General features: G+C 68.4%; 44 protein-coding genes, 1 tRNA gene and 1 pseudogene. 22 read left to right on the top strand and 24 right to left on the bottom strand.

All coding sequences use genetic code 11. The annotated features are described in order from the left end of the window. Positions 1–290 precede the first annotated feature (290 nt). On the top strand, positions 291–1,613 hold the full coding sequence (locus U4E84_RS07290; RefSeq protein WP_322531438.1) for an NAD(P)/FAD-dependent oxidoreductase: 1,323 nt from the start codon (positions 291–293) through the stop codon (positions 1,611–1,613). 22 nt (positions 1,614–1,635) lie between these two features. On the opposite strand, the gene U4E84_RS07285 is transcribed toward U4E84_RS07290, so the two are convergent. From U4E84_RS07285 to U4E84_RS07275, 3 genes and pseudogenes are all read right to left on the bottom strand, one after another. Further along, complete coding sequence (locus U4E84_RS07285) at positions 1,636–2,793, bottom strand: thiamine pyrophosphate-dependent enzyme (RefSeq protein ID WP_322531437.1); 1,158 nt, start codon at positions 2,791–2,793, stop codon at positions 1,636–1,638. Positions 2,794–2,848: 55 nt separating this feature from the next. Beyond that, positions 2,849–3,297: pseudogene (locus U4E84_RS07280) on the bottom strand (hypothetical protein). A 66-nt stretch (positions 3,298–3,363) separates the two neighbouring features. Further along, positions 3,364–4,404 (bottom strand): NAD(P)-dependent alcohol dehydrogenase, encoded by a 1,041-nt coding sequence (locus U4E84_RS07275; protein WP_322531436.1) that lies wholly within the window; start codon positions 4,402–4,404, stop codon positions 3,364–3,366. A gap of 157 nt (positions 4,405–4,561) precedes the next feature. Between U4E84_RS07275 and U4E84_RS07270 the strand changes: the two genes are divergently transcribed. After that, on the top strand, positions 4,562–5,623 hold the full coding sequence (locus U4E84_RS07270; RefSeq protein ID WP_322531435.1) for an amidohydrolase family protein: 1,062 nt from the start codon (positions 4,562–4,564) through the stop codon (positions 5,621–5,623). Continuing rightward, positions 5,623–6,447, top strand: coding sequence for an iron-sulfur cluster assembly protein (locus U4E84_RS07265; RefSeq protein ID WP_322531434.1), 825 nt, complete (start codon positions 5,623–5,625; stop codon positions 6,445–6,447). The genes U4E84_RS07270 and U4E84_RS07265 overlap by 1 nt, the downstream gene beginning before the upstream one ends. A gap of 19 nt (positions 6,448–6,466) precedes the next feature. On the opposite strand, the gene U4E84_RS07260 is transcribed toward U4E84_RS07265, so the two are convergent. The 4 genes from U4E84_RS07260 to U4E84_RS07245 form a co-directional block, all read right to left on the bottom strand. Continuing rightward, positions 6,467–6,664: a hypothetical protein gene (locus U4E84_RS07260; protein WP_322531433.1), complete on the bottom strand. Its 198-nt coding sequence runs from the start codon at positions 6,662–6,664 to the stop codon at positions 6,467–6,469. 32 nt (positions 6,665–6,696) lie between these two features. Beyond that, positions 6,697–7,446 carry a metallophosphoesterase gene (locus U4E84_RS07255; protein ID WP_322531432.1) on the bottom strand — a complete coding sequence of 250 codons (750 nt, stop codon included), beginning with the start codon at positions 7,444–7,446 and terminating at the stop codon, positions 6,697–6,699. A 25-nt stretch (positions 7,447–7,471) separates the two neighbouring features. Next, the gene (locus U4E84_RS07250; protein ID WP_322531431.1) at positions 7,472–8,176 is read right to left on the bottom strand and encodes a J domain-containing protein; all 705 of its coding nucleotides are present in this window, start codon (positions 8,174–8,176) and stop codon (positions 7,472–7,474) included. A gap of 75 nt (positions 8,177–8,251) precedes the next feature. Continuing rightward, on the bottom strand, positions 8,252–8,509 hold the full coding sequence (locus U4E84_RS07245) for an MTH865 family protein (protein ID WP_322531430.1): 258 nt from the start codon (positions 8,507–8,509) through the stop codon (positions 8,252–8,254). A 123-nt stretch (positions 8,510–8,632) separates the two neighbouring features. Here U4E84_RS07245 and U4E84_RS07240 point away from each other — a divergent pair, with 123 nt between their 5' ends. From U4E84_RS07240 to U4E84_RS07230, 3 genes are all read left to right on the top strand, one after another. Beyond that, positions 8,633–9,685, top strand: coding sequence for a M42 family metallopeptidase (locus tag U4E84_RS07240; RefSeq protein WP_322531429.1), 1,053 nt, complete (start codon positions 8,633–8,635; stop codon positions 9,683–9,685). Between the two features lie 487 nt (positions 9,686–10,172). Continuing rightward, positions 10,173–10,712, top strand: a complete 540-nt coding sequence (locus U4E84_RS07235) for an SRPBCC family protein (protein WP_322531428.1) — start codon at positions 10,173–10,175, stop codon at positions 10,710–10,712. 88 nt (positions 10,713–10,800) lie between these two features. After that, positions 10,801–10,872 (top strand) — tRNA-Ala (locus tag U4E84_RS07230). Positions 10,873–11,316: 444 nt separating this feature from the next. Here the strand turns inward: U4E84_RS07230 and U4E84_RS07225 are convergent. From U4E84_RS07225 to purB, 6 genes are all read right to left on the bottom strand, one after another. Next, positions 11,317–13,050: an L-lactate permease gene (locus U4E84_RS07225; RefSeq protein ID WP_322531427.1), complete on the bottom strand. Its 1,734-nt coding sequence runs from the start codon at positions 13,048–13,050 to the stop codon at positions 11,317–11,319. A gap of 229 nt (positions 13,051–13,279) precedes the next feature. Then, positions 13,280–13,969 carry a metal-dependent hydrolase gene (locus tag U4E84_RS07220; RefSeq protein WP_322531426.1) on the bottom strand — a complete coding sequence of 230 codons (690 nt, stop codon included), beginning with the start codon at positions 13,967–13,969 and terminating at the stop codon, positions 13,280–13,282. Further along, positions 13,970–14,653, bottom strand: coding sequence for a hypothetical protein (locus U4E84_RS07215; protein WP_322531425.1), 684 nt, complete (start codon positions 14,651–14,653; stop codon positions 13,970–13,972). A 63-nt stretch (positions 14,654–14,716) separates the two neighbouring features. After that, positions 14,717–15,622: a sensor domain-containing protein gene (locus U4E84_RS07210; protein WP_322531424.1), complete on the bottom strand. Its 906-nt coding sequence runs from the start codon at positions 15,620–15,622 to the stop codon at positions 14,717–14,719. A 100-nt stretch (positions 15,623–15,722) separates the two neighbouring features. Then, positions 15,723–16,040, bottom strand: coding sequence for a zinc ribbon domain-containing protein (locus tag U4E84_RS07205; RefSeq protein WP_322531423.1), 318 nt, complete (start codon positions 16,038–16,040; stop codon positions 15,723–15,725). Positions 16,041–16,117: 77 nt separating this feature from the next. After that, positions 16,118–17,557 (bottom strand): adenylosuccinate lyase, encoded by a 1,440-nt coding sequence (gene purB, locus U4E84_RS07200; protein ID WP_322531422.1) that lies wholly within the window; start codon positions 17,555–17,557, stop codon positions 16,118–16,120. Positions 17,558–17,725: 168 nt separating this feature from the next. Here purB and purH point away from each other — a divergent pair, with 168 nt between their 5' ends. Then, entirely contained in the window at positions 17,726–19,327 is a 1,602-nt protein-coding gene (gene purH, locus U4E84_RS07195) for a bifunctional phosphoribosylaminoimidazolecarboxamide formyltransferase/IMP cyclohydrolase (protein WP_322531421.1), read from the top strand. Positions 19,328–19,527: 200 nt separating this feature from the next. Here purH and gltB read toward each other — a convergent pair whose 3' ends face one another. The 4 genes from gltB to U4E84_RS07175 all read right to left on the bottom strand — a co-directional run bounded on the left by gltB (position 19,528) and on the right by U4E84_RS07175 (position 28,871). Further along, the gene (gene gltB, locus U4E84_RS07190) at positions 19,528–24,189 is read right to left on the bottom strand and encodes a glutamate synthase large subunit (RefSeq protein WP_322531420.1); all 4,662 of its coding nucleotides are present in this window, start codon (positions 24,187–24,189) and stop codon (positions 19,528–19,530) included. A gap of 249 nt (positions 24,190–24,438) precedes the next feature. After that, positions 24,439–24,606 (bottom strand): HEWD family protein, encoded by a 168-nt coding sequence (locus U4E84_RS07185; protein ID WP_322531419.1) that lies wholly within the window; start codon positions 24,604–24,606, stop codon positions 24,439–24,441. A gap of 151 nt (positions 24,607–24,757) precedes the next feature. Next, positions 24,758–27,757: a PGF-CTERM sorting domain-containing protein gene (locus tag U4E84_RS07180; protein WP_322531418.1), complete on the bottom strand. Its 3,000-nt coding sequence runs from the start codon at positions 27,755–27,757 to the stop codon at positions 24,758–24,760. Between the two features lie 448 nt (positions 27,758–28,205). Then, entirely contained in the window at positions 28,206–28,871 is a 666-nt protein-coding gene (locus U4E84_RS07175) for a DUF6517 family protein (protein ID WP_322531417.1), read from the bottom strand. Positions 28,872–29,010: 139 nt separating this feature from the next. On the opposite strand from U4E84_RS07175, the gene U4E84_RS07170 reads away from it, so the two are divergent. Beyond that, positions 29,011–29,778, top strand: coding sequence for a hypothetical protein (locus tag U4E84_RS07170; protein ID WP_322531416.1), 768 nt, complete (start codon positions 29,011–29,013; stop codon positions 29,776–29,778). A gap of 56 nt (positions 29,779–29,834) precedes the next feature. Here U4E84_RS07170 and U4E84_RS07165 read toward each other — a convergent pair whose 3' ends face one another. Together U4E84_RS07165 and U4E84_RS07160 are read right to left on the bottom strand one after the other, a co-directional pair. Further along, on the bottom strand, positions 29,835–30,377 hold the full coding sequence (locus U4E84_RS07165; protein ID WP_322531415.1) for a hypothetical protein: 543 nt from the start codon (positions 30,375–30,377) through the stop codon (positions 29,835–29,837). Between the two features lies 1 nt (position 30,378). Then, a complete protein-coding gene (locus tag U4E84_RS07160) occupies positions 30,379–31,725 on the bottom strand; it encodes an alkaline phosphatase family protein (RefSeq protein ID WP_322531414.1) in 1,347 nt (448 codons plus the stop codon). Between the two features lie 152 nt (positions 31,726–31,877). Between U4E84_RS07160 and U4E84_RS07155 the strand changes: the two genes are divergently transcribed. The 9 genes from U4E84_RS07155 to U4E84_RS07115 all read left to right on the top strand — a co-directional run bounded on the left by U4E84_RS07155 (position 31,878) and on the right by U4E84_RS07115 (position 40,123). Next, positions 31,878–32,798, top strand: coding sequence for a PhzF family phenazine biosynthesis protein (locus U4E84_RS07155; protein ID WP_322531413.1), 921 nt, complete (start codon positions 31,878–31,880; stop codon positions 32,796–32,798). A gap of 67 nt (positions 32,799–32,865) precedes the next feature. Then, a complete protein-coding gene (locus U4E84_RS07150) occupies positions 32,866–33,060 on the top strand; it encodes a hypothetical protein (protein WP_322531412.1) in 195 nt (64 codons plus the stop codon). A gap of 76 nt (positions 33,061–33,136) precedes the next feature. Continuing rightward, positions 33,137–34,087 (top strand): calcium/sodium antiporter, encoded by a 951-nt coding sequence (locus U4E84_RS07145; RefSeq protein WP_322531411.1) that lies wholly within the window; start codon positions 33,137–33,139, stop codon positions 34,085–34,087. 95 nt (positions 34,088–34,182) lie between these two features. Further along, positions 34,183–35,622 carry a D-aminoacyl-tRNA deacylase gene (locus U4E84_RS07140; RefSeq protein WP_322531410.1) on the top strand — a complete coding sequence of 480 codons (1,440 nt, stop codon included), beginning with the start codon at positions 34,183–34,185 and terminating at the stop codon, positions 35,620–35,622. Positions 35,623–35,747: 125 nt separating this feature from the next. Then, positions 35,748–36,902, top strand: a complete 1,155-nt coding sequence (gene ftsZ, locus U4E84_RS07135; protein WP_322531409.1) for a cell division protein FtsZ — start codon at positions 35,748–35,750, stop codon at positions 36,900–36,902. A 138-nt stretch (positions 36,903–37,040) separates the two neighbouring features. Then, complete coding sequence (locus U4E84_RS07130; protein ID WP_322531408.1) at positions 37,041–37,217, top strand: protein translocase SEC61 complex subunit gamma; 177 nt, start codon at positions 37,041–37,043, stop codon at positions 37,215–37,217. Next, positions 37,217–37,669, top strand: coding sequence for a transcription elongation factor Spt5 (locus tag U4E84_RS07125; protein WP_322531407.1), 453 nt, complete (start codon positions 37,217–37,219; stop codon positions 37,667–37,669). Before U4E84_RS07130 ends, U4E84_RS07125 begins: the two co-directional genes overlap by 1 nt. A gap of 127 nt (positions 37,670–37,796) precedes the next feature. Next, positions 37,797–38,759 carry an archaeosortase A gene (gene artA, locus U4E84_RS07120; RefSeq protein WP_322531406.1) on the top strand — a complete coding sequence of 321 codons (963 nt, stop codon included), beginning with the start codon at positions 37,797–37,799 and terminating at the stop codon, positions 38,757–38,759. A gap of 116 nt (positions 38,760–38,875) precedes the next feature. Next, on the top strand, positions 38,876–40,123 hold the full coding sequence (locus tag U4E84_RS07115) for a DUF4010 domain-containing protein (protein WP_322531405.1): 1,248 nt from the start codon (positions 38,876–38,878) through the stop codon (positions 40,121–40,123). Positions 40,124–40,172: 49 nt separating this feature from the next. Here the strand turns inward: U4E84_RS07115 and U4E84_RS07110 are convergent, their stop codons facing one another. Continuing rightward, the gene (locus U4E84_RS07110; RefSeq protein WP_322531404.1) at positions 40,173–40,547 is read right to left on the bottom strand and encodes a CBS domain-containing protein; all 375 of its coding nucleotides are present in this window, start codon (positions 40,545–40,547) and stop codon (positions 40,173–40,175) included. Positions 40,548–40,697: 150 nt separating this feature from the next. Here U4E84_RS07110 and U4E84_RS07105 point away from each other — a divergent pair, with 150 nt between their 5' ends. Further along, complete coding sequence (locus U4E84_RS07105; RefSeq protein ID WP_322531403.1) at positions 40,698–40,955, top strand: hypothetical protein; 258 nt, start codon at positions 40,698–40,700, stop codon at positions 40,953–40,955. Next, a complete protein-coding gene (locus U4E84_RS07100) occupies positions 40,945–41,172 on the top strand; it encodes a hypothetical protein (protein WP_322531402.1) in 228 nt (75 codons plus the stop codon). Before U4E84_RS07105 ends, U4E84_RS07100 begins: the two co-directional genes overlap by 11 nt. Before the next feature lie 98 nt (positions 41,173–41,270). Here the strand turns inward: U4E84_RS07100 and U4E84_RS07095 are convergent, their stop codons facing one another. Together U4E84_RS07095 and dph5 are read right to left on the bottom strand one after the other, a co-directional pair. After that, entirely contained in the window at positions 41,271–41,660 is a 390-nt protein-coding gene (locus U4E84_RS07095; protein WP_322531401.1) for a CBS domain-containing protein, read from the bottom strand. A gap of 48 nt (positions 41,661–41,708) precedes the next feature. Further along, a complete protein-coding gene (gene dph5, locus U4E84_RS07090) occupies positions 41,709–42,506 on the bottom strand; it encodes a diphthine synthase (protein ID WP_322531400.1) in 798 nt (265 codons plus the stop codon). A 169-nt stretch (positions 42,507–42,675) separates the two neighbouring features. On the opposite strand from dph5, the gene U4E84_RS07085 reads away from it, so the two are divergent. The 3 genes from U4E84_RS07085 to lrpA1 all read left to right on the top strand — a co-directional run bounded on the left by U4E84_RS07085 (position 42,676) and on the right by lrpA1 (position 46,048). Beyond that, on the top strand, positions 42,676–44,571 hold the full coding sequence (locus tag U4E84_RS07085) for a 2-oxoacid:acceptor oxidoreductase subunit alpha (protein WP_322531399.1): 1,896 nt from the start codon (positions 42,676–42,678) through the stop codon (positions 44,569–44,571). A gap of 3 nt (positions 44,572–44,574) precedes the next feature. Continuing rightward, on the top strand, positions 44,575–45,513 hold the full coding sequence (locus U4E84_RS07080; protein WP_322531398.1) for a thiamine pyrophosphate-dependent enzyme: 939 nt from the start codon (positions 44,575–44,577) through the stop codon (positions 45,511–45,513). A 106-nt stretch (positions 45,514–45,619) separates the two neighbouring features. After that, entirely contained in the window at positions 45,620–46,048 is a 429-nt protein-coding gene (lrpA1, locus tag U4E84_RS07075) for an HTH-type transcriptional regulator LrpA1 (RefSeq protein WP_322531397.1), read from the top strand. A 122-nt stretch (positions 46,049–46,170) separates the two neighbouring features. On the opposite strand, the gene U4E84_RS07070 is transcribed toward lrpA1, so the two are convergent. Together U4E84_RS07070 and U4E84_RS07065 are read right to left on the bottom strand one after the other, a co-directional pair. Next, positions 46,171–46,641, bottom strand: a complete 471-nt coding sequence (locus U4E84_RS07070) for a GNAT family N-acetyltransferase (protein ID WP_322531395.1) — start codon at positions 46,639–46,641, stop codon at positions 46,171–46,173. A 122-nt stretch (positions 46,642–46,763) separates the two neighbouring features. Further along, positions 46,764–47,334, bottom strand: a 571-nt coding sequence (locus U4E84_RS07065; RefSeq protein WP_322531394.1) for a DUF5915 domain-containing protein, incomplete at its 5' end; no start/stop codon positions are given.

The following is a 47,334-nucleotide window of genomic DNA, read 5'->3' as shown; positions in this document are numbered from 1 at the left end:
GCCTTTTTTAAGGGCACGAACAGCGCCGCGCGAGGGAATCGGACCGGCGTGGCCGCGCTGGTCCGGCGAGGCCGGGGAGGGTGAGGCGCGGTTGCGATGCGGATGGGTGGGACTCAACGGGGCAGCCGTGATTCCCGCGAGCAGCGCGAGTCGTCGCGGCTGGGTTTTGGATGCGTTCACCGTCGATCCAGCAGTGACCGCTTATAACTGAGCGGCTGCGGCTTCGGAGTGGTTCACCCTCGCTCTGCCAGCAGCGGTTGCTTATAAACTCACAACACGATACCGCACGTATGAACGGAGACGCCACCGTCGTCGGCGGCGGGCTCGCGGGGCTCGTCGCGGCGGCCCGGCTCGCCGAGGCGGGCGTGGACGTGACGCTGTACGAGCGCCGCCCCGATGTCGGCGGGCGCGTGCGGACCGAGACGGTCGACGGGTTCACGCTCGACCGCGGCTTCCAGGTCCTCTTTTCGAGCTACCCGGCGGTCGAGCGCGAGCTGGGCCCCGACGCCGCCGACGCCCTCGACCTCCGGCGGTTCGCACCGGGCGCGACGATCTGTCGCCCGGGGTCGCGCTCGGTGCTCTCGGACCCGCTCCGCGACCCCCGCGGCGCGCTCCCGTCGCTGCTGAACGACGAGGTCTCCGTCTCCGACAAGCTCCGGACGCTCGCGCTCCGGTACGACCTCTCGAAGCGCGACGAAGGCGACTTCTTCAGAGGTCCGGACGCCTCCATCCGCGAGTACCTCCGCGACTGGGGATTCGCCGACGACTACGTGGAACACTTCGTCGAGCCCTTCTACGGCGGGATCACCCTCGACCGGAGCCTCTCGACCTCGAAGCACGTCTTCGAGTACACGTTCCGCGCGATGAGCCGCGGCGCCATCGGCGTCCCCGCCGGGGGGATGGCCGCGATCCCCGAAGCGCTCGCCGCTCGCGCCCGCGAGGCCGGCGTGGCGATCGAGACGGGCGCGGACGTGGAGTCGGTCCGGACCGCGGGTCAGGGTCGGATCCCCTTCCGGACCGGGAGCGGCGACGCCGAGGGCGCCACCGTCGAGCTCGCCGACGGCACGACGCGCGAGACCGACGCGGTCGTCGTCGCGACCACCCCGCCTGAGGCCCGGCGCCTCACCCGCGTCGAGTCGATCCCCGCGGAGGGCGTCCCGAACGTGACCGGGTGGTACACGCTCCCCGCGGGCGAGTCGTTCGAGACGAGCAAGCGGATCCTGCTCAACGCGGCCGGCGAATCGCCGAACGCCGTGGTCCCGATGTCGGAGGTCGCGCCCGAGTACGCCCCCGCCGGCCGCGCGCTGCTCACCGCGACGTTCCTCGGCGAGGAGCCGCTGGACCGGCCCGCGGACGCGCTCCGCGGCGACGTCCGCGACGCGCTGGCGGCGTGGCACCCCGACCGCGACTTCGCGGGCTTGGAGACCGTCGACGTCCACCGGGTCCGGTTCGCGCAGTTCGCGCAGCCGCCGGGCGTCCACGCCGACCTCCCTCACCCCGACGATCCCGAGGGACCTGTCGTCCTCGCCGGCGACTACACGGAGTGGTCGTCGATCCAGGGCGCCCTCGAAAGCGGGCGAGCGGCGGCCGCGGCCGCCACCCGACACTTATAACCGAGGCCACACGTCGCCGCGGCTACTCCTCTCGGAGGAACGCCCCTTCGCCGTGCTCGTCGATCGCCGCGAGCAGTTCGTCGCGCTGTCGACGGAGTTCGGGCGGCAGGTCCGCGTACGCGTAGTCGAACATGTCGCTCGGATCGGCCTCGACGGACTCCGCGAAGTCGATCGCCTCGGCGACGACCTCGTCGGCCTCCTCGCGGATCGCCGCGACGCCCTCGTCGTCGATCCGGCCGGTCTCCCGCAGGAACGCCTCCATCCGGTCGATAGGGTCGAGCGCGCGCCACGGGTCCACGTCGTCGGGGTCGCGGTAGGCGGTCGGGTCGTCCGCCGTGGTGTGCGCGCCGAACCGGTACTCGACGAACTCGATGAGGGTGGGGCGGGGCGCGTCGGGAGGGGAGTCGCCCGCCGCCAGCCGAGCGCGCTCGGCGGCCGCCCGCGTGACCGCGTAGCTCGCGAGCGGGTCCATCCCGTCGACGCGGACGCCCTCGAAGCCGTAGGCGGCCGCCTTCTCGGCGAAGGTGTCGCTGGCTGTCTGCTCCGCCTCCGGGATCGAGATGGCCCAGCCGTTGGCGTGACAACAGAAGAGCGTGGGCGTGTCGAAGACGCCCGCGAAGTTCATCGCCTCGTGGAAGTCGCCCTCGCTCGTCGCGCCGCCGCCGAAGTGCGCGACGGCGATCCGGTCCTCGTCCCGGTAGTCGAACGCCCACGCGGCCCCGACCGCGTGCGGGAGGTGCGCCGCGATCCCGATGTTCAGCGGGAAGACGTTGCCGTCGGCGATCGCCGCGGTCCCGGACTCGTGGCCCATCCAGTACGGCAGGTACTCCGAGAGGAGGTCGCGGGCGACGATCGCGCCGTGCTCGCGGTACTGGTAGCTGATCAGGTCCCGGTCGGCGAGCGCGTGCGTCGACCCCACAGCCGAGCCCTCCTGGCCCGCACAGGGTGCGTACGTGCCGATCCGCCCCTGACGCTGGAGGCTGACCGCGCGCTCGTCGAACCGGCGAGTGACCACGAGATCGCGGTAGATCGCCCGGAACCGCTCGTCCGACAGGTCCGGTACCGTCGCGTCCGGCAGGGGACTGCCGTCCGGCCCGAGCACGCGGTAGACGTCCGCGTCGGCGAGCGGGTCGGAGAGCGAATCGGGGGAGTCGGTGGCGTCGGCGCCGTTCTCGTCCATACCCGGTCGGTGTGCGCGCCGGTCACAAGGAGGTAGCGGTCGCGGCGGCGTCCGATCACTCCAGGCTTCGGTGCCGGACGAACGTGATCGGGAGGCCGACCAGGACGCCCGCGACGGCAACCGCACCGAGCACGAACCCCACCAGCAGCGGCACCGGGCCGACCGTGAGCATCTCGGTTCCCCAGACGAACGTGAACCGCGCGGTCCAGAGGGTCCCGGTGACGAGCGCGGTGAACAGCCCGAAGGCGGCTCCGCGAGGGTACGTGACGGTCGCTCCCCGTTCGACGAGCACCCACCAGATCCCCGCGCCGGCGACGAGCGCCGGGGTCGCGAGGAGGGGCATCGACAGCGCGGCGGGAGACCGATCACCTCGGCGAAGAGCCCGAGCACGTCCGAGAGGAGGTGCGCGGTGACCATGGCACAGCCGAACGCGTAGACGCCGGCGAGCAGCGCCCACCGCTTCGGAGACGAGGGTCCGAACGCGGGCGGGAGAGACGGGACCATACCCCGAGTGTCGTGAATGCGTTATAAAGGACTTCCCGTGGGTGAGGCGTCTCTTTGTGCTTCCCGCTACGGCGTGATCACGGCGCGACCGTCGATCTCGCCGTGTTCGAGCTTCTCTGCGACCGTGTTGATCTCGCCGAGGTCGTAGCGGCTGGTGTGGAGGTCGACGTCGCCCTGCTCGACGAGCGCGACGAGCTCCTGGAGCTCCGCGTACCGGCCGACGATGTTGCCGACGAACGAGAACTCCCCGTTCACCAGCGCCTGCGCCGGCTCGTGGATGTGCCCGCCGTAGCCGATGATGTGGTGGTCGCCGCCGGCGGCGGTGATGTCGGGCGCGTACCCGGTGGTGACGTCCTCGCCGACGAAGTCGAGCACCTGCGCTGCGCCGTTCCCGTCCGTGATCCCGTCGAGTTCCTCCCGGACGTCTGCCTCGTCCGGGTTGACCACGTGGTCGGCGCCGTAGCTCTCCGCGAGCGACAGGGCGGACTCCTTCAGGTCGACCGCCGTGATCCGGGCCGCGCTCATCGCGTTCAGGCACTGCAGGCCGATGTGTCCGAGGCCGCCGACGCCGATGACGACCGCGTGATCTCCGGGGCTGAGCTCCGCGACCGCCTTCTTGGCGGCGTGGTACGCCGTGATCCCGGCGTCGGCGTGGGGCGCGATGTCGATCGGCTCGACCCCGGACGGCAGCGGAATCACCGAGCGCTCGCTGGTGTGGAGGTACTCGGCGAAGCCGCCGTCGACGGTGAGCCCGTTGAACGCGCTGTTCTCGCAGTACATCGTCTCGCCGAGCCGGCAGGGGCGGCAGGTGCCGCAGGTCTGCACCGGGTGACAGATCACCGGGTCGCCCTCGGAGACGAGGGTGACGTCCTCGCCCGTCTCGACGACCGTCCCCGCGTTCTCGTGGCCGAGCGTCATGGGGAGCTCCTGCGGAACGTACTCCTCCCACATCCCCTCGATGATGTGATTGTCCGTCTGGCACCAGCCCGCGCCCTCGACCTCGACGATCACGTCGCTCGCGCCCGTCGCGTGTGGCCGGTCCACCTCGTCGATCGCGAGCCCCTCCGTCATGTCGTCGGTGTACTCGTGGAGTCTGGCTGCTTGCATGTGATTCACTCTCTCGAGCACTCGCACATAAACATTCGTTATGTATTTCTCGGGGCTTCGATACCCGACACTTCCGCGTCCCGTTCGAACGCTCCCAACGGTAACAAACTTGAACGATCCTTATAGTTATGTGTGATCACTTCCCACGACAGTACACATGTACGAGAAGGACGGAGAGGAGATATTCGTCATCGACGGCCACGTTCACCTGTGGGACGCCCGGCAGGAGAACATCGTCCACGAGGGGGGCGAGCAGTTCCTGCAGTGTTTCTACGACTACCACACCGGGTTCACGCCGGAGGAGAAACAGTGGGACATCGACGAGTACCGCCACTACGGGGCCGACCGCATGACCCAGGACCTGTTCGGGAACGCGGCCGCCGACATGGCGATCTTCCAGCCGACGTACCTCTCGGAGTTCTACGACGAGGGGTTCAACACGACCGAACAGAACGCCGAGCTCGCGGAGGCGTACCCCGAGCGGTTCGTGCTCAACGGGAGCTTCGACCCGCGCGACGGCGAGGAGGGGCTGCGCTACCTCGAACACCTCAAGGAGGAGTACGACATCCCCGGCGTGAAGCTGTACACCGCCGAGTGGCGCGGCGATTCGAAGGGGTGGCGGCTCGACAGCGACGACGCCTTCGAGTTCTTAGAGAAGTGTTCGGACCTCGGCATCGAGAACATCAACGCCCACAAGGGACCGACGATCCGGCCGCTCAACCGCGACGCGTTCGACGTGAAGGACGTCGACGACGCCGCCTCGTCGTTCCCGGAACTCAACTTCATCGTCAACCACGTGGGGCTGCCGCGGCTCGACGACTTCTGCTGGATCGCCGCCCAGGAGCCGAACGTGTACGGCGGGCTCGCGGTCGCCTCCGCGATGTCGACCCACCGCGAGCGGAAGTTCGGCGAGATCATGGGCGAACTCCTCTTCTGGCTCGGCGAGGACCGGATCCTGTTCGGCTCCGACTACGCGCTGTGGAACCCCGACTGGCTCGTCGACCAGGTGATGAACGCCGATCTCACGGAGGAACAGAAGGACGAGTACGGCGTCGAACTCGACGTCGACACCATGAAGAAGGTGATGGGCGAGAACGCCGCGGAGCTGTACGACATCGACATCGAGGAGAAGAAGCGCCAGTTCCGCGACGACGACATCACCCAGAAGTTCGACCTCGAGGCCCACTACGGCGGCGACGCGGGGGCCGCGGCGGACTGATGTCGGGGAGCAGCGCCGACCCGACGACCGACGCCGGGAGCGACACCGGCGGCGACTCACCGGGCGACCCCAGGGGGGACCCGACGGACGACCGACGCGGGATCCCGGCGGTCAGAGCTCGTCTGGACCGCGTCGAGGACCCGGAGCTCGCCCGCTCCATCGTCGAGCTCGACTACGTCGACGCGATCGACATCGACGGCGACCGCGTGACGGTCCGGTTCACGCTCCCGACCGCGTGGTGTTCGCCCGCCTTCGCGTGGATGATGGCGACCGACGCCCGCGACGAGGTCGAGGGGCTCGGCTGGGTACGCGAGGCGCGGATCGAGCTCTGCGACCACATGCACGAGACGGAGATCACGACGGGCGTCAACGCCCGCGACACCTTCGGCGAGACGTTCCCGGACGCGGACGGCGGGGTGGCGGCGGTGCGGGCGGCCATCGCCGACAAGGCCCGCGTCTCGACGCAGCGGGAGGCGATCGACGCGCTGCTCGACGCCGGCGTCGCCCCCGAACAGGTCGTCGCCCTCGAACGCTCGGACGTCGACGTCGCCGACGAGACGGCACACGTCTCGCTCGACGGGCTCGCCGTCGTCGTCGACGCCGACCCGATCGACGACTACCTGGACCGGGCGACTGAGAGCGGCCACGTGACGGGCCCGGACGACACGCTGTTCCTGACGCCCGAAGGCGACCCCATCGAGGCGGACCGGCTCGACGTCGTCCAGAAGCGCTCGCGGCTCGCGGCCGTCAACATCGACGGACAGGGCGCCGTGTGCGACGCGCTGCACCGAGCGCGACACGGACTGGACGGCCCCGGCTCGTAGGGCGGGTCCGCCGGATCGGTCACCGGATCGGACCGAGTCCACCGAGCCCGCTTCCCCCTGTCCGATCCTCCTCCTCGGGCTCGCCGTGCCCCGCCTTCTCCAGTCCGTGCCGGCCGCTCGCGGCCCACTCGTCGCGGTCCCAGCCGCACGCCGGACACTCGCTCTCGTCCCAGTCGAAGGGCTCGCCGCAGCCGAGGCAGGCGTTCTCCGTGTTCATGGCTCACGGTACGCAGGGACTGACAAAAGCGTTCACAACAGCTCGCGGAACGCCCCGAGCGGCGGGAACCGGAGCGGCTCTCCGGCGTCGCCCTCCTCGACACCTGCGTTCGGGTCGACGACGACCGGTGCCAACCGGTCCGCGTCGGGGACGAGCGGGGAGTCGAACGCGCCGGGTCCCATGCCGTTCACCGGCACGCCCGGAGCGAGTCGGGTGAACGCGGGCAACGCGAGGAGGTCGGCGCCGCGGTAGGTCTCCTTGCCGCGGAGGAAACAGGGGCGGCGGTCGCCCTCGATCTCGATCGTCGGGTGGACGTGACCGATCACGTACCGGTCCGCCGCGGTCGACGGGACCTCGTGGCCGTGACAGACGACGGTTCGGGGTGCGGTGTCATCGTGGTCGGACGGATCGCCGCCGGTCGGGGCGTCTCCCCGGTCGCGTCTTTCGCCGAGGACGTACTCCCCGTGAACCGGCTCGTCCCACGCGTCCGCGAGGGCGGTGTCGTGGTTGCCCGCGACGAGTTCGAGGGCGGCGCCGTTCGCCTCGCAGGCGTCGCGAAGCGCCGCTAGGGTTCCGAGGCTCCGGTCGCTCACCCGGTCGAAGGTGTGGACGACGTCGCCGGCGACGATGACGGTCGCGGGGTCGAACCGCGCCGCGAGCCCGGCGAGTCGGCCGACGAGATCCTCGCGCTCGCCGAGCGGGAGGGTGACCGCGGACGCCTCTCCGAGCGCGTCGTGGCGGCCGAGGTACGCCGCGCGGTCGCCGAAGGCGACGTCCGTCATCGACCGTCCCCCGTCATCGACCGCCTCACCGGCCGAAGCCGGTCGGCGGATCGGCGCGGTCGGTCCGGGGGGCGGGGCGGCCCCGACCGCCCCTCTCGCCCCTCTCCCTTGCGCCCCCGGCGTGGTTCCGGGCGGTCGCGTACGCCTCGCGGACGCGGCGGAACGACTCCTCGTCGCCGCCCTGGTCCGGGTGCGTCTCCTTGACGCGATCGCGGTAGGCGCGCTTCACCTCGGCGGCGTCGGCGTCGCGGGCGACGTCGAGCTCGGCGAACGCCGCGGCGACCGGATCGCGGCGGCCCCGGTCGACCGACGGGTCCGGGCCCCAATCGGGCTCGATCACGTCGAAGGGGAGGCGACGGCCGAGTCCGCGCCCCGGCATCTCGTGTTCGCAGAGGACGGTGTAGACGCCCTCGCCCTCCAGCCTGAAGTAGTCGTGCGCGTCGAACGTGATGGCGACTCCGCGTTCGGGGAGGTAGAAGGGGACGGACACGTCGCCGAGCGCGTGTTCCTCGCGGAACCGCTCGTCGATCGCCGTCAGGTACTCGCGGATCTCGCGGCGGCGCCGCTCGTCGCCCGCGACGCTCCGGCCGTCGCCGGCAGCGGCGACGCTCGGAGCGACGAACCGAGTCCCGAGGTAGAAGACGACCGCCGCGAGCGTGGAGGCGACGCCGCCTATCGCGACCCCCAGCAGGACCCACGGCGGCACCGCGCTGATGAGATCGACGACCACGATCCACGTAACGGCTCGGCGCCTATCAACCCCTCGGCGGGGGAACGACGCGACCGGCCCGCGCACCCGCCGCCGTCAGATCAGTTCCTTCGCTTCGAGCCCGTCGATGATGTCGTCGACGAGCTCCTCGGCGGTGTCGTAGGGGAACTCCTGTTCGCCCCCGAGCTTCGCGGCGAGCTCCATCGCGGTGAAGCTCACGTCGCCGGCCTCGAACTTCGTGGCCGGGCCGTTCGGGAGCGCCGGAACGAGGTCCATCTGGTTCTCGACGGGGAAGTCCGCGCCGCCGAACGCGTCGAGAAACTGTTCGCGGAGCTCCGCCTTGACGTCGGACATACACCCACCTCCCGGGAGGGACCGCAAAAGCGTTGCGGAACAACGATAAATCGGTTTGGCGTTCCCGAACGACGACCGTGCCGGAACCTCCGAACCTTTGTCGCTGGGCCCCAAGCGTCGTCCATGTCGTTCGACTTCGACTTCGACCTGCTGTGCGAGCTGACAGAGGCGCGCGGCGTCCCCGGGTACGAGGACGACGTCCGCGAGATCGTCCGCCGCGAGTTCGCCGATCGCGTCGACCGCGTCCGGAGCGACGCGATGGGGAACGTCGTCGGGACGATCGAGGGGGAGTCCGACTACTCGGTCGCGGTCGCGGCCCACATGGACGAGATCGGCTTCATGGTCCGGCACGTCACCGACGAGGGGTTCGTGCAGGTCGATCCGCTCGGCGGCTTCGACGCCCGCGTGCTCCGAGCGCAGCGCGTCACCGTTCACGGCGAGGAGGACCTCACCGGCGTCATCGGCTCCGTGCCGCCGCACACGCTCACGGACGAGCAGAAAGAGGAGGACGACGAGGTCAAAGACGTGTTCATCGACGTCGGACGCGACGCCGACGACGTGGCCGACCTCGTCGGCGTGGGCGACCTCGTCACGCTCGACCAGACGACGACGCGCATGGGCGACCGGATCACGGGAAAGGCGCTCGACGACCGGATCTGTCTGTTCGCGATCCTCGAAGCCGCCCGCCGGATCGACGACCCAGACGTGACGATCCACTTCGCGGCGACGGTGCAGGAGGAAGTGGGGCTCCGGGGCGCGAGCGCGCTCGGCGTCGACATCGACCCCGACCTCGCTATCGCCTTAGACGTCACCGTCGCCAACGACGTCCCGCAGATCGGCGAGGCGGCCGACGCCGTGACCGAACTCGGCGAGGGGACCGCGATCAAGCTGAAGGACTCCTCGGTGATCACCAGCCCGAAGGTCCACGGCCGGCTGACCGACGTGGCCGAGGCGGAGGGCATCGATCACCAGCACGAGGTGTTGCCGGCGGGCGGCACCGACACCGCCGGGTTCCAGAACACCGCCGGCGCGAAGCCCGTCGGCGCCATCTCGGTCCCGACGCGGTACCTCCACACCGTCACCGAGACCGCCGACGGCGGGGACGTCGAGGCGACCATCGACCTCCTCACCGCGTTCCTCGACTCCGAGACCGGCGAACACGACTACACCTTATAAACAACCACGCGGTGGCGCGCGCCTCCGAGTGGCCGTCGCTGGCGGCCGTGAGGAGCGCGCACGAGGGAGTCGCTGGCGGCCGTGAGGGGCGCGCACGGGGGAGTCGCTGGCGGCGCCGCCGCCAGCGACGAGGTTGGGGAGGCGTGAGGCTGTGGTGCTGTGCGGGCGAGCGGATTCAAAGGGGCAGTCGCGAGGACGAAGCACGGCGACGCAAGGACCGCAGGGAACGAGCGAAGCGAGTGACCGAGGACCGCAGCGAGCCGCGCGAGTCGTCGCGGCTGGGGCTTTGGAGGTCTTCACCGTCGGTTCGGCATCGATTATTTATAACCGAGCGGCTGGGGCTTTGGAGGTGCTCACTACAGAGTTCGCTTATAAGGAAACGGCTGAGGATCTGTCTCCACTCGCTGTTCCGTCGCGACGAACAACTCGACCGCCTCACACGTCGTATCGCCGGACCGCTTATTAGTCACCGCCCGAACCACCGTGCGTGGACGAACTCGTCGTGAGCACGGAGGTGTACGCCGACCCGGAGGAGGTGTACGAGTTCCTGCTCGACTTCCCGGGGTACGCGCGCTACTCGAAGTACCTCGACGACGTGCAGACCCTCGAGGGCGACGGCGGTCCCGGTACCCGCTACGCGCTCCGGTTCGCCTGGTGGAAGGTCGCGTACACGGCCCACTCGCGGGTGACCGGCGTCGAGCCGCCCGCGCGGATCGACTGGGAGATCACGAAGGACATCGACGCGAGCGGCTGCTGGCGGGTGACGCCGGCGGAACCGAACGACGGTTCCGAGGGGGACGTCGACCCCGCCTGCGAGGTCGCGCTCGAAGTCGAGTTCGACCCGGACTCGGCCAGCTCGGACGCGCTCGATCTCCCGCGGCTCGTCTCCTTCGACTGGGTGCTGAAGAAGGCGATTCCCCTCATCCGGACCGAGGCCGAACGGGTCATCGAGCGCGCGGTTCGCGACCTGGAGGGGTCGACACGCGACGTGGACCTCGACGTGTACGTGGACTCCGAGCGGATCTAACCGCGGGCGACGAATACGCGGCACAACGGGTGCCGTCACCGAGTCGAAGGCCTTAATATATCCAGCGGGGAACGATGAGACGCGCAGCGGGCTCGTAGATCAGTGGTAGATCATCCCCCTGGCACGGGGAAGGCCCGGGGTTCAAATCCCCGCGAGTCCATGTTTTCGCGCCGTGAGCAACACCGCGAGCGGCGCACCACTGCAACGAGCGGGATTCGAACCCTGCCAGTCGCGCACAGCGAACGGTGTGAGCGAGCACGTCTGGCTCTGGTTCACAATCCCCGCGAGTCCATTCCGACTTCTCCGTCGTGTCTGTCGTTGGTAAACACGCAGTAGATTCGTTAAAACGCCAGATATCGGTGGGATCGCGGTATCGTCCCCGTCCCCCAGCGGATCGATCAACCTCGGAATTCGGGTCCGGGTCGCCGCAGTCGGTCGATTCACTGGGGGCGAAAACCGATAACCGCGCCCATCGCTGTCTCGCGTACGACTGCTTCCGCCGCGTGAGTCGCGGGAGCGCCGTCGGCCGACGAGTGATACGTGGCCGGAAGCGGCCTCGCCTCGGCCGCCGACATCCCCACGGTGGGGTCCCAGACGGTCCCGGTCAGAACGTCGTCGGGAACAGCACGTACACGAACGCCGATGTCGCCAGGCCACCGACGACCAGGTAGTACGCCACCGGGATCAGGTTCAGTCTGACGACCCGGCCGGTCTTTCCGACGAGGCCGACGGTCGCCAACGCGGCGATCACGTTGTGAATGGCGATCGTGTTCCCGATGGACGCACCGATCGTCTGGGCGCCGACGAGCAGCTGCGTCGAGACCCCGATCTCTTGGGCGACCTCGAACTGGAACGCCGCGAACGTGATGTTGCTCACGGTGATCGATCCGGCGATGAATGCCCCGAGCGTTCCCACGACGGGAGCGAAGAAGGGATAGGCCCCGCCGAGCAGCGACGCCGTCGCGCTCGCGAGCACGACGATCATGCTTCCGTCGGCGGTCGCGCCGGGGTGGGACGCGGTCTGTAACATGACCTCGACCATCGCGATGACGAACATCAACGCTATCGCCGGCGAGACGATCTTTTCCGCGCCCTCGCGCCACGCGTCCGTCACGTCGCCGCGCCCCATTCCGAAGATCGGCACCGCGAGCAGCGCGCTGACGAGCAGCCACGTCCCGGGGACGTACGCCCAGCCGATCGTGCCGCTGATCGTCGTGCCGGCGATTCCGTCCCACGCGAGCTCCATGCCGGGTCCTTCCTGAAGGAACGTCGCGACCGGGGTGACGACGCGAGTTCCGACCAGCAGCACGACGAGAACGAGATACGGCGACCACGCCCGAAACAATGACATCGACGGCCCGTCCATCGTCGCGTCGGCGGCGGCCTCGTCGTCGGTCGATCTACCGCCCGGTTCGATGGTCCCGACCCAGTGGTCCGGCCACTCCTCGCGGGGCGGGAACTCCCATTCGTCCTCGGGGAGGAGGTAGCCCGCTTTGAGCGCCGCAACGACGACCGCGCCGCCGACCATCGCGGCGATGAGCGACGGCAGTTCGGGACCGATAAGCCACGCTACGGCGACGTACGGCACCGCGAACGCGACCCCCGCGAATAGGCACAGAGGGGCGACCGCCCACAGCGCCGAGAGGGACCGATCGTCAGCCTCCGGCTCACCGAAGTAGTAGACGACCATCCCGACCGCGACCATCGGCATCAACGTTCCCAAGAGTCCGTTGAACACGGCGCTCCACGCGCCGGCGGCTGTCGCGTAGGTTCCGACCGACTCGAACCCGCCGGCAGTGATGGACTCTGACACGGCCGCCAGCGGCTGCTGGAACCCGACGATGACCGGCGTCCCGACCGCACCGAACACGGTTGCGACCGCGTGACCGATCAGCGCCGCGACGACGGCAGCCAGGGCCGGGAAGCCGAGCGCCAAGAGCAGCGGGGCGACCACGGCCGCGGGCGTCCCGAACCCGGCAACGCCCTCGATGAACGTCGCGAGAAAGAAGCCGAGCAACACGACTTGCACCCGGCGATCGTCGCTGATCGACGCGAACCCGGCGTTGATCCGGTCGACAGCGCCGGAGTTCATCAGCGTGTACAGTAGCACCAACGCGCCGAAGACGATCCAGAGGATCTCGACGGCGGCCATCGCCCCGTCGACGGACGCGGCGAGGATCCACGTCGCGGGCATCTCCCACGCGAGGAACGCGACAATGGCGGCCGCCAGCCACGCGACCGGCATCGCCCGCGCCGCCGGCCAGAGCAGCCCCACCAGCAGCGCGGCCACGACGACGAGCGGGACCAACGCGAGCGGCGCGCCAGCTGACAGCGTCACCGGCTTCCCTCCGCGTCGGGTGCGCGTCGCTTCGGGCACGGTATGACGGACTCGAATCCTCTCGCGTTCCCGCTCGGTGGCCGGTTCCATCGGGAGCGTGTACCGCCTCGACGCCGTCCTCTATCCACGACCATTACGCGCATCGTTTCCGTAAGAACCGTCCATGTGAATAAACGCCCGGTACGGTTCTCAAACCGCCGGACTCCACGCGGAATCAGGATCCGCTCCGTCAGTTTTTCACGTCGGTGTTCGGTCCCTGTTCCGGCACCTGCAGTCGCCGGGCGACCGCGACGAACAGCCCGACCCCGATCAGGTAGAGCCGCCACCCCGCGTTCGCGATCGGGAAGATCCGGTTGACCGGCTCCTCGGTCACCTCGTCGGGGTCGCGGGGCTCCACCGGGTTGTTGACGTGGACCGTCTCCGTGGTGCCGCCCTCGCCGGCGTCGACCCGCCGCCCGCCCGTCTCCGGGTCGATCTGGACGTCGACGAACGTCTGTACGAGCCCGTCCGTCGTCGACAGGGCGAGCTCCCCGTCGAGGAGGTAGAACCGGTCCCGAAGCGGCCAGAGCGCGTTCACGCCGTCGAGGTGGGCCCAGTCGAGCGAGACGTGTGCGAAGACGTGCACGAACAGCCCGACCCACGCCACCGCGATCCATCGGTCGGCGAGCCGTTCGCGGAGCGCGGAGCGCTCCCGCATCCGGGTGTCGTAGTAGAGCAGCGCGGCCGCGGCCGCCGGCAGCACGAAGTTGTGCCCGACCGTTCGGTGGGCCCCGGGCATGAACGGGCCGAGGAAGCTGTCGACCTCGGGGACGATGACGATCGCGAGCACGACTGCCAGCGCCCGTCGATCGTAGCGGTCACCGAGCAGTCCGGCCGCGAGCACCAGCGCGAACCCGGCGTGGACGACCGTCGAGACCATCTACCGGCTCACCCCCGCGGACCGCTCGGCGCCTCCTCGATTCTTCCGGCGGAAGCGCACCGCCAGCGTCGCGGCGGCGGCGGCGACGACGACCAGCTGCCAGCCTCTCCGAACCAGGTGGAGCTCGCGACCGGCGCCGAGCGAGAGCCCGGGCCGTCCGTCGGGGTTCGCGAACGTCGGGATCGCGTACGACGCGGTCGTCCCGGGGCTCTCGAGCGGGAGGATCCCCGGGCCCGCAGCGCCGAGCGAGACGAACGTCTGGACGACTCCGTCGCGCGTCGAGAGGACGAACCGCCCATCGAGGAGGTAGTAGGCGTCGTGGAGCGGGTACAGCAGGTTCACTCCCTCTCGACCGAACAGGTCCGGACCGATCCCCGCGACGAGGAACGCGGCGAGCGCCACCCACGCGACGCGGACGCCTCGCCACCCGGCCCGGTCGCGGACCCGGGAGGAGTCGCGGATCGCGGTGTCCCAGTAGAGCGCGGCGCCCGCGAGGAGCGGGAGCCAGACGGCGTGAAACAACGCGTTCGTCGCGCCCGGAACCACGAGACTCGCGGTCGCGTCGAGGTCCGGGAGGACCGCGGCGGCGACGACGACGGCGACCGAGCGCCGGTCGAAGGCGGCTGCCAGCAGGGCGGCCGCGAGCAACGCGCCGACCGCGGCGGCGACCAGCGTCGGAGCCATACCGCCTCTGACGGTCGCACGAGAATAAGCGCTCCGGGGAGGGGGTTACCAGAGACAGGCGGATCAGGAGCCGTCTTCTTGCCGGTCCGAGTCTCTCTCGGAGTCCGGCTCGACCGCGTCAGCGGGGATGAACTCGTCGGAGCCGGACGGAGCCGAGAACTCGGTCGCAGACTCGTCGGACGCCCCCTCGGTCGCCGTCGTCGTCGCCGCCGCGGAGTCGCCGGTCGCCGCGGAGTCGTCGGCGACCGTCACCGCCTCGGGGTCCGCCGCCGATTCCTGGACCGCCGCCACCTCCTCCGCCGCCGATTCCTGGACCGCCCCCACCCCCTCCGCCGCCGGCTCTCCGAGCAGGGCGGTCGCCATCTGCCGGCAGACGTACGCGACGAGGTTCGTGACGTGGAGCGCGACGAGCACCCCACCGATTCCGACGGCGACCGCCAGCAGCGCCTCGGGCAGCGTGTCGATCGCCCACGTCACCGGCTCCCCGTTGGACTCGCCGAAGGTGGCCACGTATGGGTACCGCAGCGGTGCGAGGACCAGCGGGAGCCCGGTCGCGAGCGCGGCCACGGGGACGAACGCGACCACGGTGACGAAGTACTTCAACAGGAGGAAGCCGACGCCCCGCCACGTCGACGCGGCGTCGACGTACTTCCTGACGCCGCCGACCGCGCCGCCCGCGTCGTCCGCCACGTCGTCGTATCGTTCGAGATCGGTGCCCAACAGCCGGTTGGCGAGCCAGCGCTCGAAGCCGGCGGCGATCCGGGCGCCGAGCAGGGTCGCCACGAGCACGACGAACCCGACGAGCACGACTGAGAGGAGGAGTCCGAACAGGAACCCGAACGAGAACAGCGCCGAGTAGAGGAACCCGAGCGGAATCGCGAGCAGCAGGTACAACAGGTGTCTGTACGTCCGACCGTCGACTAGGACGCCGACGACCGGGAGGGTGGAGGGTGAGCGGCGAGAGACCATGGACGGTCAAATCCGGTCTCCGAACCGACATAAATCGGTCGCTCCCGGCGCTCGGACCGACGGCGTCCCCCGGCTATCGGTCGGGGCGATCGCGACCTCTTCACCCGATGAAGAAGTCGATCGCGTTCCCCGTCGACTGTCCCTTGTACAGCTCCGAGTAGCCGCAGTTCGCGCAGGAGACCACGACGAACGCGCGGTTCTGCACGTCGAACATCTTGGTGAGGCCGGTGCCGCTGGTCGCGATCTCGTCCGTCTCCGTCTCCTCGCTCCCGCACTTCGGGCAGCCGTCGTCGCCATCGCCGAGGTCGGCCGCTTCCGGGTCGACCCGCGCGTCCTCGCCGGATCCTTTCGGCGTGTTGGCCGCGTCGTTGCCGAACACCGAGTACTTCGCCTCGTCGTCGTTGTCGTCGGAGGGCATCGACCTCGTCTGCTCACGCGACCGATAAACGTCTTTGGGCTCCGCGCCGCCCGCGACGTCGCTCCCGCTCCTGTCGTCTACTCGTCTATCTCGTCGACGAGGTCGTCGGCGACGCCGACGTATCCCGCCGGCGTCAGCGCTCGCAGCTCCTCGCGCACGCTCTCGTCGACGTCGAGGTCGGCGAACAGCTCGCGGAAGTCGCCGAGCGTCACGGACCGTCCCCGCGTCAGCTCCTTGACGCGCTCGTAGGCGTCGGTGTCGCCTTCGCGCCGGAGGATCGTCTGGACGGCCTCGCCGATCACCTCGGGCGTCGCCTCCAGCTCCTCGCGCATCACGGCCTCGTTCGGCACCACCTTCGCGAGCCCGTTCTCGGCCTTCGAATAGCCGATGAGACAGTGCGCCAAGGCGGCGCCGACGTTGCGCTTGACGGTGGAGTCGGAGAGGTCGCGCTGGAGCCGGGAGGTCGTCACGTAGTCGGCGAGGAAGACGAGGTCCGAGTTCGCCTTCGAGAGGTTCCCCTCGCTGTTCTCGAAGTCGATCGGGTTCACCTTGTGCGGCATCGTCGACGATCCCGTCTCGCCCTCGACGGCCCGCTGACCGAGGTACCGGTCGGAGACGTACAGCCACGCGTCCCGGTTCAGATCGAGCAGGACGTTGTTCACCCCTCGCAGCGCGTCGAACAGCGCCGCGAGGTCGTCGCAGGGGTTCACCTGCGTCGCGAGCGGCGTGTGCTCCAACCCGAGCCCGTGGACGAACGACCGGGAGAACGCCCGCCAGTCGACGTCCGGATAGGCGGCGTCGTGGGCGGCGTAGGTCCCGGAGGCGCCCGCCAGCTTCCCGGAGAGGTCTCCGTTCGCGACGACGACCCGGCCGAGCGCGCGGCCGAGCCGCGCCGCGTACACCGCCATCTCCTTCCCGAACGTCGTCGGCGTCGCGGGCTGGCCGTGGGTGCGCGCGAGCATCGGGGTTCCACGGTGCGCCTGCGCGAGGTCGACGAGCGCGTCTCGGACCTCGCGGACCGCGGGCACGAGCACCTCGCTCACCGCGGGCTTGAGCAGCATCCGGTGCGCGAGGTTGTTGACGTCCTCGCTCGTGAGGCCGAAGTGGATCCACGGGTAGAGCGCCTCGCCGTCGCCGATCGGTCCCGACTCCTCCAGCCCGTCCAGCCGCACTCGGAGGAAGTACTCGACCGCCTTCACGTCGTGGTTGGTCGCGGCGTACCCCTCGGCGCCCTCGACCTCGAGCGCCTTGATCAGGCGCGCGTCCTCCGCCGAGAACGACTCGTGTATCTCGCGGAGCGCCGTCTCTTCGGCCTCGTCGAACCCGATGGGCGTCGCGTCCAGCGCGGCGAGCTCGATCAGGTACTCGACCTCGACGCGGGTCCGGGCGCGCATGAGCGCGGCCTCGCTCGCGTACGGCGACAGCGGCGCCGTCCGCGAGGCGTATCGACCGTCGAGCGGCGAGACGGCGGCGAGGGGGTCCGACCGCGACAGGCCCGAGATGGCGTGGTCCGTCATGTCCGCGACTGCCGCCGGAGCCAGCAAAAGCGTGTCGATGGCGAGACGCACGGACGTGGATAAGTGCGCGGCGTTTCGAGGTATGAAATGCTGATTGTATCCGCAAACGTGGATCCTCGGGCGGTACGGACCGCAATCGATATAGGCGATCGGTCGGACAACTCGCGTATGAAGATCGCCGGACTCGCGAGCAACCGGGGGCGGAACCTCAGACACATCGCCGACGTCGCGCCGGGGGGCGCGGAGCTGTCCGTCGTCCTGACGAACCGGGAGCAGGCGCCCGTCCTGGAGGCCGCGACGGAGCGTCGGGTCCCGACCGAGGTCGTCGAGCGCGAAGAGGGGGAGTCGCGTGCGTCCCACGAGCGCCGGATCCTCGACCGGCTCGCCGACTACGACTTCGATCTCGTCTGCCTCGACGGGTACATGCGCGTGCTCACCGACGAGTTCCTGGACGCGGCGCCGACGACGCTGAACGTCCACCCCTCGCTTCTGCCCGCCTTCCTGGGGATGAACGCTCACGAGGCGGTGCTCGACGCGGGCGTGCGCACGACCGGCTGTACCGTCCACGTCGTCACCGAGGAGGTCGACGGCGGTCCGATCGTGACCCAGGAGCCGGTCCCCGTCTACGCCGACGACGACGCGGGGTCGCTCAAAGATCGGGTGCTCTACGACGCGGAGTTCGCGGCGTACCCGCGGGCGGTTCGGTGGTTCGCGGAGGGGCGCGTGACGGTCGAGCGCGAGGGCGGTGACGTCGTCGGCGTCGCCGTCCGGGGCGACGTCGGGGGCGACTTCCCCGAGCGTCGGTTCGTCTCCGAGGAGCGCGCCGAGACGCTGCGCTACGGGGAGAACCCGCATCAGGACGCGGCGCTGTACGTCGACGACGGCTGCGAGGAGGCCGGCGTCGTCGGCGCCGACCAGCTGAACCCCGGCGCGAAGGGGATGGGGTACAACAACTACAACGACGCGGACGCCGCGTTGAACCTCGTGAAGGAGTTCGACGAGCCCGCAGCGGCCGTGATCAAGCACACGAACCCGGCCGGCTGCGCGACCGCCGACGCCCTCGCGGACGCGTACGACCGCGCGCTGCGGACCGACGCGAAGTCGGCGTTCGGCGGCATCGTCGCCCTGAACCGCGAGTGCGACGCCGACACCGCGACAGCGGTCGCCGACTCGTTCAAGGAGGTCGTCGTCGCGCCGGGTTACACCGACAGCGCGCTCGACGTGCTCCGCGAGAAGAAGAACCTCCGCGTGCTCGACGTCGGCCCGCTCGGCGAGGGCGACGACCGTTTCTCCGAGCGGTTCACGGAGAAGCCCATCGTCGGCGGGCGGCTGGTACAGGAGCGGGACCTACAGTCGCCCGCGGCGGCCGACCTGGAGGTCGTCACCGAGCGCGAGCCGACCGAGGAGCAGCTGAAGACGATGACGTTCGCGTGGAAGACGCTCAAACACGTCAAGTCGAACGGAATCCTGTTCGCGACCGGCACCGAGACGGTCGGCGTCGGCATGGGACAGGTCTCTCGCGTCGACGCCGTGACGCTCGCGGCGATGAAGGCCGAGAAGGACGCGGAGGGCAAGTCCGCCGAGGGCGCCGTGATGGCCTCGGACGCCTTCTTCCCGTTCCCGGACGCGATCGAGGAGGCCGCCGAGGCCGGGATCGAGGCCGTGATCCAGCCGGGCGGCTCCGTCAACGACGAGGACGTGATCGCCGCCGCCGACGAACACGACATGGCGATGGCGTTCACCGGGTCGCGCTGCTTCCGTCACGACTGAGCGGACGCGCCCGTCCGGACCGGTACGACCGTCGCCGGGGGCTGAACGCCGCTTCCGAGCCCCGTCGGTCGTGAGTAGTTTTCGAGACCGCTGCAGTGCGGGAATGTGAGGCTGCAACCGTTTATATATGGCTTCTCGACGCGCCGGTACCGCGCGCCGTCGATCGAACCGACCGGCTCACGGGCGGACCGCCGTTCGCCTCAGTCGTCGCTCGACGCCTGCCCGGTCGGGTCGCTCGCGGCGCCGGGAACGGCCTCGGCCGCCGCCGGCGGCTCGTCGCGCACGTCGGCGCCCCTCCCCTCGGCGATGACGTCGGCGTACGCGTCGGGGAAGACGCGCACGAAGCCGTCCAGGGTCGCGGCCCAGTCGTCGAGCAACTCGGCCGCGCGGTCGCTGTCGGTGTACGCGCGGTGGTTCTCCACGAGGCGGCGCAGCATCCGCTCGTCCGACTCGTCGAGGGTCTCCGAGAGGGAGACCATTCCGCGGTTGACGCGGTCGCCGAGCCGGTCGTCGGGGTCGTACACGTAGGCGACGCCGCCGGACATCCCGGCCGCGAAGTTGCGGCCCGTGTCGCCGAGCACGGCGACGACCCCGCCGGTCATGTACTCGCAGCCGTGGTCGCCGACGCCCTCGACGACCGCCTTCACGCCGGAGTTGCGGACGCCGAACCGCTCGCCGACGACGCCGTTGACGTACACCTCGCCCGCGGTGGCGCCGTACAGCCCCACGTTGCCGGCGACGACGTTCTCGGCGGGGTCGTAGCCCGCTTCGTCGGGGGTGTTGACCACGAGCCGGCCGCCGGAGAGCCCCTTCCCGAGGTAGTCGTTGGCGGCGCCGGTCAGTTCGAGGGTGATCCCGGGCGCGAGGAACGCGCCGAAGCTCTGGCCCGCGTAGCCGTCGAACCGGCAGGTGACGGTGTCGTCCGGGAGCCCCTCGCCGCCGTGTTCCGAGACGACGCGGTTCGAGAGGGTCGCGCCGACCGCGCGGTCGACGTTCTCCACGTCGCGGGTGAGCGCGACGGGCGCGCCGTCCTCGATGGCCGGGGCCGCCTCGTCGATGAGGCCCCAGTCGAGCAGCGTCTCGACGTCGGCGTCCTCCTGCTCGCGGGTCTTCGTCCGGGCGTCGCCCGCGGGCTCGGCTATGACCGCCGAGAGGTCGAGGTGCTTCGCCTTCTCGTGGTCCGTCTCGCGCTGGGAGAGCAGCTCGGGGCGCCCGATGAACTCCTCGACCTCCGTGTAGCCGAGCTCGGCCATGAGCTCGCGGAGCTCCTGGGCGATGAACGTCATGTAGTTGATGACGTGGTCCGGCTGGCCGGGGAAGCGCTGACGGAGGTCCTCGCGCTGGGTCGCGACGCCGACCGGACAGGTGTTCTCGTGGCACTGCCGGGCCATCACGCAGCCGGCGGTGACGAGCGACGCGGTGCCGAACACGTACTCCTCGGCGCCGAGGGCGGCGGCGACCGCGACGTCGCGGCCGGTCTTGAGCCCGCCGTCGGCGGTGACGCGGATGCGGTCGCGCAGGCCGGTCGCGCGGAGCATCTGGTTCGCCTCGGCGAGCCCGAGCTCCCACGGGAGCCCCGCGTTCTTGATCGACGTCTTCGGCGACGCCCCCGTCCCGCCGGAGTGGCCGGAGACGTGTACGACGTCGGCGTTCGCCTTCGCGACGCCGGCCGCGATGGTGCCGATCCCCGCCTCCGAAACCAGCTTCACGTTGACGTCGGCCTCGGGGTTCGCGGCCTTCAGGTCGAAGATCAGCTGCTTGAGGTCCTCGATGGAGTAGATGTCGTGTTGCGGCGGCGGCGAGATGAGACCGACGCCCGGCGTGGAACACCGGACGTGCGCGATCATCTCGTTGACCTTCTCGCCGGGGAGGTGCCCGCCCTCGCCGGGCTTGGACCCCTGCGCCATCTTGATCTGCAGCTCGTCCGCGCTCGCGAGGTACTCGGCGGTGACACCGAACCGCCCCGAGGCGACCTGCTTTACGTTACACTCCTTCTCGGTGCCGAACCGCTCCGGCGGCTCGCCGCCCTCGCCCGTGTTCGACTTCGCGCCGAGCCGGTTCATCGCGATGGCGTTGTTCTCGTGGGCCTCCGGCGAGATGCTCCCGAGGCTCATCGCGGCCGTCGAGAAGCGCTCGACGATCGACTCGACCGGTTCGACCTCCTCCACCGGCACCGGGTCGCGCTCGGACTCGAACTCGAGGAGACCCCGGAGCGTCTGCAGCTCCTCGGACTGGTCGTTCACCAGCTCCGCGAACTCCCGGTACTGCTCGTAGTCACCCCCCCGGACCGCCTGCTGGAGCGTCCCGACCGTCTGCGGGTTCCAGCCGTGTTTGATCCCCGACGAGCGGTGCTCGTACTCGCCCGTGGTCTCGAGTTCGGGGTCGGCGCCGAACGCCATCGCGTGACGCGTCCGGAGGTCGCCTTCGATCTCCTCGATCCCGATCCCCTCCGTGCGGATCTCGGTCCCCTCGAAGTACTCGCCGACGAACTCGGAGGCGAGCCCGACCGCCTCGAAGATCTGGGCGCCCTGGTACGACTCCATCGTCGAGATGCCCATCTTCGCCATCGTCTTGAGAAGACCGTCCTCCAGGGCCCCGCGGTACGCCGCCAGCGCCTCGTCCTCGTCGGCGCCGTCCGGCCCCGCCACGACGTCCGCGATGGAGTCGTACGCGAGGTACGGGTCGATCGCGTCGGCGCCGTAGCCGACGAGCGTCGCGACGTGGTGGACCTCGTGCGGCTCTCCCGACTCGACGACGAGTCCCGCGCGGTTGCGCAGGCCGTTCCGGACGAGGTGGTGGTGGACCGCGCCGGTCGCGAGCAGGCTCGGGACCGCGAGCCGGTCCGGGCCGACCGCGCGGTCGGAGAGGACGACCACGTCGGAGCCGTCCTCGATCGCCGCCGCGGACTCGTCGCGGATCCGGGTGACGGCGTCGACGAGCGACCCCTCCCGGTCGTACGTCGCGTCCACCGTCGCCGAGGAGAACGCGGGCCCGTCGCCGTCGACGGGGCTCCCGTCCAGCGCCTTCAGCGCGGCCGCCTCGCCGTCGGTGAGGATCGGCGAGTCGGAGACGATCTGCTCGGCGTGTTCGGGGGTCTCGTCGAGCAGATTCCGCTGGTTCCCCATCCGGGTCTCCAGCGACGTGACGAGCTCCTCGCGGATGTAGTCGATCGGCGGGTTCGACACCTGCGCGAACAGCTGCTTGAAGTAGGTGAACAGCGGGCGGTCGACGTCGGCGAGGACCGACAGCGGCGTGTCGTCGCCCATCGAGCCGACCGGGTCCTTCCCGTCTCTCGCCATCGGCTCGACGAGGTGGTTCAGCGAGTCGGTCGTGTAGCCGAACGCGGCCTGGTGGGTCCGAACGGTCGGGTCCTCGTCGCTCTCGTCGTCCTCGGATTCGGTCTCACCGCCGACGTCGGTCTCACTGCCGACCTCGCGCACCACGTCGTCGAGGTCGACCTGCCGCTCCGCGACCCACTCGCCGTACCGGTCGTCGGTGAGGTCGTCGAACACCTCGTCGTCGGGGACGATGCGCCCCTGTTCGGGGTCGGCGACGAAGATCTCGCCGGGCTGGAGCCGGCCGCGACGCCGCACCTCCGCCGGTTCCGTCGGCAGCGCGCCGACCTCGCTTCCGACGATCAGCCGGTTGTCGTCGGTCACCTCGTACCGGCACGGGCGGAGGCCGTTACGGTCGAGGACGCCGGCGACGCGGTCGCCGTCGAAGCCGATGACGAGGGCGGGGCCGTCCCACGGCTCGACGAGCGAGGCGTGGTAGTCGTAGAACTCGGTGCGGGCCGCGTCCATCAGATCGTCGTCGCGGAACGCCTCCGGGATCAGCATCCGGAGGGTGTGCGGGAGGTCGCGGCCGGCCTGCAAGAGGAGCTCGACCGCGTTGTCGACGCTGGCGGTGTCCGACTGGTTCGGGTCGTCGATCACCGGCTTGATCGTGTCGAGCTCCGCGCCGAACGCCGGGTGGTCGAGGTCGTTCTCCCGGGCGCGCATCCAGTTGACGTTCCCGCGGATCGTGTTGAACTCACCGTTGTGGACGATGTTGCGGTACGGGTGCGCGAGGTGCCACGCCCCGAGCGTGTTCGTCGAGAACCGCGCGTGGACCAAGGCCACGTGGCTCGCGAAGCGCTCGTCGGTCAGGTCCGGGTAGTAGTCGGCGAGCTGCGAGCCCTTCAGCAGGCCCTTGTACACGACGCGCTGCCGGTCGAGCGAGCAGACGTAGAAGCGACCGGCGCCGTCCACGTCCGCGACCGCGTTCTCGATCTCGCGTCTGGCGGCGTACAGCGCTCGGTCGAAGCCGAGGATCTCGGGATCGGCGTCGTCCGGGAGCGTCTCCTCGCTGGTGAACCGCTCGGCGAGGCCGGCGCCCTCGACGGGCGCGGCGAACAGCTGGGCGACCTCCGGCTCGGAGTCGAGCGCGGTCGCACCGAGGTCCCCGTTGTCCGTCGGAACGGAGCGCCACGCGAGCACTTCCAGCCCGTAGACGGAGAACACCTCCGCGATGACGTCGTGGATCTCGGCCTGCACGCTCGGCTCGGTCGGCATGAACACGGAGCCGACGGCGTACTCATCGGGGAGGTCGGCATCGACGACGTCGCGGAAGAAGTCGTCCGGCCGCGCGACCATGATGCCAGCGCCGTCGCCGGTGTTCTTCTCGGCGCCCGTAGTCCCGCGGTGCTCGAGGTTCTCCAGCAGCCGGACCGCGTCGGTCACCGTGTCGTGGGTGGGAGCCCCGTCGAGGTCGACGATCCCGCCGATCCCGCAGTTCGATCGTTCGTCCGTTACCGCCGCGAGTCCCCCACTGTGGCCCGAGGAGTCCGCGCTCCCCCGGGTGTTACTACGTGGCTCGGTCATGCCTTCCACTCACAGATGATCACTTAAAGGTATAACCCTGATAGGGGTAGGATCCCTCGTACACACATTAGGGAATATAAGGTAATTATTCATCAGGGGTGGATAACCGTTGTCACCGTTACCGAACGATCAGTTACGATTCGGATACGAGTGGGTATCTATCGAGAATTGATATCTAGCAGTCGAGGCGAGTTGGAATCCGTCGAATTATTTGACGATCACGAACTATTCACGCCGACGTGTTCGCGGTCACTCGCCGAACGGCGCGAACGACCCGTTGATGTCCCACTCGTGGATACAGTAGACGTCGCCAGGTTCGTCGACGATACGCCATCCGCTGAACTCCTCGTCCCACCGCTCTCGACGGCCGCACAGCTCGCACTCGCGTTCCCGCGGCGGGGTGATGGTCGCGCTCATGCGCGAAATCAGGGAACGGTCCAGCAAAAGGGTACCGTCGCGCGGCCACGCTCGACCCGGGTTCCCGATCGCGCTCACGGGGCCGCGCCCGCGCTCACAGTGTCCCCGCTCCGATGAGACGAGCGCAGCGGCGTCGACCGACGTCGCGTCGTCACCCTCGGTTCCGCGTTATCACTGCCGTCGCCGCAAGCGCGAGGAGCGCGACGAGCGGACCGAATCCGGGCACGTCGTCCGCCGTCGTACGGATCGGCGCGTCCTCGTAGTCCGGCGTCTCCGGTTCGGTTTCATCGGTGTCCGACTCCGGCTCGGAGTCGTCGACCGCCTCCGATCCCGTGTCGCCCCCGTCCGACTCCGTCGATTCCGCTCCTTCCCCGCCCGCGCGGTCGACGTCGTCTTCGTCCACCGCCGGAACTTCGGTGTCCGAGGCGGACGTGGCCAACACGGCCACCGAACCGTTGAGTTCGGCGGTTCGAAGGTCGGCGGCCGGCCGGATCTCGGACCGCGCGTCCGCTGTTTTGGGGGCCGCGCCCCGGTCGTCGCTGTCCCCCCGGGGATCGCTTGCGGAGGGTCCCCCGCCCTCCGCGCTGCTTTCGTCGACACCACCGCTTCCGCCGGTGTCCTCGCTTCCGTCACCCGCGGCGGTCTCACCGCCCGTGGCGGCCCGGTCGTCGCCTGACGGTTCGCCGTCCGTCGACGGTTCGCCGCCCGTTTCGGTTCCGACGGCTCCGCCGCCGTCACCGTCGACCGACTCCTCGTCGACGTGGCTCCCGTTCTCGTCGGTGCTCTCAGTCGGACCGGTGTCGGGGGTCGTCTCGTCGAAGGTCACCGCCCTCACGGCCGCGTGGTCGGCGTCCGAGTTCGACGCCGCCTCGCGCAGGCGGTCATCCGTCGCGTGGAACTCGGCGGCGAACGACTCACCGTCAGACGGGGCTCCGTCGGTCGCGAGCGCGTCGGTGCCCTCGGCGACGAGGTAGAGCCCGTCGTCGTCGAGGTGGACCGTCGAGTTCGGCGGCACCGACCCGATATCGTCGGCGTCCTCGGAAGTGGTCGTCTCGTTCGTCGACGCGGTCTCTCGGACGCCGAACGCGAGTCCATCGAGTCGGTCGAGGTCCGCCCCGGTGTCGAGCGTCGCGTTCCGCGCCGCCGGGAGCCCGCTCAGTCCCGAGGCGTTCACGGAGTAGACGACGGTCTCGTTCGCGCCGACTGTCGAGGTCGGGGAGAGCGTCTCGTTCGAGATCCCCGCTCTCACCGCGTCCGCGCTGTCGAGGTCGTTCGGTCCGGCTTCGGTCGTGGCGTACGCGGTCATCTCTCTGGTCGACCGGTTTCGTACCGTGACCGTCGCGTTGTCCGCGGCGGTGGCGAGTCCCTGCTCCGATTCGACGCTGATCTCGTAGGTTCCCGGCGAGAGCGTCCCGTTCGGTGTCGACGTCTGAATAGACTCGACGCTCGCCCCCGGTCCGGTGGTGATGAGATCGTCGCTCAGCGAGTCGTTTCCGACCGCGTAGGTGTTGATCCCGACCGACGTACGTCCGGGGGAGGGCGTGGCGAGTTCGGCCGTTGCGACGGTTGTGTTTGAATCTTTTTCTGATATTTTGAGGGCCGTATTATTGTATACATTTGAGAGATTGGAATTCGCTTTTGTTCCAAGATGGATTTGATCTGTATCTGATTCAAGACTCAGGTTTGCCTCTTTACTTGCTAAAACATCTGTTGAACGGGTGACTGATTCTCCCGAATCCGTATTCCAAAATCGTATGTCGTATTTTCCTGGATCTAGGTCTCTGATCGTTGTATTTTGTTCCTTCTCTTTCTCTATAGAAACTTGCTTTTCTTTTGTGAAATCACGATCCTTGTTCTGTGTATGTATAGTAATATTTCTAGTGTTTGGAACTGAGTTAAATTGAATAAATACACCTTCTGACTCGGATGTAGTCGGTGTTTTTGGTGAAAATGATGTATTGATAACTTCTACTTGACTGCCATTCGTACTTGAATTTGATTCAAGAGTATATTTATCGGCTGAAATTTTTGTAGTATTAATGAGTTTAGTTTGGTTATCTATAATGGATGTCTCCGGAGTAATGTTCTCATTCTTCGACTGTAATTTTATTACCTCAGATTTGTTTGACGCTACCTCCATTTTTGTCCCTTGAGAGACAGTTATATTCGATTTATTGTGTATTCGTTCACTCGTTCTCGTGATCTGAGATGAATTTGTAGAAAGAGATGTACCCCCGTATATTGATTTCAGATCTTTAACAAGGATGTCTTCAATATATAGTTTTGACTTATTATTTAGTGCTTCTATTGAATCAAGATCAATTTTTACTGTATTATTAGACACACCTACATTACTAGAGTCCATACTAACAGTGAGATCGGATGATGATTGATTAAAGTATTTGATGCTTATTGATCCTGTTTTCTCTTCTATCCTAGTATTCGTTTTAAGCGATACTGTTCCAAGATCTTGTGATTTATTTGCTTGATAGTGAGTTGGTGATTGAAGTAGTTTTACAGATTCAGGTGCAGTGATTGTTGTTTGCTCTTTGGCGTAAATTATATCCGAAGAGTTTGTCCAGTGGGGGTGGACAGTAACTGCGATATTAACTTTTCCACTGATAGATTCATTATCAATTTTAATTGTCTGTTGTTGACCCTGATTTGCACCAATTTTTTCAATAAGTTCTCCCTCTGATGAGGTCTTCCATACTAATACACGATTTGTAGTGTTATTAATTAGATCTACCTCCTCAAATTTTATTTCATTAGTCTCGTTATCGTACGTGTTGTTTGCCGTGGATATTATTGCTGGATGTTGGATATGAAAACTAGTTAGATCTGATTCTCCATCTTGGGTTGATTCGTACTCGATTTCATTATTTATTTTTGAAATATCCCCATTGTATTTGCTAACATTTGTTGTATTTATATGTTCTATTTCCAAATCAAATGAATCAAGATTATCAATTGCAGAAGGACTAACAATGATTGTAGCATTAGATGTCCCTGGATTTTTAATATATACTTCTGACTCATTTGCTGTCTGACCATTTTTCAGATCATATGAAGAATTATCTTGATCAAATTCAGCTCCCGCTTCAACAAGTTCCCCAACATCAATTCTGATTGGGTCTTCTTCACTATACACTTTTATACCACCTATTGTCTGATTTTCATTAGAACTCACAGAGATGTTGTCAATATGATCAACATTCCATAGAAACCCATTCACTGAGACCGTACCAATACCTACCGCAGCGACAGACCCAACGAGGAGAAAGACGGTTAGTATGACGAACGATCGGCCTTGAGGTGGAGTTCTCCGGACCATCGTGGGGGTCCACGATCTGACGAAGCGGCGGCTAGGGAGCTCTATCGTGCGGTGTCCGACGAGACGAGTCTGCTACGCCGCCGGGCTCTCGTGTCGTGGGATACTCTCACTCGGTTGATTGTTTATAAATGTATTTCGGAACTGGAAGCTTTTGGTAGCTGAAACGAGGGCGGTGGAATTTCCTCGGCTCGTATCGCGGCCGCTATGGGGACGAGACGCGCGGAGAATCCAGCAGTCGTCTCGAACGCGACTCGGAAAGCCGAGCTCAGTGCTCGACCTGTTCCATCAGCGAGAGGATCGAGTCGGCGGCGTCGACGGACGTCGGATGGACGCCGACGAGGGCGATCACGTCGTCTCCGTGCTGTACGGTTGCGACGTACAGGTACACCGGGACGTCCTCCGCGCTGCCGCTCTGTTCCCCCGTGTCCACCTCCGCGTCGATCGTGGTTTCGAGGATCGACACCTCGACCTCCTCGCCGAGGACCGTCCGCGTTTCCGACCCCTGGCTCTCGATCTCGTCGGCCTCGATCTCGGTGTCCTCACCGCCGATCCCCTGCTCGTCGACCTGTTCTAACAGCCGTCGGATCAGTTCGACGTCGTCCGCGCGGACGAGCGGGTTGACCGACTGACCGCCTACCGACGCGTCCGGCGTGCTCGCCACTAACAGCGCCGCCCCGTTCTCGGCGTTCTCGTAGCCCGCCACCCAAGTCGTCGCCGACACCTGCGCGTTCACGCCGGCCACGTCGAACTCCTGTTCGATCGTGAACGACTCCGGGTCCTCGCCCTCGTATCCCGCCTCCGAGGCGGCCGACGACGGGATCCGAGCCGGCTCAGCGTCGAACTCGTAGCTCCCGTCCTCGGCGTCGGCGCACCCGGCGACGGCCACGGTCGTCGATGCGGCGAGCGCCGCGAGTAGTCCACGTCGGTGCATGACCGTTGATAGGCTCGCAGGGAGGGTTAAGCGTGTCGGCGTAAGTACCGCGAACTGATACTCGGCGGCAGACGTCCGGCACACGTTGCGCCGGCCGAAGGCACAAAGTTCACGGTGTGGGGCGCGCGAGGTGAGCCAAATGGAACGCCGAGGGCAAATCAGTCTGGCGGAAGCGCTCCTCCTCGACATCGTCCGGCTCCACGAGACGTGGATGGAGATCGTGTTCCCCAGACAGCTCGATCCGAGCGCGGTGCTGGGGAAGTGGAAGCCCGAAACCGCCGTCCAAACGGCGGGGTACTACCTCTGGGCGGCGCTCGGCGCGCCGCTCGTCGCGGTCGTGTACCCGCTCCTGCTCGTCGGATTCGCCACGCGGTACTACGCCTCGAAGCTCGACTCGGCGGTGGCCCGCTTCGGCGTGCTGGGCGCCGTCCTCGTAGCGACGCTCGTCTGGGGGTCGCTCACCCTCGTCGCACACCTGCAGCTCCCGACCGACGTCATGCTCGGGATCGGAGGCGCCAGCGTGGTCGCCGTCGTGTCCGCCGGGCTGGCCGCGGGGTTCTCGAAGGTCGGCGGGCGATTCGTTAGCGTCCTCCTCGCGTACCCGTTCGCGATGACGGCGATCTTTCTGCCGCCGGTCGTCGCCGCGCTGCTCACGCCCTCCATCTCGGGGTTCGTCCTCGACCCGAGCTACGCGCTCGCGGTCTGGATCCTCGACACGATCCTCGCGGTCGGCGGGATCAACGAGACGCTCCGAGCCGCCTTCGATCTGGAAACGTTCGGCGATCAGTGGGGCGTCGCCGGACTCGGATACGTGTTGATGTGGGTCGGCATCTCCGTGCCGCTGGGGTGGTTCCTCGGGCTGCTCGTCGCCCTGGCCGACCTGATCCGTCCGAAGCCCGACGCCTGACGCGGGAGGGGCGGCTGACGGGGCTCACGGCGACGGCCACGGGTCCGGGGGCTCGCCTACTCGTTCTCGTCGAACCGTTCGCCGGCCGTCTCGAAGGCGGACTCCGACCGCTCTTTGCTCCGCCGACGCTCTCGCTCCGCGATCGCCTCGGGATCCGGACTCGCGTCGTCGTCGATCCGCGCGAACGACCGGTGGACCTTCGCGTGACACCAGCGACACAGCGCGACGGTGATCTCGTGAGGCCCCGCGCCGCGGCCCTCGGCCTCTCCCCGGCTCGACCCGACGCCGTACGAGAGGTGGTGTTCTTCCACCAGCGGTCGAGCGTCCTCGTGGGCGATCCGCACCTCTGCCAGCCCGCAGCGCCGGCACTCGCGGCCGGCGGTGGTCGAGCGATAGTGGGGACACTCGCGCCATGCTCCGTCGGGGCCGACGTGACAGGCGTAGTCGTCCGCGCGCCGGGCGGCGGCGAACGCGGGGTCGTCATCCGAGCGCGTCAGCGCGAACCGGCAGCGACCGTCGTCGGTAAGGTGATCGCAGACGCCGGCGACCGCGTACGGGTCGTCGGCGCCGACAGGGGTGCCGTCCGGGGTGTGCTCCACGCTAGATCAGGCTCGCGCCGTCGAGGTCGGTCCGACCGTAGTCGACGTCGAGGAGTCGAAGCAGCGTCGGCGCGACGTCGAGGAGGTCGGCGTCGTCGACGTTCGCGTCCGGATGGTCGACGAACAGGGCGGCGTCCTCGAAGGTGTGCATTCCCGTCCGCGGGCCGTCCGGGTCGAACACCTCGTCGTGCGAGCGGAAGCCGGACTTGAGGTCGAAGCCGTCGTTCGGGATGACGACGAGGTCCGGGGCGATCTCGTCGTGGTCGCCGCGGAACACGGTCTCGCGCTCGACGACCCGCTTTGCGACCCGTTTACCGTTCGGTCCCTCCCACGCCTCGAGGGCTTCCTGCAGCTCGCCGCGGACGGCCTCGTACTCCGACTCGGGGACGACGCCCTCCGGCTCGCGCCCCTCGACGTTCAGGTAGAACCGGCCGGGGACGAGCGAGTACGCCCGGGTGTCGCCGTCGATGTCGGCCAGCGCGCCGTGGTCCGCCTCGCCGTAGGAGAGCCACCCCTCGCGCTCCAGCCACTCGTTGCAGTACACGTCGTATCGGAGCCGCGTGAAGCCGTGGGTAGAGCCGACGACGAGCCGGACGTCGTCGGGCAGCGCCCGTCGGATCGCACCGATGTGGTCGTCAAGGGCGGCGTAGAAGTCGAGCAGGTCCTCGCGGTGCGGTCCCGACTCGACGTAGTCGCCCCACAGGAAGTGGTTGATCCGGTCGGGCGCCGTGAACACGCCGACGAACAGGTCCCAGTCGTCCAGCTCGACGTACCGGTGGAACGCCGCCGCGCGGGCGTCGAGCGTCTCGCATGCGTGCTCGATGAACTCCGATTTGTCGGCCTTGTGTCCGAGCTTGGCGTTCACCGACAGCCGGTAGCTGCTCCCGGTGAGGTACTCGCGAAGCTCGTCGGGGTGGGACGCCTTGTCGACGTCGGGCGAGAGGTAACCCGACACCATCCGCTGGACCGTTCGCTGGGGCGGGAAGGTGACGGGGACGTTCATCACCGTCGCGTCGAGCCCGGCGTCGGTGGCGCGGTCCCACACCCGGGTCGCCTGCACGTCCCGTCCCATGGGCACGTAGGTGTCGTAGGTTCCGACCTCGCGGTCCTGGAAGCCGTACACACCGGTCTCCCCCGGGTTGACGCCGCTCGTGAGCGCGGGCCAGCACGCGCTCGACTCGGGCGGCACGATGCTGTCGATCGGTCCGCCGTCGCCGTCGTCGGCGATCGCCGACAGGGTCGGAAACGTGTCCGGGTTGTCGGCGACGAGACCGTGGGGGAGACCGTCGATCCCGACGAACGCCACGCGCGGGGTGTCGGTCCCGCGCAACCGGTCGAAGAGGCCCATGGAACTACATCCACGGTAAGGGCCAAAAGGGTTGACATCGCTCGGTCCCAGACGGCACTCGTCCGTCGGTCGCCCGCGTGACGTCGACGCCTCCGCGGCGGCGTCCACGCTCGCCTCGGGACCCTTTTGAGGGCGGCCGACGAGGGTGACGCATGGAGACGCGACGCGCACTTCTCGTGGACGCGTTCACGGACGAGCCGCTGGCCGGGAACGTCGCCGGCGTCGTGCCGGACGCCGCGGGCCTGAGCGACGACCGGATGGGGAGGATCGCCGCCGAGCTCGGCGCGTCGGAGACCGCGTTCCTCTTCGAGGCGGGCGACGGCGCGGACGAGCGGGTCCGCTACTTCACCCCCTCGACGGAGGTCGACCTCTGCGGGCACGCCACGATCGCGAGCTACGCCGCGCTGTACGACGCGGGCGAGGTCGACGCCGGCGACCGAACCCTCCGGACGAACGTCGGCGATCTCTCGATCGCGGTCGACGACGACGGGACCGTCTGGATGCGACAGAACCCGCCGACGGTCGAGCCGGTCGACGAGACCGAACTCGACGCCGACCGCCTCGGAGACGCGCTCGGGATCGACCCCGCGGCCCTCCGAGACGTGGGCGCGGACCTCCCCGTCGCCGTCGCCTCGACCGGGCTGCCGTGGCTCGTCGTTCCGGTGAACTTCCTCCAGCGGCTCGGCGAGGCCGAGCCGGACGCGGCCGCCGTCGAGGCGATCTCGAACGCGCACGACGCCGCCGGAATCTATGCGTTCACCTTCGACACGCTCGACGCGGCGTCGACCCTCCACGGGCGGGCGTTCGCGCCCGCGGTCGGCGTCGCCGAGGACCCCGTGACGGGGACCGCGAGCGGCGCGGTCGGGGCGTACCTCCGCGCGGTCGACGCGTTCGACGGCGCCCTTCCCGAGGAGCTGCGGTTCGAGCAGGGGCACTTCCTCGACCGACCGGGCGAGGTCCGCGTCCGGGTCGACGGCGACGACGTTCGGGTGGGCGGCCGCGCGGTCGTCTCGACCGAGGGCGAACTGTGCCTGCCGGACGAGCGCGACGACGACGGGATCATCGAGGCGTGACCGTCGATCACCCGAAGGGCCCGCCGCGAGCCGAACCCTTAGGGGCGCGCGAACCGTATGCGGGTACATGGAGTTCGACCTGCCCCGTGCGGTCGGCATCGTGGCGCTCATCGTCGTCCTCGGAACCCTCGGCGTCGCCTACGGGACGCCGATGGCGCTCCAGACGACGCTGATGATGGTCCTCCCGTCGATGGTCGTTTTCGGTGCCATCGCGTTCGTCGTCGGGATGAAACACGGCGAGTTCCGCGCGACCCGCGTCTGACTCCGGGATATCGCGCCGTCGAGCCGCGCAGAGGGAATCACGACGCTTTTTAGAAGGCGACCGTCAACCGTGGGTCGTGCCACTCGGGTCACCGCTCACGGACCTGCTGCTCCTCGTCGGGGGTGCCGCCCTCCTGTACGTCGGCGCCGAGCTGCTCGTCACGGGCGCCAGCGACCTCGCGCTCGCCGTCGGGCTGAAGGCGTCGACGGTCGGGGTCACCGTGATCGCGTTCGCGACGACCGCGCCGGAGCTGTTCGTCACGCTGCTCGGCGCCGTGACGGTGTCCACCGACGTCGGTCTCGGGACGATTCTCGGCTCGAACATCGCCAACATCGGACTGGTGTTGGGCGTCTCCGCGCTGATCCGACCGCTCGACGTCTCCGAGACGGTGTTCGAGCGCCACGTCCCGTTCATGGTGCTCGCCGCGCTGCTGCTCGTCGGCCTCGGCTGGAACGGCCGGATCGGTCGTCCGGGGGGTATCCTCATGCTCGCCGTGCTCGTCGGGTTCACGGTCGTGATCATGCGTCGAGTCCGGCAGACGCAGTCGGATATCACCACCGCGGAGCGCGCGGAGATGCCCGACGCGAACGTCCGCGACGTGGCGGCGGTCCTCGGCGGCATCGTCGCGCTGGTGCTCGGGTCGCAGTGGCTGATAGACGGCGGGGAGTCCCTGCTCGCGGCCGCCGGCTTCTCCGACATCTTCATCGGGCTCACGGTGCTCGCGCTGGGCACCTCGCTGCCGGAGCTGGCCGCGAGCGTCCTCGCCGCCGTGCGCGGCGAGGCGGAGTTCAGCGTCGGCAACGTCGTGGGGTCGAACATCTACAACGTCCTCGCGGTCATCGGCCTCCTCGCGGTCGTCCGACCGATCGGGGTGAGCTCCTCCGTCCGCGGCTTCGAGTTTCCCGCGCTGCTCGCGTTCACCGCGCTGCTCGTCGGGATGATGTACCGAGGCGATCGGATCTCGCGGCTCGACGGCGCGGTCCTCGTCGCGGGGTACGGCGTCTTCGCGTACCTGCTGTTCCCGTGACGGTCTGAGCGCCCTCCTCGCTCGTCCGGTCGTCGCCCGTCCGACGTCGGGCCGGAACCGACGCCTATTCGGTCGGCCGTGACGGATCGCCGGCCGTGATAGCGATCGTCGTCAGCCGGGCCGACAGCGCCTCCGAACACATCGGCGAGCGCCTGCTCGCCGCGGGCGACTGGGAGCGACGCGAGGACGGGACCCGCCCCGACGCCGCGGGCGGCGGGGTCTACTACCGAACCGACGGGTTCGAGCTCCGCGAGTTCGACGACCTCCACATCGACCTCGACGACCCGACGGCGGCGTTCGGCGAGGGAGACGACGACGCCGACCCCGCGTTCCTGGTCTTCGTCTCGCGTCACTCCGGCGAAACCGGCCGGCTTCTGACTGCGCACGTCACCGGCAACTTCGGGCCGGCGCCGTACGGCGGCGAGCCCGGGACGCTCGCGCGGGCCGCCCCGGGGGCCGAGAAGCGCGTCGTCGAGGCGCTGGCGGCGCACGCCCCCGAGGGGTACGACATCGGCGTCGAGTGCACCCACCACGGACCAACCGGCGTGTCTGTTCCCTCGCTGTTCGTCGAGCTCGGCTCCGACGAGCCGCAGTGGACGGACGCGGAGGCGGCCGAGGCGGTCGCGCGGGCGGTCCTGGACCTGCGCGGGACGGGACCGGACCTCGTGACCGACCGGGGCGACGTCGCGGTTGAACCGACCGGGGACGCGGGCGACCGGAGCGACGACGCGGGCGGCGGCGAACCCCGCCACGTCGTCGGCTTCGGCGGCGGCCACTACGCGCCGCGGTTCACCCGGATCGTCCGCGAGACGGCGTGGGCCGTGGGCCACGTCGGCGCCGACTGGGCGCTCGGCGAGATGGGCGCGCCCGAGCCGAACCGAGACGTGATCGAACAGGCGTTCGCGCGCAGCCGCGCGGACCACGCCGTGATCGAGGGCGACAGACCCGACCTCGCGGCGACGATCGAGGGGCTCGGTCACCGCGTCGTGAGCGAGACGTGGGTCCGCGAGGTCGGCGATCGCCCGCTCTCGCTGGTGGAGCGGCTCGAGACCGACCTCGCGTCCGTCGACGACGGGCTCCGGTTCGGGTACGTCTCCCCGGCGGACGCCGCCGCCGACGCGGTCCGGATCCGCGGGCTCCCGTCGGCCCTGCTGTCGCGGGCGCAGGGGATCGACGCGGACGCGGCCCGCGAGGCGGTCGATACGAACGCGGTCGCCTTCGACACGGACCAGGCTGGGACGCGCGCTGCGGGGGACGCGGCGTTCGCGGTCGACGCCGAGACGCCCGACTACGACGACCTCGTCGACGACCTCGCGGCGGTGCTGACGGAGCGCTACGACGCGGTCGAGGTCGCCGAGGGCGCCGTCGTCGCCCGCGAGGTCGCGTTCGACCCGGCGCTCGCGTCAGACCTCGGGGTGCCGGAGGGCCCCGCGTTCGGCAGGCTCGCGGACGGACGGGCCGTCGAGGTCGACGGCGAGACGGTCGCGCCGGCGGACGTGTCGCGGACGCGGACGGAGCGGTTTCCGATCGAGTGAACCCTCCGTCGAGCGCGTCCCCGCCAGGACGGTTTCGGCGGCTCTCGCGACCGTCTCCTGGCGTCTGACTCACGTCAGACGATCGGGCAAAAATAAATACGTCCGGGTCGCAACCACACCACATAATGGACTCTATCGTAGAGGACGCAATCGACGAAGCCGAGGAACCCCCGGCAGACGACGCCGGGGCGGTCGGCGCCGGCACGACCGACGCCGCCGCCGGCGCCCCGCCACAGTCCGGGACGATGACCGACGACGAGCTGCAGGACGTCCTCCAGGACCTCCAGACCAACATCACCGTCGTCGGCTGCGGCGGCGCCGGGGGGAACACGGTCAACCGGATGACCGAGGAGGGCATCCACGGGGCGAAGCTGGTCGCGGCCAACACCGACGTCCAGCACCTCGTCAACATCGAGGCCGATACGAAGATCCTCATGGGCCAGCAGAAGACGCAGGGGCGCGGCGCCGGCTCCCTCCCGCAGGTCGGCGAGGAGGCCGCCATCGAGTCTCAAGAGGAGATCCAGGACGCCATCGACGGCTCCGACATGGTGTTCGTCACCGCCGGGCTCGGCGGCGGCACGGGGACCGGCTCCGCGCCGGTCGTCGCGAAGGCCGCCCGCGAGTCGGGCGCGCTCACCATCGCCATCGTCACGACCCCCTTCACCGCCGAGGGCGAGGTCCGACGAACGAACGCCGAGGCCGGTCTCGAACGCCTCCGTGACGTGAGCGACACCGTCATCGTCGTCCCCAACGACCGGCTGCTCGACGCGGTCGGGAAGCTCCCGGTCCGCCAGGCGTTCAAGGTGTCCGACGAGGTGCTGATGCGCTCGGTGAAGGGGATCACGGAGCTCATCACGATGCCCGGGCTCGTCAACCTCGACTTCGCCGACGTCCGGACCGTCATGGAGAAGGGTGGCGTCGCGATGATCGGCCTCGGCGAGTCCGACTCCGACTCGAAGGCGCAGGACTCGGTGAAGTCCGCGCTCCGCTCGCCGCTGCTCGACGTCGACATCTCCGGCGCGAACTCCGCGCTCGTGAACGTCACGGGCGGCACCGACATGTCCATCGAGGAGGCGGAGGGCGTCGTCGAGGAGATCTACGACCGGATCGACCCCGACGCGCGGATCATCTGGGGCACCTCCGTCGACGACGAGCTGGAGGGCGAGATGCGGACGATGATCGTGGTGACCGGCGTCGAGTCGCCGCAGATCTACGGCCGCAACGGCGAGCCGCCGGCGGGCGCGGCCGCCGAGATGGAAGACATCGACTACGTGGAGTGACGCGCGCCGTCGACCCGACAGCCGCACCGGTCGCGCCGTCCTCCCGATAGAGTTCCCCGGGGCCTCCCGGCCCGCCGCTCGCGCGGATCGCCCCGCATCAAAAGGTAAAAACCGTCTCGCCTCGAAGCGCGTCGTAACATGGACGTTCCGTACGACCTCAACAGCTACGTTCGGGTGCTGAAGCTGGCGAGCACGCCGAGCACCGACGAGTTCCTCCAGGTGTCGAAGATCGCCGGCGCCGGCATCATCCTCGTCGGCTTCATCGGCTTCCTGATGTTCGCGATCATGAGCCTCCTGCCGGGGGTCGGCGCCTGATGCCGATCTTCTCGGTGAAGACCACCGCGAGACAGGAGCGAACCGTCGCCGACATGCTCGCGGAAAAGGAGATGCCGGAGATCCAGGCGGTGATCGCTCCCGACCAGCTCACGAGCTACGTGATGGTCGAGGCGAGCGACGGCAGCGTGTTCGCCCGGATACTCGACGAGATCCCGCACGCCCGGGGCGTCATTCAGGGCTCGGAGGGGCCCGCAGAGAGCCCCTTCTCCGAGGTCGAGCACTTCCTCTCGCCAACCCCCGACGTCGAGGGGATCGCCGAGGGCGACATCGTCGAGCTGATCGCCGGGCCGTTCAAGGGCGAGAAGGCCCGCGTCCAGCGCATCGACGAGGGGAAAGATCAGGTCACCGTCGAGCTGTACGAGGCGACCGTCCCCATCCCGGTGACCGTCCGCGGCGACCAGATCCGCGTCCTCGACTCCGAAGAGCGCTGAGCGTCCGGACCTCGAGCTCCGTTCCCCCCTCCTTTCGTCCCGACAGACCCCGCTCCGTCTCCCGGGCTACCGGACGCGTCGTCGACAACGACAAGGGCTTTATTCGGCGACGCCCGACCAACTCGACATGTTCGGCTCCGGCGTGCCGGCGGTCCTGAGTCTGGTCCCCGACACGTTCACGTTCGCGTGGGTCGTCGCGATCCTCTTCGCGATCGCGTGGCTGCTCGACAGCCGCGGCCTGGCGGCCGGCCGGTCGCTCGCGGCGGGGACCTGGGCGCTGTTCGGCGTGTTCTGGCTGACCACCGTCCCGTACTTCGCGTTCGAACACCAGAGCTACGTCGAGTCGCTCCTGGCGCTCGTCGGCGTTCCCGCCTGCATCTACGCCGGGTATCTGCTGTACGACGGCCGCTCGTCGCTTTTCACCCTCACCCGGGCGATCGCGATCATGCTGTTCATCTACCTGCCGTTCGAGACGATCCCGGCGTTCTCGGTCGCCGGAGTCGCGTTTCCCGAGCCGCGACGGATCCTTATCGAGACGGTCGCGACCCAGACCGGCTTCCTCATCGACCTGCTCGGCTACTCGCCGGAGCGCGTGATCAGCGACGAGGGGTACAACGCGGCGTTCGCGTGGACGCTCCCCGACGGTCACACGGTCACGATCTACGTCGTCCTGGCGTGTACGGGGCTCGGCAGCATGGCCATCTTCGGCGGCCTCGTGGCCGCCGTGGAGGCGCCGCTCTCGCGCAAGCTCCGCGCGCTCGCGGTGTCGATCCCGCTCATCTATGCGCTCAACATCCTCCGGACGACGTTCATCACGATCGTCGCGGGCAACCAGTACATGCAGTGGCAGACCGACCTCGTGCTCGCGATGTTCGGCGCGAGCGACCCCTACCGCGTCTCGTTCCTGATCTCCGACCGGATCATGAGTCAGGTGCTCGCGGTCGTCGCGCTCATCGGGATCACGTTCCTCGCGCTGCGCGAACTCCCGGAGCTCGCCGTCGTCCTCGAAGACGTGCTCTACCTGCTCACGGGCGAGGAACACGACCTGACGGAGTCGCTGGACCTCCCGCGGGAGCCGACGAACCGCTGACCTCCCCGGACGCGGAGGACCATGACAAGATATAGGCCCGGTTGCGAGGTACGTCGGCGTATGCACGAGACGGTTCTGTCGCCGCGGCGACGCCGCGACGGTGGGGGTAACCGACCGTGGTGAGCGCGGTCGACCCCTTCGTCTACCTCGAGACCAACGTCGCGAAGCTCGTCCTGGCGACCGCGCTCGGGATGTTCCTCGGGCTCGAACGCGAGTGGTCACAGAAGTCAGCCGGGGTCCGGACGTTCGCGCTGATCGCGCTGGCCGCTGCGGTCTTCTCGCTGCTCGACGCCGAGGGGCTCCTGATCGTCGGCGGCGCGCTGATCGTCGCCAGCGCGGTGCTCCTCGCCATCCAGAGCTTCGTCGAGACGGACGTCGAGGGGCTTTCGTTGACCACCTCGGTGTCGATGCTCGTCACCTACGGGGTCGGCGTGCTCGTCGCCGAGTCGCTCTTCATCGAGGCGGTGACGGTGGCGGTGCTCTCCTCGCTCCTGCTCGTGCTCAAGCGGGAGCTCCACCAGTTCGCGTGGGGGCTCACCCGCGAGGAGATGCGCAGCGCGGTCGAGTTCACGATCCTGGCGTTCGTCGTCTTCCCGCTGCTGCCGGCGGAGACGGTCGACCCGTGGGGCGCGGTCCAGCCGCGGCTCGTCTGGTCGCTCGTCGTCGCCGTCAGCGCCATCGGCTTCGTCAACTACGTGCTCGTGAAGCGGTACCAGGGGCGCGGCTACGCGGTCACCGGCTTCTTCGGCGGGCTAGTGAACTCCACGGCGGTCGTCGCGGAGATGGCGAAGCGGGCGAAGGGGGAGCGGGAGCTACGCGACATCGCGGTCGGCTCGATCCTGCTGGCGAACGCGGCGATGGCGCTGCGAAACGCCGCCGTCGTCGCCGCGTTCGTCCCGGAGGCTGCGCTCGCGGTCGGCGCGCCGCTGGGCGCGATCACGGTCGCCGGCGTGTCGATCGCCGTGTGGCGGAGCGACTGGCGGACGACGGTGGAGACGGAGCTCACCTCGCCGTTCAGCCTGCGGAACGCCCTGACGTTCGGCGCGCTGTTCCTCCTCGTGCTCGTCGTCTCCGCGGGCGCGGAGCGCGCCTTCGGCGCCGGCGGGTTCGTCGCCACGTCGTTCCTCGCGGGGCTCGTCTCCTCGGGGACCGCGACGACGACGGCGGTCTCGCTGCTCGGCACCGGACAGATAACGGTCGACACCGCGGTCGCGGGCGTCGTCGCCGGGACCGCCGCGAGCGTCCTCGTCAAGACCGCGTTCGCGGCGAGCATCGCGCGCGAGCTGGTCAGGCCCGTGTTGCTCTGGAACCTGGCGTTGATCGCGGTCGGGATCGCCGTGGGCGCCCCGCTGCTGGTGTTCTGAGGACCGGCGCGACGCGTCTTCGCCCCGACGGCGGACCCCGCGGTGACCGCTAGGAGAGGTGTGCGGCCACGTCGGTCGAGGACACCATGCCGACGTAGTCGTCGTCGACGACCGGGAGGTGTTTCACGCCGTACATCGTCATCATCGCCGCGACCTCCTCCATCATGAGGTCCGGCGTCACCGTCTCCACGTTCTCGGTCATCACGTCGCGAACGACGGCCTCGTCGAGGTCGCGGCCGGCCGCGACGGCGCTGACGATGTCGCTCTGCGTGATGATACAGCCGCCCCCCGTCGTCACGACGAGCGCGCTGATGTCGTCGGCGTCCATCCGACGCGCGGCCTCGCGAAGGGGCTCGTCCGTCCCGATCGTCTCCAACGGCGTCGACATGACTTCGCTGACGCGGGTCCGGTCGTTCAGATCCATACCGTGGTATGTGCTACCAGATTTGATTACTCTTCCGGTGTGTGATCCTCTCCCCTCCGTCCAACGGTTTCCGAGCGAGCGTCGTCGTCTCCGAGACGGGCGAGGTCGCTCGAACAAGAATATATACGCGTCCGCGCCCGTGTTAGTTATATGTCAGGTGTTCTCAGTTCGTTGAGCGACTTCGGGACGCGGTCGTTGCTCACGCACGCAATCATGTCGGTGACGCTCCCGTTGGGATTCCTCATCGGGCTCACCGTGGACTCGCAGCTCGGACTGGTGTCGTTCGTCGCGCTGTTGAACTTCACCGCGGGAATGTGGGTGTGCCAGTCGATCCACTCGCTCGGCGCAGAGGCTAGCGAGGACGGGTACGACGGCGTCATCAACGAGCTCAGGGCCTATGGCAAGTGACGACGGGCTCGACTCCGCGCGGTTCGGGCGCCTCCTGCTGCTGATCGGGTTCGTCACGACGGTCTCGCTGTTGACGTCGGCGCGGATCCTCCCGAACGACCTGTTCTCGGTCGCCGTCGTCGCCATCGGGAGCATCGCGCTCGTCACCGCGATCACCGGCTTTCTGATCGCGGCGGGCGCGACCTACGACGATCAGGTGGCGGGGTCGGGGCGGTAGTCGACTGGCGACCGTTCACCGGAGCGGTCTCTTCCCCGCCGCGAGGCCCACCGTCGTCCTCAGAGGTACCCTCAGGACCGGTGCCTCGAGAGATACCCTCAGGACCGATGCTTCGAGAGGTACGCCGTGAGGTCGGTCGTCGACAGCATCCCGACCAGCTCACCGTCCGCGGTGACGACTGGCAGGTGCGTGTACCCGCGGTCCGTCGGCTCCGCGAGCTCCTCGACGGAGTCGTCGGGAGAGACCGTGACCACGTCCGTCGTCATGAACGCCTCGACGGGAGTCACGTCCTCCGGTTCGTTGCGCCGGACGAGCGAGACGAAGTCCGTCGCGGTGATAAGCCCCGAGAGGTGCCCGTCGTCGTCGACGACGACGATGGAGCTCACCCCCGTCTCCAGCATGCGCTTCGCCGCGTCCGCGGCCGCCGCTCCCGGGGCGATCGTGACGAGGTCGGTCGACATCAGCTGCTCGACGGGAACGTCTGTCATGAACGATGATACCGCGGACGGGAATATCAAACGTCCGGTCGATCCGGGCTACTCGCCGAGAAGTTCACTGGGCGCTCCCGCCAGCCCGGCGAGCGCGTCGGCCTCGACGTGGTGGAGGGCTCCGGGGATCACCAGCAGGTGGAGCGGGTCGCCGAACTCCCGTCCCGCGAGCGCGCTCAGCCGGTCGGCGGCGACGACCGCGTCGGGCGACCCCGCGCGGGCGACGACGACGGCGAGCTCGTCGCGCCAGCCGTCTGCGAGCAGGCCGGCCGCGACGTCGGCCGTCATGTACTCCTCGTGGTCCGGGTCGGGGCCGGTCGGGCCGGTTCCGACCTTGATGTCGAGGTAGACCACCGTGTGGAGCCCGCGCTCGCGGTTCGCCTCGATCGTCTCGACCACGCTCCCCGGAACGTCGTCGCCGCCGTGGGCGTACGGGAACGGGAGCGTCGTCGCCTTGCCGAACCGGTAGTTCTGGAGCCCGGTGAGACTCGAGGCGGCCGACTGGGCTGTCACGCCGTGGACCACGCGCGTGTCGATGCCGCGCTCCTCGGCGCGCAGCCGGAGGTCCGCGTGCGTCGTCGAGATCATCGTGTCGCCGGCCGTGCAGAAGGCGGCGTCGCCCTCGGCGGCGGCCGCGAGGATCGGCTCCGGGTCTCGCTCGACCCCCTCACGGGAGCGCACTTCGATGTCGGCGCCGTGGTACGCCTCCAGCTCGTCGACGTCGGCGCCGACCAGCCTGCTGGTGTAGAACTCGGCGAAGACGCGGTCCGCGGCGCGCAGCGCGTCGCGCCCCTCGACGGTGACCGACCGCTCGTCGTAGAGGCCGAGCCCGATGAACGTGAGCATACGCCCGGTCCGTCGGGAGGCGGCTAAAGTGGCCCGGAACGGGATCGACGCCAGCGTCGGGCGCCACCTAAAGGTCTTTCATGATCGTTCCTTGTGATTCCATAGCAAGCCCTAAGAGGAGACCACCACAACCTTTGGGTACGAGGCCCGCACGGGCTCACATACCACTATGACTGACGACGAACTCATCTGGCGGATATCGGGGGGATCCGGCGACGGGATCGCTTCGACCAGCCAGAACTTCGCGAAGGCCTTGATGCGATCGGGGCTCAACGTGTTCACGCATCGCCACTACCCGTCCCGCATCCGCGGGGGCCACACCTACACCGAGGTTCGCGCATCCGCCGACCCGGTGAGGTCCCGCGGGGACGGCTACAACTTCCTGCTGGCGCTCGGCGACTCGTTCGCCCGCAACCCGCAGGAGGGAGCCGTCTACGGGAACGAAGAGATCAAACCGCTCTCGGAGAACCTCGACGAGCTCCGCGAGGGGGGCGTCATCGTCTACGACGAGGGGCTGCTCGACGCCTCCGAGATCCCGAACTTCGAGGAGCGCGCCGAGGAGAACGACTGGCACGTGTACCCGCTGGACCTCCGCGGACTCGCGCGCGAGCAGGGTCGCGAGGTCATGCGAAACACCGCCGGCGTCGGCGCGACCTGCGCGCTAACCGGGATGGACTTGGACCACGTCCAGGACCTCATGCGCGACGCGATGCCGGAGAAGATCCTCGAGCCGAACCTCGAGATCCTCCAGATCGCGTACGACCAGGTGACGGAGGAGTACGACGTCGACGCGTCCGACGTCTCCGTTCCGACCGGCGAGCACGACGAAGAACAGCTGCTCATGTCCGGCTCGGACGCCATCTCCTACGGCGCCATCGACGAGGGCTGCCGGTTCATCGCCGGCTACCCCATGACGCCGTGGACCGAGGTGTTCACCATCATGACGAACAACCTGCCACAGCTGGGCGGGATCTCCGAGCAGGTCGAAGACGAGATCGCCGCGGCCGCGCTCGCGGTCGGCGCGTCCCACGCGGGCGTCAAGGCCATGTCCGGCTCCTCGGGCGGCGGCTTCGCGCTGATGTCCGAGCCGCTCGGGCTCGCTGAGATGACGGAGACGCCCGTCGTCCTCGTCGAGGCCATGCGCGCCGGCCCCTCGACCGGGATGCCGACGAAGCCCGAGCAGTCCGACCTCGAACACGTTCTGTACACCTCGCAGGGCGACTCCCAGCGCGTCGTTCTCGCGCCCGGGACCGTCGAGGAGGCGTACGAGCAGTCGCGGATCGCCTTCCGGCTGGCCTACGAGTACCAGATCCCGTCGATACTCCTGTACGACCAGAAGCTCGGCGGCGAGCTGGTGAACGTCCCCAAGAGCCACTTCGACCGCGAGCCGAACCCGACGCTCGGGAAGACCCTGAGCGAGGACGCGCTGGCGGAGGAGCCGCACTCGGACGACGGGAAGTTCCACCGGTTCCAGCACGACGTCGAGGACGGCGTCTCGCCGCGCTCGATCCCCGGCCAGAAGGGCGGTCGCTTCCTCGCGACCGGCAACGAGCACAGCCCGACCGGTCACATCGAGGAGTCGGCGGACAACCGCGTCGCGCAGATCGACCGCCGGACCCAGAAGCTGGAGGCGATCCGCGCCGACCTCGACACGATCGACACCGGCTCGTACGCCGGCCCCGACGACGCCCAGTACGGCATCCTCACGTTCGGCAGCCAGCAGGGCACCGTCGAGGAGGCGGTCGGTCGCCTCAACGACGCCGGGATCTCGGTGAAGTCGTACGGCGTCTCCGACATGCTCCCGTTCCCGACCGAGCAGGTCGAGGCGTTCGTCGAGAGCGTCGACGAGGTGCTCGTCGTGGAGATGACCGCCTCGGGGCAGTTCCGCGGGCTCGTCCAGAAGAACCTCGGCCGCTACGGCGAGAAGCTGTCGAGCCTGCTGAAGTACAACGGGAACCCGTTCGAGCCGGCGGAGATCGTCGACGGGTTCGAGGCCGCGATCGTCGAGGGCGACGGCGACGCGTCCGGCCACCAGACTACCTTCGTCCCAGCCGCAGGTGACTAACCCATGAGCACGTTTTCAGCGATCGGAGAGGAGCGGGAGATCGACCGCGACGAGTACACGCCGACCGTCGAGCCGCAGCCGACCTGGTGTCCGGGCTGTGGCGACTTCAGCGTCCTGAAGGCGCTGAAACAGGCGCTTCCGGAGGTCGGGCGCACGCCCGAGGAGACCCTGCTGTGCACCGGGATCGGCTGTTCGGGCAAGCTGAACAGCTACCTCGACACGTACGGCTTCCACACGATCCACGGGCGCTCGCTGCCCGTGGCCCGCGCCGCGAAGCTCGCGAACCCCGACCTCGAAGTGATCGCCGCCGGCGGCGACGGCGACGGCTACGGGATCGGCGGGAACCACTTCATCCACACGGCCCGGGAGAACCACGACATGACGTACATCGTCTTCAACAACGAGATCTTCGGGCTCACGAAGGGACAGACCTCCCCGACAAGCCCGAAGGGCCACAAGTCGAAGACGCAGCCGCACGGCAGCGCAAAGGAGCCGCTCAAGCCGCTCTCGCTGTCGCTGAACGCCGGCGCCTCGTACGTCGCCCGCACCGCCGCGGTCAACCCGAACCAGGCCAAGGAGATCATCATCGAGGCGATCGAGCACGACGGCTTCGCGCACGTCGACTTCCTCACCCAGTGTCCCACTTGGAACAAGGACGCGCGCCAGTACGTCCCGTACATCGACGTCAACGAGTCCGACGACTACGACTTCGACAAGACCGACCGCGTCGAGGCCGCGGAGATGATGCGCCAGACCGAGGAGTCGCTGTACGAGGGGAAGGTCCTCACCGGCCGCTACTACGTCGACGAGGACCGCCCGTCCTACGGCGAGGAGAAGCGGGCGATCGGCGAGATGCCCGAGGAGCCGCTCGCCGAGCGCTACTGGGACGACGGGTACGAGTGGGAGCGCTCGTACGACGAGTTCCTCGACAAACACGCCTAAACGGGCCGCACCCCCGGATCGCCGGCCGATCTCGGCCGGTTCGTCGTTCGTCCGTCTCGTTTTTCGGTTCGCAAGGTATTTTTTCCGTGGTGACAAAGTCCCGGACATGAGTACGGTATCGACGGAGGAACGGATCCTGTCGGTGTTAGAGGAGGACGCGCAGGCCTCCTGCGCGGAGATCGCCGATCGGGCCGACGTCTCGAAGCCGACGGTGCGGAAGTACATCGACCGCCTCGAGGAGCGCGGCGTGATCGTCGGCTACTCGGCGGAGGTCGACCCGAAGAAGCTCTCCTCGCAGTCGATCGCCATGGTGGGGATGGACGTCGACTCCGGCAGGTACGTCGACGCGACCCGCGAGCTGAAGGGGCTCGACGAGGTGCAGGCGCTGTACACCTCCTCCGGCGACCACATGCTGATGGCCGAGGTGCGCGCCGGCAACGGCGACGAGCTCGGCGAGGTCATCTCCGAGAAGCTGCTCGGCGTCGACGGCGTCACCGCCGCGCACCCCTCGTTCCTCCAGGAACGGCTGAAGTGAGCCGGGACCGCTTCGTCGACGTCCGGGGTCGTCGCTAGTCGGCAGACTTCAACTCGTCCGGCGTAGTCCGGGAGCGACCGATCCGTCGGTGCGGTGGCGCGCGCCGCCGAGCGCCCGCGAGGTCAGCGCAGCGCGGTCGCGTCCGCGACGACGATCGACTCGTCGCCGGCGGGCCCGCGCCGGGTGCCGCGCGGGTCGAACCCGTGTGCGGCGAAGAACTCCTGTGCGCCCGGGCTGTCGGCGGGCACGCTCGCTCGGAGCGTGTCGACGTCCCGGTCCGTCAGCGAGGACGCGACCCGCGAGAGCAGGTCGGTCGCGACGCCCTCGCCCGCGTGGGTGGGGTGGACCCACAGCGCGAGCAGCTCCGCCTCCGATCCCTCCGCGTCCGGGTGCGCGATGGCGACGCCGACGGGGCCGTCCTCGTCTTCCATCAGGAACGACCACTCCGCCTCCGCGGCGGCCTCGCGGACGCCGGCGGCCGACACGTCGAGGAGGGGCGATCCGATGTCGTCGAAGACGGTGGCCTCGCGGGCCCGCGAGACCGCCGTCCGCAGCGCCTCCGCGTCGTCGGGACGCGCCGCCCGGACATGCATGGTCGACCATGCGTCAAGCGCTCACCTATAGGTTTCGGGATGACAAAATTGCGCACGCTACGGCGGAGGTTCCGGGCGCACGGAACGGGGGCCGTCTGGTTGGCGGGGGAGCGAACGCCCCGCTACGCGACCGGCTCGATCCCGATCGTGACGACGACGTCCTCGACGTCCCACTGCTCGACGAGCCCGTCCGAGTCGGTGGCGCCGTCGGCCGCGTCGCTCGGGTCGTCGAGCCACCCGTCGGCGCGCACCTCGCCCGCGATCAGGTCCGCGTGGTCGTCGACGAAGCCGGCGATCCGGTCGTCGTCGACCGCGACGCCGACGCGGATCCGGGCCTCGACGTCTAAGTCGAGTTCCTTTCGCATCTCCTGAATCCGGCGGATCACGTCGCGAGCGTATCCCTCCGACTCTATCTCCGGGGTGAGCGAGGTGTCGACGTAGACGGTTCCGCCATCGAAGTCGGCGCCGGAGACGTCCTCGGGGGGTTCGGCGACGTACTCGACCATCGCGTCGTCGAGGTCGACGGGCTCGCCGTCGACGGTCACCGCGCCGCCCTCGACCGCCGCGCGGGTCGCGCCCTGCACCGCGCCCATCACCTCCTGGGCGTCGGCGCCGAACGCGGGACCGATCTCGGCCATCTGCGGCTGGGCGGTCTCGACCAGTTCGTCGAAGGCGTCGGTGACGGTCACTTCG

It is taken from the genome of Halorubrum sp. AD140 (assembly GCF_034497445.1).
Lineage (GTDB): Archaea > Halobacteriota > Halobacteria > Halobacteriales > Haloferacaceae > Halorubrum.
This window is presented reverse-complemented; position numbering and strand designations above follow the sequence as displayed.

Excerpts from the sequence above, each read along its gene's own strand:
- lrpA1 (WP_322531397.1), top strand. The coding sequence starts at position 45,620 with ATGAGTACGGTATCGACGGAGGAACGGATCCTGTCGGTGTTAGAGGAG.
- U4E84_RS07155 (WP_322531413.1), top strand. The coding sequence starts at position 31,878 with ATGGAGACGCGACGCGCACTTCTCGTGGACGCGTTCACGGACGAGCCG.
- U4E84_RS07105 (WP_322531403.1), top strand. The coding sequence starts at position 40,698 with ATGTCAGGTGTTCTCAGTTCGTTGAGCGACTTCGGGACGCGGTCGTTG.
- U4E84_RS07210 (WP_322531424.1), bottom strand. The coding sequence starts at position 15,622 with ATGGTCTCTCGCCGCTCACCCTCCACCCTCCCGGTCGTCGGCGTCCTA.
- U4E84_RS07245 (WP_322531430.1), bottom strand. The coding sequence starts at position 8,509 with ATGTCCGACGTCAAGGCGGAGCTCCGCGAACAGTTTCTCGACGCGTTC.
- U4E84_RS07205 (WP_322531423.1), bottom strand. The coding sequence starts at position 16,040 with ATGCCCTCCGACGACAACGACGACGAGGCGAAGTACTCGGTGTTCGGC.
- U4E84_RS07270 (WP_322531435.1), top strand. The coding sequence starts at position 4,562 with ATGTACGAGAAGGACGGAGAGGAGATATTCGTCATCGACGGCCACGTT.
- U4E84_RS07240 (WP_322531429.1), top strand. The coding sequence starts at position 8,633 with ATGTCGTTCGACTTCGACTTCGACCTGCTGTGCGAGCTGACAGAGGCG.
- U4E84_RS07170 (WP_322531416.1), top strand. The coding sequence starts at position 29,011 with ATGGAACGCCGAGGGCAAATCAGTCTGGCGGAAGCGCTCCTCCTCGAC.
- U4E84_RS07110 (WP_322531404.1), bottom strand. The coding sequence starts at position 40,547 with ATGGATCTGAACGACCGGACCCGCGTCAGCGAAGTCATGTCGACGCCG.
- gltB (WP_322531420.1), bottom strand. The coding sequence starts at position 24,189 with ATGACCGAGCCACGTAGTAACACCCGGGGGAGCGCGGACTCCTCGGGC.
- U4E84_RS07290 (WP_322531438.1), top strand. The coding sequence starts at position 291 with ATGAACGGAGACGCCACCGTCGTCGGCGGCGGGCTCGCGGGGCTCGTC.
- U4E84_RS07265 (WP_322531434.1), top strand. The coding sequence starts at position 5,623 with ATGTCGGGGAGCAGCGCCGACCCGACGACCGACGCCGGGAGCGACACC.
- U4E84_RS07095 (WP_322531401.1), bottom strand. The coding sequence starts at position 41,660 with ATGACAGACGTTCCCGTCGAGCAGCTGATGTCGACCGACCTCGTCACG.
- U4E84_RS07100 (WP_322531402.1), top strand. The coding sequence starts at position 40,945 with ATGGCAAGTGACGACGGGCTCGACTCCGCGCGGTTCGGGCGCCTCCTG.
- U4E84_RS07160 (WP_322531414.1), bottom strand. The coding sequence starts at position 31,725 with ATGGGCCTCTTCGACCGGTTGCGCGGGACCGACACCCCGCGCGTGGCG.
- U4E84_RS07125 (WP_322531407.1), top strand. The coding sequence starts at position 37,217 with ATGCCGATCTTCTCGGTGAAGACCACCGCGAGACAGGAGCGAACCGTC.
- artA (WP_322531406.1), top strand. The coding sequence starts at position 37,797 with ATGTTCGGCTCCGGCGTGCCGGCGGTCCTGAGTCTGGTCCCCGACACG.
- U4E84_RS07085 (WP_322531399.1), top strand. The coding sequence starts at position 42,676 with ATGACTGACGACGAACTCATCTGGCGGATATCGGGGGGATCCGGCGAC.
- U4E84_RS07275 (WP_322531436.1), bottom strand. The coding sequence starts at position 4,404 with ATGCAAGCAGCCAGACTCCACGAGTACACCGACGACATGACGGAGGGG.
- purB (WP_322531422.1), bottom strand. The coding sequence starts at position 17,557 with ATGACGGACCACGCCATCTCGGGCCTGTCGCGGTCGGACCCCCTCGCC.
- U4E84_RS07260 (WP_322531433.1), bottom strand. The coding sequence starts at position 6,664 with ATGAACACGGAGAACGCCTGCCTCGGCTGCGGCGAGCCCTTCGACTGG.
- U4E84_RS07285 (WP_322531437.1), bottom strand. The coding sequence starts at position 2,793 with ATGGACGAGAACGGCGCCGACGCCACCGACTCCCCCGATTCGCTCTCC.
- U4E84_RS07185 (WP_322531419.1), bottom strand. The coding sequence starts at position 24,606 with ATGAGCGCGACCATCACCCCGCCGCGGGAACGCGAGTGCGAGCTGTGC.
- U4E84_RS07255 (WP_322531432.1), bottom strand. The coding sequence starts at position 7,446 with ATGACGGACGTCGCCTTCGGCGACCGCGCGGCGTACCTCGGCCGCCAC.
- U4E84_RS07080 (WP_322531398.1), top strand. The coding sequence starts at position 44,575 with ATGAGCACGTTTTCAGCGATCGGAGAGGAGCGGGAGATCGACCGCGAC.
- U4E84_RS07215 (WP_322531425.1), bottom strand. The coding sequence starts at position 14,653 with ATGGCTCCGACGCTGGTCGCCGCCGCGGTCGGCGCGTTGCTCGCGGCC.
- dph5 (WP_322531400.1), bottom strand. The coding sequence starts at position 42,506 with ATGCTCACGTTCATCGGGCTCGGCCTCTACGACGAGCGGTCGGTCACC.
- U4E84_RS07220 (WP_322531426.1), bottom strand. The coding sequence starts at position 13,969 with ATGGTCTCGACGGTCGTCCACGCCGGGTTCGCGCTGGTGCTCGCGGCC.
- U4E84_RS07150 (WP_322531412.1), top strand. The coding sequence starts at position 32,866 with ATGGAGTTCGACCTGCCCCGTGCGGTCGGCATCGTGGCGCTCATCGTC.
- purH (WP_322531421.1), top strand. The coding sequence starts at position 17,726 with ATGAAGATCGCCGGACTCGCGAGCAACCGGGGGCGGAACCTCAGACAC.
- U4E84_RS07130 (WP_322531408.1), top strand. The coding sequence starts at position 37,041 with ATGGACGTTCCGTACGACCTCAACAGCTACGTTCGGGTGCTGAAGCTG.
- ftsZ (WP_322531409.1), top strand. The coding sequence starts at position 35,748 with ATGGACTCTATCGTAGAGGACGCAATCGACGAAGCCGAGGAACCCCCG.
- U4E84_RS07070 (WP_322531395.1), bottom strand. The coding sequence starts at position 46,641 with ATGCATGTCCGGGCGGCGCGTCCCGACGACGCGGAGGCGCTGCGGACG.
- U4E84_RS07175 (WP_322531417.1), bottom strand. The coding sequence starts at position 28,871 with ATGCACCGACGTGGACTACTCGCGGCGCTCGCCGCATCGACGACCGTG.